Raw genomic sequence first — 57,671 nt, 5'->3', positions numbered from 1 at the left:
ACTTATAAAATTGGCGACACCATTTATGTCTCGGTGGCATTCAACTCTGCTGTCACGGTAGATACAAGTGGCGGTGTGCCAATGTTATTGTTGGAAACCGGCGTGGTTGATCGTGAAGCAAGCTATGTTTCTGGATCGGGAAGTAACACGCTTACCTTCAGTTACACCGTACGGAGTGGCGATGTGAGCGCCGACCTGAATTATGCGAGCACTGCGGCTCTGTCGCTTAATGGCGCAGTGATTCGCAATAATAGCAGCGGTCTTGATGCGGTGCTAACGTTACCTGCTTTGGATGGCGGTAGCTCTTTGGCTGATCAGAAAGACATTTTCGTTGATGGTGTGTTACCGACGGCGACCATTGTGGTGGCGGAGACGGCGCTGAAAGCGGGAGAAACCTCGCTGGTGACCATCACCTTCTCGGAGGCGGTGAGCGGCTTTACCAATGCCGATCTGACGGTGGCCAGCGGCACGCTGAGTGCGGTCAGTTCGTCCGATGGCGGCATCACCTGGACCGCCATCTTCACACCGGCCGCCAATGTGACTAATGCCGCCAGCCTGATCACCCTGAATAACAGCGGAGTGACGGATGTCGCCGGTAATACCGGTACCGGCACCACCGATTCGAATCCCTTCAGCATTGATACGGAACGGCCCACAGCGACCATCGTGGTGGCGGATACGGCGCTGAAGGCGGGAGAAACCTCGCTGGTGACCATCACCTTCTCGGAGGCGGTGAGCGACTTTACCAATGCCGATCTGACGGTAGCCAACGGCACGCTAAGCCCGGTCAGTTCGTCCGATGGCGGCATCACCTGGACCGCCGTCCTCATACCGGCCGCCAATGTGACCGTTGCCGCCAACCTGATCACGATGAATAACAGCGGGGTGACGGATGTCGCGGGTAATACCGGTATCGGCACCACTAATTCGGGCTACTTCAGCATTGATACGGAACGGCCCACGGCGACCATCGTGGTGGCGGATACGGCGCTGAAAGCGGGAGAAACCTCGCTGGTGACCATCACCTTCTCGGAGGCGGTGAGCGACTTTACCAATGCCGATCTGACGGTAGCCAACGGCACGCTGAGTGCGGTCAGTTCGTCCGATGGCGGCATCACCTGGACCGCCGTCTTCACACCGGCCGCCAATGTGACCAATACCGCCAGCCTGATCACCCTGAATAACAGCGGAGTGACGGATGTCGCCGGTAACACCGGCACCGGCACCACCGACTCGAACCCCTACAGTATTGATACCGAACGGCCCACGGCAACCATTGTGGTGGCGGAGACGGCGCTGAAAGCGGGAGAAACTTCGCTGGTGACCATCACCTTCTCGGAGGCGGTGAGCGGCTTTACCAATGCCGATCTGACGGTAGCCAACGGTACGCTGAGTGCGGTCAGTTCATCCGATGGCGGCATCACCTGGACCGCCATCTTCACACCGGCCGCCAATGTGACCAATGCCGCCAACCTGATCACGCTGAATAACAGCGGGGTGACGGATGTCGCGGGTAATACCGGTACCGGCACCACTGATTCGGGCTACTTCAGCATTGATACCGAACGGCCAGAACCTGTCAGCCTGACGCTGGATAGCACACCGGCAGGGCAGACATTGAGCTATACACTGGTATTTTCGGAGTCGGTGACCGGGGTTGATATCAGTGATTTTTCCCTGGTGAGCACTGGTAGTGCAACGGCAGCGATCGGTTCTGTGACGGCTCTGAGCTCAACAACCTATCGGGTTGATTTGGTGAATGTTGTCGGCGCCGGAACCGTACAGTTGGTGTTCAACAGCAGTAATGCGGGTGTGATGGATAATGTGGGCAATCAGGTAAACCAGAGCATCAATGCGGTATATACCAATACGGCGCCTGTTTCATCAGGAATCGGCAATCAAACCGCCAATGAAGACGATGTCTTTAACTTCACGCTACCGCCTGATGCTTTCACGGACAGCGATGCGGGCGAGACGCTGACGTACCGCGCTGAACTGGCAAACGGTTCTGCCTTGCCGGACTGGTTAGCCTTCGATGCGCAGACGCAGACTTTTTCCGGCACACCAGAGAATGGTGACGTCGGTATGTTGAATATCCGGGTCACGGTTACCGATAGAAATGATGTCTCAGTATCGAGTGATTTTGTATTAACCGTAAACAATACGAACGATGCGCCTGAAACGGTGGGCATTAGCGATCAACGTGCAATTGGTGGCCATAGCTTTAGTTTCCAGATACCGGCCGATACGTTTACTGATGTTGATGTCGGCGATGTCTTGAGTCTTGGTGCAACATTAAGCAATGGTGACGCGCTGCCCGCCTGGCTGAGGTTTGATCCGGCGACGGGGATATTTACGGGGACGCCGACCAATGCCAATCGCGGGGATATCTCGATCCGTGTGACCGCGGCTGATTTGCAGGGAGCCAGCGTCAGCGCGGTATTTGTACTCTCTGTTCAACGGGGAGTCGAGCCGGATGGGGATCCTGAATTCAGATCAATTGGTGGCCGTTTGAAACCGGTTATCCCGATAAGCAATACGGGAGATCAAAGCCAGCTCTCGCTGCTTAATCAGACTGATGCGGACAGCGGTGGGTTATTGGGCGCGCCTTCTTCGTTGTTCAACGCGCCGGAGCCTGACGATACCACGCCGGGGACGTCGGTCATCTTCAGCGCGTCGGCTCAGGGCGGCAGAGCCGTTGCGCCAGCAAATATTGCCATGGTGTTCTCCAATAACGGCGTTAACCATTATGAGTCCGGCGTTGTGCGCGGCAATGCCGATCTCAATCAGACAATTGAGGCGAGCTCCACGCTGGCAGGTCTGTTTGCCGGTCCGTCCCTGCCGGGTAATACGGCGCTGGAGATCTTCTCCGATGGGCGCTGGCAGAACGTTTCCGACGCTAACATGGCATCAATGGTTACCCCGACGTCCGTTTTTGGTGCGCCCGTATTCAGCCAACAGCTAAAAGAGCTGGATGAGTATGAATATCAAAGAATTGCCTCTATTGAAGGGGCGTTACAAAACGTTAAACGGCCGGTTTAAACATACAGCAAAGGCCGGATGAAGAAAGAAGACAATAACAAGGGTAAGGAATTAACTATTATGCAACGATGCCCAAAAATATTCAGCGTCAGTATTATTGCGTTAATGATCAGCGGGTGCGCGGTATCAACACAGCCGATTGATAAATCAGCAAGTATGGAGCGTGCGAATGCTGATCTTCGTGTGATGTTCAGTAATCAGGAGCCTGTCACTGCGCCGATTACATTGCATGATGCGATGGCGAGAGCGCTCAAATATAATCTTGAAGCGCGTCTGAAAGTAATGGAACACGCGCTGGCGCAGCAGCAGGTTGATTTATCTCGCTTCGATATGTTGCCTAAAATGGCGGCGGATGCCGGGTATGTCACGCGCAGTAACGTGAGCGCCTCCAGCAGCCGCAGTATCGAAACGGGAAGCCAGTCTCTGGAGCCGTCAACCTCGCAGGATCAAACGCGACGGGTGGCTGATCTGACCATGGTATGGAATATCCTCGATTTCGGCGTCAGCTACGTTACAGCGCATCAGCAATCGGATAAGCGCTGGATTGCCGAAGAACGTCGCCGCAAGGTAACACACACCATCGTTCAGGATGTTCAGTCCGCCTACTGGCGCGCCGTGGCGGCCGAACGGTTATTGCATCGTATCGATTCGTTAATTGAACGAGTGAATATGGCGCGTGAAAATAGCCAGAAAATGTCGACACATAAGGTGGGCGATCTGATCGAGGCTTACAGTTATCAGCGCGCCTTGCTGGATGCAACCCGTCAATTGGAAGAACAACGCCGGGCGCTCTCGTTGGCGAAAACCGAGCTGGCAACCCTGATGAACCTGCCTTTGGGCACCGATTACACGCTGGTGATGCCGGAGGAATATGCATTGTCTGAGCCGACGTTGAACGTGGCGTTCAGCGAACTGGAAAAAGCGGCGCTGGTGAATCGTCCGGAACTGCGTGAACAGGATTATCAGGTTCGTATCAGCGCGGCGGAAACCCGTAAATCGCTGCTGCGTATGTTGCCGGGTATCGAACTGTCGGTAGGAGGTAACTACGACAGCAACTCGTTCTTGGTCAATCAGCACTGGGCCGATGCCGGAGTAAAAGTGACGTGGAACCTGTTTAATCTGTTATCCGGCCCTGCGGCCCATCGTGTCGCCAAAGCAGGCGAGACCGTTTCCGAGGTGCGTCGCCAGGCGATGTCGATGGCGGTACTGGCGCAGTTGTACGTTGCCCGTGCCAATTTCAATGAAGCACTGCGGCAATATCACACCGGTAAAGAGTTACAGCAGCTTGACGCCGATATTCTTGAACAGCTGAATAATCGTTATAAAGCGGGCAATATTGGTGAGTTGCAGCTTATTCAGGGGGAATTAAACGCGGTGAATACGTCGCTGCGTAACGATCTGGCCTACGCTGAATTGCGTAACGCCTATGGGCAGATTTTTGTCACCGCAGGGCTGGATCCGTTACCTGCCGCCCAAACGTTGAATGATATCCCGTCAGTCGGGCGTGCGCTCGATCAGACGGAAAAACGCTGGGCAGCAGGGAATATTACGATGTAATGGCGTATAAAAGTGGTATGAAAATTGGGATCTTGTCCCGTTTTCAGGGACGATAAGCACACCATCGGCCTGTCGGCCCACTGGCCGGCCGATGAATAAACCACTCGATGTACGCTGGGGGAATAATTTGAACAATAAAGCCACGTTTCAGCATAGCGCATTATCCTTCCTGTTGTCGGCATCGATTTTCGGGGCCATGACGACGGCTCAGGCAGCAACAATAGAGGATGAATTGCAGCTTGATTCATCACCTGCTTCCGCCTCCGGTTCGACTTCCACGGGCAAAGAGGCCCGTGGGGTGCTGCGCGCTGTCGATCAGGCCGTCCTGTCCAGCGAGCTGAGTGCGAAAGTGTTGGAAATGCCTTTTCGCGATGGTGAATCGTTCCAAAAGGGTGACTTGCTGGTTCGTTTTGACTGTTCTGCCTATCAGGCGCAGTTCGCCGCGTCACAGGCCGCGATGCGGGCCGCCCAGCAGGAATTGAGCCAGAACCGACAGCTGGCCGACATGAAATCCGTTGGCCGCAATGCGGTGGCGCTTTCTGAAGCCCGTCTGGCGCAGGCTTCGGCGGAAAGTCAGGTCTACCAGATTCAAACCAGCCGCTGCCGCGTTGTTGCGCCTTTTGCCGGGCAGGTGGTGTCTCGTAAGGTTCAGGTCTCAGAATATGTCAGTCAGGGCACGCCGCTGATTGAGATCGTGGATAACCGCCATCTGGAAATCAATCTGCTGGTGCCTTCTCGCTGGCTGTCTGCGTTGAAAGCCAAACAAACCTTCACCTTCACGCCGGATGAAACGGGCATACCATTACAGGCTGAAGTGTTGCGAATCGGCGCGCGTATTGATGAAAGCAGCCAGACGTTAACGCTGATCGGTCAGGTGATAAAACCGGACGGCAGTTTACTGGCCGGGATGAGTGGTAATGCGCGTTTCACGGAGACACGGTGAGCGAGCCCAATTTATTACACGCAGAGCGGGCGTTTGCCCAATTTATCCACCTCGAGGGATTGGCCAGAGCCGCCAAAACGACCGAAGTACTGGCTTATTCAATGGTCAATGACAGTCAAAGCCTGTTTGGTTTCCGTCATGTGGCGCTGGTGATCAACGGTCGTGTTCGGGCGGCGACCGGTGCTTCCGTTCCCGATCCGCATGCCCCGTTTATTGCGTTTATTGAGCGGGCGGCTAAACAGCTCATCACTGGACAGCAGGAACGGGCGCAGTGCGTTACGACGGTGCGGGCCGAGTGGCTGGATGCACAGACCCGGCATGACTGGCAAACCCTTTCGGCGGCGGAAGCGCTTTGGGTGCCGCTGAAGGATCGCCATGAGCGGCTGATTGGCGGGTTATGGTATGCCCGTGAGCAGCCCTGGCAGGAGGCGGAACTGCGGCTGATCGAACAGTTGGCGGGCGCTTACGGACATGCCTGGCTGGCGCTGGAACCGCGTAAAGCCTGGCGGCCCGGCGTGCCCAAAGTCAAAGCCCTGGTGGCGGCGGCGATCGTTGTCGGCGCGCTGCTGATCCCGATAAGGCAGTCAGTATTAGCGCCCGCGGCAGTTGTGCCGCTTGGCGGACGGGTGGTGACCGCACCGCTGGATGGCGTGATTGCGGAAGTGATGGTGCAACCCAACCAGACCGTAAAGAAAGAGGATGTATTGGTTCGCTTCGACAGCACGACGTTAAAAGCGCAGGCCGATGTTGCCGAACGCGCGTTGGGGGTGGCGGAAGCCGAATTGCGAACAGGAACGCAGCGAGCCTTTCAGGATGCGGAATCAAAATCAAAGCTCGATTTGCTCTCTGCACAGGTAGAACAGAAGCGTTCTGAGTTGATGTATGCCCGCGACCTGCTGCAACGTAGCGACGTTCGAGCAGAACGCGATGGTATCGTCGTATTTGCGGATGTGGATCGCCTGATGGGAAAACCGGTCAGAACGGGCGAACGTCTGATGGAACTCGCCAATCCGCAGCAGGCGGAGTTAAAAATCGAACTGGACGTTGGCGATGCGATTCAGTTTCCAGACGCGGCGGATGTTGCCCTGTTTCTGGATAGCGATCCGCTGACGCGTTACGCCGCCAGCCTCGAGCGTATTGCTTATGAGTCGGCGTTAACGGATTACGGCACATTGGCTTACCGGCTGGATGCCCGTTTCGTGGATGCCGTGCCGCGTATTGGCCTGCGGGGCACGGCAAAAATTTATGGTAATTATGTCCCGCTGGGGGTGTACCTTTTCCGCCGCCCGGTTGCGGCATTGCGTAAGACCGTGGGGATATAATGGCGGCCTTACCTCCACTGCGTGACGACCTGCAAATATCCGGAGCCGCGCCAGCGTTGGATGGCTCTCCCCAGTGGACGCTGGCCGACAGCATTTCCGGGCGTTATTTCAAGTTGAATAACACGGCGATTCGTTTGCTCCGTCATTGGTCATTACAGGACAGCGAGCAGGTGATTTCAGCGGTTAACCGGGAGCCGGGGGTGCCGATAAGCTATGAGGAACTTGATAGCTTCCTGCGTTTTCTGCGTGCTCATGATTTGATTGCCGCCAGCGATCCCGAACAGCGCGGCAGCTACGCCATAAAAGCGGCGAACCGCCGCCAAAGCCTGTTGAAACAGGCGCTGCACCAGTATCTGTTTTTCCGTATTCCACTGTGGCGACCGGAACCGTTTTTGAATAAAACCTGGCCCTGGCTGCAAAAGTACGGTTCTTCGCTGCTGCGATTTGCTTTCCCGGTTCTGTTCCTGCTTGGTTTATTTCTGGTTAGCCGTGACTGGCCGCGCTATCGCAGCTCGTTTCCCCATCTGTTCAGTATGGAAGGCATGATTGCCTTTGGTTGCGCGTTGGTGTTCGCCAAGTTTATTCATGAATTGGGCCATGCCTACATGGCGAAGAAAGCCGGGTGCCGGGTGCAAAGCATGGGCGTGGCGTTTATTGTCATGTTTCCTATGTTTTATACTGACGTCAGCGACGCCTGGCGCGTCAAAGAACATGGCGCGCGTCTGTTAATTGGTGCCGGCGGCATTCTGGCGGAGCTGTTGCTTGCCACCGTGGCACTGTTAGCCTGGTCGGTATTGCCGGAAGGGCCGCTGCATTCGGCGGCCTTTTTGTTGTCCAGCGCGACCTGGATTACGACAATCATTATTAATATTAACCCGCTGATGCGTTTTGATGGCTACTTTATGCTGAGCGACTTCTGGCGGATTGATAACCTGCAAGGGCGGGCATACGCCCTGTGCCGCTGGCATTTGCGGGAAACCTTGTTCGGTTATGGCGAATCGCCGCCGGAGCGCTGGTCGCCGCGGATGGGACGCCGGTTATTGCTGTGGGGCTACGCGTCCTGGATTTGGCGCTTTTTTTTGTTCTTTGGCATCGCGTTGGCGGTTTACCACTATTTTTTCAAAGTATTAGGCATCTTCCTTATGCTGGTTGAAATCGGCTGGTTTATTGGTTTGCCCATCATTCAGGAGGTTGGTCAGTGGTGGAAACAGCGTCAGCGCTCCCGGCTGTCGGTTGTGCTAAGAACCGGGCTGTTGGTGCTATTGCTGTCGGTCTTGTTGTTTTTCCCCTGGCGGAGCCAGGTGGAGATGCCCGCCATTCTGGAAGCGCCGCGCACCAGCACGCTGTATGCGCCTGTACCGGCGCAAATACGTCAGCTGCACGTGACGGACGGTCAATTAGTGCAAGCGGGGGATCTGTTGCTGGAGTTGACGTCGGCGGATCTGGATTTCCGTTTACGGATCGTGCGTCAACGTATCGCTATTCTGCAACTACAGCTGCGTCGGCAGGCCGCGAGCCGCGATACCATTGGTGAAACACTGATTCTTGAACAGGAGCTGGCTGAGTCGCTGGCACAATATCGGGGACTACGCGCACAACAGACACGTTTGCAGATTCGGGCGCCGCAGTCGGGTCAGGTAAGAGATGTGGCCATTGATCTGACGGCAGGGCGCTGGCTTGGCACGGAATTGCCGGTGCTTCGCGTCGTCGATACCCGCAGCGGGCGGCTGCGGGGCTATCTGCGTGAGGATAATCTGCACCGCATCACCGTAGGAACGACGGGTAAGTTTATTGCTGACGATCCTGTCTGGCCTGCAACGTCAGCCCTGGTGCAGGCGATCGATCCTACCGGCATTCCTACGCTGGATCGCGAAATGTTGGCTTCCGATCGCGGCGGGCCGATTGCAGTGCGCCGTGACGATCAGAAAAAGCCCCGGCCGGTGCAAGCCTGGTACGGCGTAAACATTGACGTGACCTCGGATAGGGCCTTGCCAAAGCAGCCATTACGTGGCGTGGTGGTGATTAATGGTGAAAGAGAATCATTGTTTACCAGTATCTGGCGGCGGTTAGCGGCAATTGGCGTGAGAGAAAGCGGTTTTTAACGCAGTTGCTGTTATCTTTTAAATAGCCGGTACGCGGGCCTTTCCGGTATATTGTGAATATATTAATAGCCGTCTATTTATCTCTCTGCCAGGTATAGCGTTCCTGGAGGAGTGTCGGTTTTCTATAATCATTAAATCTCAATAGAGAAATAAAAATAACCTGATGATTATAAAAATGAAAATTTACCGGGCGGATATTTGACGAAATGCAATTTAAATCTATACATAAATAAGCAGGACTGCTTTCAAGATGTATTCTAATTCATCCCATTTATCTGGGCGAATAAGCGCGGTACCGATCGTTAACGCTTTGGCGATATCACTTATATATACCTTAAATAATTCGAGTTGCAGAAAGGCGAGCAGCCAGCGCCCCTGCAACGTGAGGGATAACGGGGTATCGCTTTATGTCAATGGCAAGGAATAAGGAAGGTTCATATGAAATTTCGTCTGAAAAGCTGTTGTTATATGCTGGCCTCGGGCCTCACATTGGTTGCTGTTTCGCCGGGAGCAATGGCGACATGCAGTGCCGATAGTCCGTATATTGGTTCTGTCTGTTTCACCGCCGCGGCGTATTGCCCCATGGGATACCTTGCTGCGGAGGGACAAACGATACAAATCAATAGTTATCAGGCACTGTATTCCCTGCTCGGCACCCGGTATGGCGGTGATGGGCGTGCTACTTTCCAACTGCCCGACCTCCGTGGCAGATCCCCGATAGGTCAGGGGCAGGGACCGGGATTGACGGATGCCCCAATGGGGTCCACCCGGGGAAATGAAAAAGTAACATTGACAGTGGCGCAAATGCCGCTCCATAGCCATCTGGCGACACTGTCGCCAACGCCGGGAACGACCGTGGTGGTTAACGCGACGGAGAATGCGGGCGTGTCCGCCGCGCCATCGGCGGCGAACAATCAGTTAGCGGCGGCGAGCACCCCGGCGGCAAGAATTTATGCGCCTGCCGGCGGCACGCAGGTTCCGTTAGGCGGCGTGAGCGGCGGCGGCTCGGGCGGGACGATTACGGTACAGCCTAATGGGAGTTCTCAGCCATTCGATACTATACCGCCTCAAATTGCTCTGAAAGCGTGTATTGCTTCACTCGGCATTTATCCAACCCGAGATTAATATCATGCTGCGGGGTTATCTGCCTGAACGCGAATAACCCCGCGATAAAGATAAATACGCAGACAAGCATGAATCTCATTCTTCAGGTTAATGTGGTGAATCCGGTTGCATGATTTTCTTTCCACGCGAAGTGGAATTTCCCGCTGAAGCTCTACCTCCTCATCGTTTTTCCATTGGTTGAACTGTTGTTAATTTTTGGGGCAACTGCCTTGTTATTGTGCAGTGACTTTCCCGATTTCAATCTTTAGTTCCCTTCTTATGGGATGTAATGACGTCGCTTCCCTCCATAATTATTTGTTTATTAATGAAATTAAGCAACCCAGTGCAGATTGGCACAGTCCATGCTTTGTTAGCTAACTAACATTTAACCCGGTTTTGATAGCAGAACAACAAAGGACGGGTATGGCCGATCATCACGACGTGATTGCACAGATTGAAGCCTCGTTTGCCGGACAGACGCCGACCGGTAAACGTATTGCCGGATATCTGCTTGCCAATCTGGCACAGGTTCCATTTGAAACCGCGGACAGCATTGGCCGCAGCGCTGCCACCACCGGCATTTCGGTCGGTCGCTATCTGCGTCGCCTCGGATATCGCAATCTGGATGATTTCAAACGCACATTGCGTCAGCAGAACGGCGGGATTTATCAGCCGTGGCTGGTAACGGATCGGCTTGGCGTATATCAGCAGCGCCGGCGGCAGCCGCAGCACGAGAAACTGCAACAGGCGCTGACGCTGGAGCTGGATGCGATCAACCATGTGTATCAACTGGCGCAGGGGGAGGTTTTTACCCGCATCAGTCGCCGGTTGGCCGAAGCTGATGCGGTGTTCATTCTGGGTATTCAGTCTACGCGCGGCATCGCCAATGCGTTTTACAGCCACCTTGAGTACCTGCGTCCCAAAGTCTACTTCGCCGACGGGCTGTCGGGAACCTATGTGGAGTCGCTGAATTCGGAATTCGACGCCCCGTATCTGGTGGTGACGGACACGCGCGCCTACTCGGTGGTGGCGCAGAAATATTGCCATGCCGCCTGTGAACGCGGCCTGTCGTTGGCCTTGATTACCGACATTTATTGTCCCTGGGCGCGGGACTATCCGGTGGATCTGCTACAGGTGAAGACCGATACCGGCCAGTTCTGGGATTCACTGGCGCCGCTCAGTTGCCTGTTCAACCTGCTGACCTCTGCGGTACTGGAGCTGCGCGGCATTGACGCCGAGCAGCGGCTGGCGGAAAACCGGACGCTGCAAAAGCAGTTTGGCCAGTTTGAGTCGTGATGAAAACGAGCCGATGGTCCAGAACAGTTCGTTTCAGTCAATACGCTTTGGTCGCTATAGCCCGGATCAACATAGTCTGATGAATGAGGAATGTACCGTGACTCAAAACGGTTTGATGAAGAAAGATGACGGCGTGGAACTGGTCGATGTCGCGGCGTTGCTGCCGGAGGTGGTTATCGATCTGAAATATGCCACCGACGACAACCTGACCGGACAGCCGATTTACCGTGAACACCGTTGCCTGCTGCACCCGGATGCGGCGCAGGCGCTGGTTCGCTGTGCCGATGTGGCCCGGCTGGCTGGTTTTAACCTGAAAATTTTTGATGCCTATCGCCCGCAGCAGGCGCAGGTCTGTCTGTGGACGGCGTTTCCGAATCCTGAATATGTGGTGGATATCCGTCTTGGTTCCCATCACAGCCGTGGCGTCGCCATTGACCTCACGCTGCTGGATGAGCATGGCGCGGCGCTCGATATGGGCGCGGCGTTTGACGAAATGAATGAACGTTCGCATCCCTTTTATCCCGATCTTCCCCCACAGATACAGCGTAATCGATTGTTATTAAACGCAGTGATGCAGGCTGGCGGCTATCGCGGCATTGCCAGCGAGTGGTGGCATTTTGAATTACCCAACGCGCGGGAATACCCGTTATTAACCGATCGTTTCGGTTGTTATCCGCCGATAAACGTCGGCTGATGACTGATATGCAGCAAATCTTGCAGGTAAAAAACGACGTTGTTCGCCCTTTTATTGATTGATACCAGGAGTCTGCCCATGAGCACCTTTAGCGACAAAGTACCCACCCCGCTTCATCGCCTATTCACCCGTAGTCTGCTGGCGGGAGCCGTTCTGTTTGCTGTGGCGGGAGCCACATTTCAGACGGAGGCTGCCGTGCCTAAGGATATGCTGGTTATCGGCAAGGCGGCCGATCCGCAAACGCTGGATCCTGCGGTTACCATCGATAACAACGACTGGACGGTAACCTATCCGGCCTATCAGCGACTGGTGCAGTACAAGACTGAAGGCGGTAAAGGCTCGACGGAAGTCGAAGGCGAACTGGCGGAAAGCTGGACGGCATCAGACGACCAACTGGTGTGGACGTTCAAACTGAAGCCGGGAGCGAAATTTGATGATGGCTCGGAGGTGAACGCAGAAGCGGTGAAATGGTCGTTCGATCGCCTGATGGAGATGGGACAAGGGCCGTCGGAAGCGTTTCCTAAAGATATGGCGGTGACGGTTGTCGATCCGATGACCGTGCGTTTTACGCTGAAAACGGTATTTGCACCTTTCCTCTACACGCTGGCGAATGACGGCGCAGGCATTGTGAACCCGGCTATCGCCCAAGCACATCCTGACGATCAGGGGAAAGGCTGGCTGGCGGCTAACACCGCCGGATCGGGTCCGTACAAGTTGGAACGCTGGCAGAAAGGGCAACAGCTGGTTCTGGTGCCCAACCCTCACTACAGCGGCCCGACGCCCGCGTTTAAACGCGTGACGGTGAAAATCATTGGTGAAAGCTCCAGCCGTCGTCTGCAATTGTCCCGTGGCGACATTGACATTGCAGACTCCCTGCCGATGGATCAACTGGCGGCATTGAAAAAAGAAGATGTCGTATCGGTGGAGGAGTACCCGGCGCTGCGGGTGACTTATCTGTACCTTAATAATGGCAAAGCACCGCTGAATAACGCCGATTTTCGGCGCGCCATCTCCTGGGCGACGGACTATCAGGGCATGGTGAACGGCATTTTAGGCGGAAACGGCAAACAGATGCGCGGCCCGATCCCGGAAGGCATGTGGGGCTATGATGCCACGGCGATGCAATACAGCCTGGACCCGGAAAAAGCCAAAGCGGCATTGGCTAATGTGAAAGATCGCGGCCAGTCGCTGAGTTTCCTCTATTCGGATAACGATCCAAACTGGGAATCCATCGCGCTTTCCATGCAGGCCAGTCTGGCTTCGGTTGGGATCAGCGTGAAGCTGGAAAAACTGGCCAACGCCACCATGCGCGATCGCATCGGTAAAGGGGATTACGACATCTCCATCGGTAACTGGAGTCCGGATTTTGCCGACCCCTATATGTATATGAACTACTGGTTTGAATCCAATAAGAAAGGGTTGCCGGGTAACCGTTCTTTCTATGACAACCCGGCGGTCGATACACTGCTGCAAAAAGCCATCGAGGTATCCGATCAGAAGCAACGTACCGATTACTACCAGCAGGCACAAAAAGTGGTGATCGACGAAGCGGCCTACGTCTATCTATTCCAGAAAAACTATCAGGTTGCCATGAACAAAGAGGTGCAGGGATTTGTGTTCAACCCGATGCTGGAACAGGTGTTTAACGTGGGACAGATGAGCAAGAAATAACTGGTAGAAACGCAGGCTGAGCAGCCTGCGAACGCCATCCTTGATGACCGTTTATCCGGCCGGCAGCGCCTGATGCGCTGTCTGCCGGTCAGGGGACGTGTATGACTTTCTGGACCATTATTCGCCAGCGCTGCTGGGGACTGGTGCTGGTGATGATCGGCGTATGTGTCATTACGTTCATCATCTCGCACATGATCCCCGGCGATCCGGCGAGTTTGCTGGCGGGCAATCGCGCAAGCGAGGAGATCGTGCAGCACATCCGGCAGCAACTGGGGCTGGATCAGCCGCTGTACGTACAGTTTTACCGCTATGTAACCGATCTGCTGCACGGCGATCTGGGCACCTCGATCCGTACCGGACGTCCCGTGCTTGAAGACCTGAAGGCGTTCTTTCCGGCAACGCTGGAACTGGCGTTGAGCGCGCTGTTGCTGGCCATCGTTCTGGGCGTGCCGCTGGGCGTGTTGTCCGCGGTATACCGCAATAAATTTCCTGACCATCTGGTCCGTCTGCTCTCGGTGGTGGGAATTTCCACACCGGCATTCTGGCTGGGATTGGGCGTGATTATTCTGTTTTACGGCCAGATGAATGTACTGCCCGGTGGCGGACGGCTGGATGACTGGGTGGATCCGCCGACGCACATCACCGGTTTTTATCTGCTCGATTCACTGCTGACGGGTAATGGCGAAGCATTCTGGAACGGTTTCCAGCATCTGGTGATGCCCGCGTTGACGCTGGCTTTTGTACACCTGGGTATCGTTGCCCGGCAAATCCGTTCGGCGATGCTGGAACAGATGGGGGAAGACTATATCCGCACCGCGCGGGCGAACGGCCTGTCGCACTGGCGGGTGATCCTGTGCCATGCGCTGCCCAATGCGTTGATACCGTCGATTACCGTGCTCGGTCTGGCGCTGGGGGACTTGCTCTATGGCGCGGTACTGACGGAAACGGTTTTTGCCTGGCCGGGTATGGGGGCCTATGTGGTGAACTCGATCCAGGCGCTGGATTTCCCGGCGGTGATGGGGTTTGCGGTCGTGGTGTCGTTTGCCTATGTGATCGTCAATCTGCTGGTGGATTTGCTCTACGTGTGGATTGACCCGCGTATCGGACGTGAGGGGTAAAAGAAATGTCTTTGCTGGAAAATGGGATGGAGAACGGTGGATTAAACGGGTCTCCTCCGGAGACGACCTCGCGATTTGCCAACTGGCGGCGAACTTTTTATCTGCTCAGCCGCAGCCCGCTGACGCTGGTTGGCTCAGCCATCATGCTTATCGTTACGCTGCTGATGGTGTTCTCGCCGTGGCTGGTGCCGTATGACCCGAATGCGATTGACCTGACCGCCCGGTTGCAGGCGCCTTCTGCGCTGCACTGGTTTGGTACTGACGAGGTGGGGCGCGATATTTTCAGCCGCGTGTTGATTGGCAGTCAGCAGTCGGTGACGGCCGGCGTCGCGGTGGTGGCGCTGGCGGGAACCATCGGCTCGCTGCTGGGCTGTTTTTCCGGCGTGATGGGCGGTCTGGTGGATGCCCTGATTATGCGCTGTATGGACATCGTGCTATCGGTGCCTTCGCTGGTGCTGACCATGGCGCTGGCGGCGGCGCTCGGTCCCAGCCTGTTTAATGCCATGCTGGCCATTGCGGTGGTGCGTATTCCTTTCTATGTGCGGTTGGCGCGCGGTCAAACGTTGATGCTGCGCCATCAGGCTTATATGCAGGCCACGCGCACGTTCGGCGCGTCACGTTGGCATCTGATTAGCTGGCATGTGCTGCGCAACGTTTTGCCGCCGCTGGTGGTGCAGGCGTCGTTGGATATCGGTACGGCGATTCTGATGGCGGCGACGCTCGGCTTTATCGGACTCGGCGCGCAGCAGCCGACCGCGGAATGGGGCGCGATGGTGGCCAATGGACGTAACTATATTCTCGACCAGTGGTGGTACTCCGCGTTTCCGGGAATGGCCATTCTGATTACGGCAACCGGTTTTAATCTGTTTGGCGATGGTCTGCGTGACCTGCTGGATCCAAAAGGAAAGGGGCGTTGATATGCAGACTGACCGCGTAATTTCTGATGTTTCGTCATCGCCGCCGGTACTGGATATCGACAATCTGCAACTGGTGTTTCCTGTTTATGGCGGTGAAGTCAAAGCCCTTAATCAGGTTTCGCTCAGCGTCAATGCCGGGGAAATCGTGGGTGTGGTGGGGGAATCTGGCTCGGGGAAATCCGTTACGGCGATGATGGCGATGCGCTTACTGCCGCCGGATGGGTTTGTGATCACCGGCGGAAGCCTGAACATGCTGGGAACGGATGTGGTCAGGGCGAGCGAGACGGCGATGCGTACCCTGCGTGGTTCACGCGTGGCGATGATCTTTCAGGAGCCGATGAATGCCCTCAATCCGACACGTAAAATCGGTCGGCAGATGAGTGAAATTCTCCGCCTCCACCAGTCGTTGAGCGCCGGGCAGGCGCGTAGCAAAGCGATCGCGCTGCTTAATGAAATGCAGATAGCGGATGCCGAACAGGTGATGAATCGCTATCCCTTCGAACTGTCGGGCGGTATGCGTCAGCGAGTGCTGATTGCCATGGCGTTTTCCTGCGAACCGGAGTTGATCATTGCTGATGAGCCGACCACCGCGCTGGATGTCACCGTACAGCGTCAGGTGCTGCGCCTGCTGCAACGGAAGGCGCGCGCCAGCGGCACCGCCGTACTGTTCATTACTCATGATATGGCGGTGGTGGCGCAATTGTGCGATCGGGTTTATGTGATGTATGCGGGGCAGGTGATCGAAAGCGGGACCACCGATGATGTGATTGCGCATCCGGCGCATCCCTATTCCATCGGCCTGCTACAGGCCGCGCCAGAAAATGCCGAACCGCGTAGTTTGCTGAAAGCCATTCCCGGCACGGTGCCCAACCTGGCGAAACTACCGCAGGGATGCGCTTTTCGTGAACGTTGCGCGCATGCCGATGCCCAGTGTATGTCGTCGCCGTCGCTGATGCCGCTTGCATCGCGCAGAGGTCAACGGATTGCCTGCTGGCATCCGCAGCTGGCCGAACCGGAGCCGATGAAATGATTAAAGAAACGTTAATGGAATTACAGGACGTCAGAGTCCGTTTCCCCGTCAGCTATAACTGGCTGGGAAAACCGAAAAGCTACGTGCATGCGTTGAACGGTCTCGATCTGAATATTATGCGTGGTGAAACGCTGGGCATCGTCGGGGAATCCGGCTGTGGCAAAAGCACGCTGGCCCAGCTGCTGATGGGCTTGCAGAAGCCAAGCAGCGGCGAACTGATCCGGGCCCGTCTGGCGGGCTCCTGGTTTGGTTCCGGTATGCAGATGGTTTTTCAGGATCCGCAATCTTCGCTCGATCCTCGTCTGCCCGTCTGGCGTATTATCACCGAGCCGGTTTATGTGCAAAAACACAACAGTGTGGCGGAACGGCGTGAGTTAGCGGCTCAGCTTGCCGAACAGGTGGGGATTCGCCAGGCCTATCTTGATCGCCTGCCGCACGAGTTTTCCGGTGGTCAGCGCCAGCGTATTTCCATCGCCCGGGCACTGTCCTCCGAGCCGGATATCATCGTACTGGATGAGCCGACGTCAGCGCTGGATATTTCGGTGCAGGCACAAATCCTTAATCTGCTGGTGGAATTACAGCGGCAGCGTAATCTGACGTTCGTGCTGATTTCACACAATGTGTCGGTGGTGAAGCACATGAGCGACAGGGTTGCCGTCATGTACCTCGGGCAGATTGTCGAACTCGGACCGGCGGAAAAGGTGCTGACGCAACCGCAGCATCCTTACACCAAACTGCTGCTGGATTCTGTGCCTCAGGCAGGGCGTTTGCTTGACGATGGACAAGCCGATCGCAAAGGCGAGCTTCCCAGTAACCGTCATCTGCCGCAGGGCTGCTTTTTCCGTGAGCGATGTCCTTATGCCGGGGAGGGGTGTCAGCTACCGCAAACGTTGCGCGTGACGCTGGCTGGCGTGGCAGTGCGCTGTCATCGGGGGTAGGGAATGTGATGTGGCTGGCAAGTGTAGGCTTATGGGGGTCGGACCGAATTTATTAATGCTTGCTGATGTCATGAAATCGTCACAAGCTGCCGATAATAAAGAATGGTATTCGCCATTATCATCTGAAGGAGGGACCAGACTGCATATCTCTGACGCCATTTGGAACGGAAGGTGAGGAAGACGATATATAACGCATACTTATGGCGGTGGATAAAAATTTGAAGGGGGCGATGGATAGCGTACAGTGAGAAAGCCGGTGTCGGCTCTTATTTGCCCGCATCGCGATTGCCGCCTTGTTACTGCACACCAATAATTATTCGTATTGAGGAAAGCATGGATAATTTTCAAAAAGATATTGAGGAGAGGACGAACCTCACTTCAGCAAACAAGTTTGAACTCTTATTATTCCGACTGGGAGCCGCACCCTCTGCGTTAAATGACGAGCAATCCGAGTTGTTCGGTATCAATGTGTTTAAGCTCCGCGAAATTGTTCCTATGCCTTCGTTGACCAAGGCGGCAGGTATGGCATCCCCCATGCTCGGCATGGTGAATATTCGTGGGCAAATCATCCCTGTTATTGACCTTCCTGCCGTAGCCGGCTGCGTGCCTGCTACCGGGCTCAATATTCTTCTTGTGACGGAATATGCGCGCAGTACCCAGGCCTTTGCTGTGGAATCCGTGGACGATATCGTTCGTCTTGAGTGGAGCCAGGTACTTACCGCCGAAGCGGGTGTGAGCGGCAAATATATCACCAGCATTGCCCGCCTTGATAATGATAAAGCGAGTAATCGTCTGGCGCTGGTGCTGGATGTTGAGCAGATCCTGCATGACATCATCCCAGTTGATCGTAATATCCAGATCGAGAACGTGGAAACGAAAAAATTCCCGATGGCGCCGGGGGCGGTTGCCATTGTGGCGGAGGACTCCAAGGTCGCCCGTTCGCTCCTTGAACAGGGCCTGAATATGATGTCTATTCCCTACAGCATGCATATTACCGGACAGGAAGCCTGGAATAAAATCAAGGCGATGGCACAAGCCGCACAGGCGGAAGGCCGGCCGATTTCGGATAAAATCGGGGTGGTATTAACCGATTTGGAAATGCCGGAGATGGATGGTTTTACTCTGACGCGAAATATTAAGCGCGATGAATTCCTGAAAAATATTCCCGTTATTATTCATTCTTCGCTGTCTGGCAGTGCGAACGAAGATCATGTTCGTAATGTGGGCGCGGATGCTTATGTGGCAAAGTTTGAAATTAATGAACTGGCAACCGCCATTCAGGATGTGCTGGATAAGGCGTCTCATTAACCTTAAGTCATTGTCACCTTTTCTCATCAGCCTCTGCCTGATTGATTTCGGAATGCAGGCGGAGGCCGATGATTTGCCGGGAGCCAACTGGCGGAAAATTAATCCAGATCGGACGCCTGATGGCGTTCTGCGACCTGTTCCGTTTTCTCTCCCCGGATACGGTTGACTTTACGGCCACGTATGACCGCTGGACGATCGGCAATCTCATTTGCCCAACGTATTACGTGCTTATACTCATGAGCCGAGAGAAATTCCGCCGCTGAATACAACTCGTTCTGTACCAGTCCGCCATACCAGGGCCAGACGGCAATATCGGCAATGGTATACGTGTCGCCCGCCAGATAACGATGCTCGGCCAGTCGGCGATTCAATACGTCCAGCTGACGCTTGGTCTCCATGGTAAAGCGATTGATGGGGTACTCGTATTTCTCAGGCGCATACGCGTAGAAATGACCAAATCCGCCGCCGACATAGGGGGCAGATCCCATTTGCCAGAAAAGCCAGTTCAGGGTTTCGGTTCGTACAGCCGGATCGGATGGCAGTAAGGCAGCAAATTTTTCAGCCAGATACAAAAGAATAGAACCAGATTCAAAGACGCGGATCGGCGTCTCGCTACTTTGATCAAGCAAGGCCGGGATTTTGGAATTTGGGTTAACGTCAACAAAACCGCTGGAGAATTGCTCTCCTTCGCTTATCCGTATCAGCCAGGCATCATATTCTGCCCCCGTATGTCCAAGCGCCAGCAATTCTTCCAGCATGATGGTGACTTTCACACCGTTAGGCGTCGCCAGCGAATAAAGCTGGAGCGGATGTTTGCCGACCGGCAGATCTTTATCGTGCGTCGGGCCGGCAACAGGACGGTTAATGTTGGCGAAAGCCCCGCCGGAGGGCGTTGGTTGCCATACTTTTGGGGGTAGATAGGTCGGAGAATTAGCCATTTAAAACCTCCATCTGTTTTTGAAATAATGCCATACGACTTTGGGTAAACCATAACCGCGTTAACGAACCTCGTTGTTATATCGTCCCTGCGCGTCAATGTCAGCACCGGCGGTTCAATCCGCTGAGTTGATGACAGCAAGCACAAACGATCCCTCTTGCTGTTCCGCTGATTCCTTCACTACCGCTGAAATTTGCTGCCGTCGATCAAGCGATCGCTCCCGTCTTATCGCTCATGCCGGTCTTACCGGGGTTGCCGGAATAAGATTCGTGAATGGCTTCGCAAAATTGATGACAAAATCACCAATGAGTCTTGCGCCGGTATCCGTCCAGTGATAGTAATGCACTACTTCACAAATTTTAGTGAAGAAGGAAAGTACATTACGATTAAATTTATAAAGGACATACCATGTCAGAACTTAAATTCGCCACGCGTCTGAATTCATTTGCCTCCGGAGCCTATCTTTATTGGCCGGGACTGAAAGGCAAGCCTTCAGTACAACAAATGATTGAACGTGCAGCTACGGTTAAAGGGTTGACACATTTGGATTTGAACTATCCCCAGCACATGACTGACGACATAAAAGCAATGAGTCAGAAAATCGCGGAGGTCGGTCTGGCGGTTAACGGTATGCAAATGCGCTGGGATGCACCGGAATTTAAGATCGGCGCATTCACCAATCCTGATCCCCAAATACGCCGCCAGGCCATAGAGTTAACCAAACGTGGGATTGATGCCGGGCGTGAATTCGGTGCCAGCCTGATGACGCTGTGGATGGGGCAAGATGGATTTGATTACTGTTTCCAGGCTGATTACAAAAAGATCTGGGAAGACGCGATCAGCGCGGTGCGCGAAATCGCCGATTATGCGCCGGATGTTGATATCAGCATTGAATACAAACCCAATGAACCGCGCGCTTACAGTATTTTCCCGAATGTCACGACCTGCCTGCTGGCGGTGGAAGAGGCGGGTTGCCCGAATTTAGGCATTACTCTTGATTTTGCGCATGTGCTGTTTGCCAATGAAGTCCCGGCTTACGCAGCCGCAATGGTCGCGCGTCGCTCACGGTTGCTCGGCCTTGACCTTAACGATGGCTGGGGTAAGCGTGATGACGGTCTGATGGTGGCATCGGTGAATCCGCGCGCCACGCTGGAGTTCCTGTGGCAGATGAAACGCGATGGTTATCAAGGCGCCTATTACTTCGATACCTTCCCTGACGCCAGCGGTCTGGATCCGGTGCGTGAAGCCGAAATCAATATCGCGACCGTCACCCGTTTACTGAAACTGTGTGAAAAACTTGATAACACCCCGGCGCTGATCGGTGCGATCGGCAGGCAGGATGCCGTCGCCTCACAGCAAATTGTCAACGACATTATGCTGGCTCAATAAAGCGACTGATCATTGCGAACGTCGCTGTGACATCCACTAAAACAACACGAAGGTTAGATGATGAAAAAAAAATTACTCTCTGTACTCGCATCCGCCCTGTTTTGTACCAGTGTTTACGCAGCTGATTTACCTCCATTGCAATCAGATACCGAGCCGGACCGTACTGACTGGACGCAGCTCACCGCGAAATACGGCCCGCTGCCAGCTGTCGATAGCAAGCTCAAAATCGGCGGCGTATCCAAAACGTTGACCAACGAATACTGGCGATCGCTTGGCAAGGGCTACCAAAATATCGCGGATAAATATGGTTTCACTCTGGCCTATCAGGCTGCCGCCAATGAAGACGATCAGTTAGGGCAGCTGTCTATCGCTGAAACTTTAATCTCACAGGGGTTTAACGGTCTGCTGGTCTCACCGCAAACCGACGCCAATTTGCAACCCGCCTATGAAGTCGCCAAAAGCAAAGGGATTCCTGTCGTTAACGTAAATGATGCCGTGATGCCTAATGCCGCCTATTACGTGGGGAACGTGCAGAAAGATAACGGTGTCCGGGTGGCGAACTGGTTTATCAACAAGCATCCGGAGGGCGGCAAGGTCGCGGTGATTGAAGGTCAGCCGGGCGTGTATGCGGCGGCGCAACGCACATTGGGATTCCGTGAAACCATCGAAGCAAACGGTAAATTTAACGTGGTCGCCAGTATCCCGGCCAACTGGAGTCGCGAAAATGCCTACAACGCTGCCGCCACGGTGTTGCAGCAACACCCTGATCTGGTGGGTTTCTATGCCAACAATGACGGCATGGCGCTGGGCGTGGTTGAAGCGGTTCGCTCTGTAGGGAAATCAGCCCAGGTAGCGGTGTTCGGAACCGACGGCATTTCCGATGCCTATGCCTCCATTAAACGCGGCGAACTGACCGGCACGGTGGACAGCTTTCCGGTGCTGACCGGCGAAGTGGCGATGGAAGTGATGATTCGCCTGATCAACGGCCAGAAACTGTCGCGCGTGGTGTCCACACCGCAGGCGCTAATCACCAAAGACAATGCTGATGCGTTCTCGGTGCAAGACAATGAGAAACTACGTCAGCTGCTGGAACAGCATAACTAAGTCAGGCGACGGAGAGTTTATGGCACAGTACTGTTTGACGATGCGTGGTATTAACAAAAGCTATGGCGGCGTGGCTGCGGTGCAGAATGTGGATTTCTCGCTGAAGCACGGCGAGGTGCATGCCCTGATTGGTGAAAATGGCGCCGGGAAATCGACGCTGTTGAATATCCTGTCTGGCGTGCGGGCTGCGGATTCCGGTGAAATTCTGGTGGAAGGGCAGATGATTCAGATGAAAAATCCGCTCTCCGCGCGTCATGCCGGCATCGCCATGATCCATCAGGAGTTGCAGCATGTTCCTGAACTTTCCGTCGCTCAGAATATGTTTCTCGGCAGACCATTGACAAAATTCAACGGGATATTTGTCGATAAAAAAGCGCAGTACCGCCGGGCAATGTCCATACTCCGGCGGCTGGATCCGACGATTAATCCCAATGAGCCGATCAAAAATCTGAAGGTGTCGCAGCAACAGATCGTGGAGATTGCCCGGGCGCTGCTCGACGAGGCAAAAATCATTGCGATGGATGAGCCGACATCCAGCCTGACGCCAACGGAGTTCGAGCGGTTGGCGGAGCTGATTTCCGATCTGAAATCGATGAATGTATCGTTGATTTATGTCTCTCATAAGATAAATGAAATTTTTAAAGTCTGCGATCGCGCAACCATCCTGCGCGATGGTAAACAGGTCGGCGTAGTGAATATCTGCGATGAAACGGAAGAGACCATCGTCACCAAAATGGTAGGGCGCAAGATTGAAAAAGTGCGGCATCAATCCTTTGCCACCGATCGGGAAGTGTTGCGCGTCGAAGACCTGGGACGCGATGGCGCCGTGCGTTCGGCCAGCTTCAGCGTAAAAGCCGGGGAAGTGCTTGGCATTGCCGGCCTGGTGGGAGCAGGACGCACCGAATTGCTGAAGCTGATCGCCGGTATTGATGCCAAAACCAGCGGCAATATCCTGGTTGAGGGCGTAGCGGTTAAAAATCACAATGTCAGCGCCGCTATCCGCGCGGGGATCGGGCTGGTTCCGGAGGATCGTAAAAAAGAGGGCATTATTAAAGAGCGAGCGGTAAAAATGAATTTAGCGCTGCCTTCCATGGGGAAATTTACCCGTTACGGACTAATTAAAAAAATAAAACTTAATCAGATCGCGCTGGATGTCATGACCGAACTGAGGCTGCGTCCGCTGAATATTGAAAAACCGGTCGGGACATTAAGCGGTGGCAATCAGCAGAAAGTGATTATTGGCCGCTGGGTTGCGGCAGATAATAAAGTGTTTCTTTTTGATGAGCCAACCCGGGGAATTGATATTGGCGCCAAATCCGAGATTTATAATTTGATAGAAAAACTGGCGCAACAGGGGAAAGCCATTGTCGTGGTTTCCTCTGAAATGCCGGAAATTATTCGTATCTCAGACAGAGTGCTGGTTATGCGTGAGGGAAAAATTACCCGGGAACTTAAAGGCGACGATATCACTGAGGAAAATATCGCGCGCTATGCGATAAGCGATCTGGATTAAAAAACAGGATCTGTCACCTACAAATATTTTTTTAAGGCCATTATTATGATGACTCAAGATAATGCTCAGTCGAAAATGCCGCTTTCGGCGTTATTTAAGTTCAATGTGCGTGATGCCGGGACGCTTATTGGTTTATTGATTATTGTGGTCACGTTTTCTTTTCTCTCTCCGGTATTTATGACCGTCCCTAATCTGTTGAACATATTACAACAGTCGTCGATTAACGGCATTATTGCCCTCGGGATGACGCTGGTCATTATTTCCGGCGGTATTGATCTTTCTGTCGGACCGACGGCGGCACTATCGGCGGTGCTGGGGGCGACGCTGATGGTATCTGGCGTTCCCGTTCCTCTTGCCGTAATGGCGACGCTGGGTGTCGGTGCGCTCTGCGGCGTATTCAGCGGCACGCTGGTAGCGTATGCCGGATTACAGCCCTTTATTGTCACGTTGGGCGGCCTATCGCTGTTTCGGGCGCTGGCGCTGATTTTTACCAATGGCAATCCTATATTTGGCATACCGATGGAGTTTCGCAATATTATCAACAGCGGGTTATTCGGTGTTCCGATCCCGATTGTCATTGTGATTACTATCGCGCTGGTCCTCTGGGTCGTAATGAATAAGACCCCGCTGGGAGAATACATTCTCGCCGTTGGCGGTAATGAAGAAGCCGCGCGCGTCGCCGGCGTGCCAGTAAAAAGAACCAAAGTCACCGTATTTGTTATTTCAGGCATGTTAGCGTCTCTGGCTTCTCTTATTCTGATTGGCCGGCTGGGTGCCGCCGAGCCGACCATGGGCAATTTATGGGAACTGGACGCCATCGCCGCGGCCGCGATTGGCGGGGCTTCTTTAATGGGGGGGAAAGGCAGTGTGATTGGCACCCTGATTGGCGCCGTTATTTTGGGATCCTTGCGTAACGGATTGACACTCCTGAATATTCAGGCGTTTTATCAATTGCTTGCTACTGGCCTTATTATTATCATAGCGATGTTGATTGACAGAGCGACGCGAGGCAAGTAATGAATCAAGATCCGCGAGCAATAGGCGCAAAAATTCGCATGAGATTGCCACTCCTGACGCCACTGGAAAGGAAAGTTGTCGATTCTATTACGTCCAAACCGGATTTTTCCGAGCAGACTTCATTAAAAGAAATTGCGCTGGAAAATAATGTTTCTGAGGCAATGGTCGTAAAATTGGCTAAAAAACTTAATTTTTCCGGTTTTCGGGATTTCAGAAGTAGTTTGATTTATTACAACTATTCTGAAGTGGCAAACCTTCATGCTGAAATTGAGCCGGATGACTCGTCGGAGAAATTACTTGAAAAGGTTTTCAGAACGTCAATACAGGCCATAGAAGAAACCCGGTCTATTATTGATATTTCTGAATTTAACCGTGCTGCTGATATTCTTTTTAAAGCCCGGCACATCGATTTATATGCGGTCGGCGGTTCCGCGACCGTCGCCCGGGATCTGTCGCACAAGCTCCTTAAAATCGGGATAAAAACGACGGTCTACGATGATGCCCATATTATGCTGATGTCAGCAGCGGTCTTATCGGATGATGATGCGGTGGTCGCCATTAGCCATTCCGGGGCTACCCGGGCAGTGAATGATCCCATTAAACTCGCTGCGCGCAATGGCACCAAAGTGATTGCCATCACCAATTATGCCGAGTCGCCTATTGCGCGTAATGCGCATGTGGTTCTCAATTCAACCTCTCAGGGATCGCATTTGCTTGGGGAAAATGCCGCGTCACGTATTGCTCAGTTAAATATACTGGATGCACTGTTTGTGGCGATTGCGCAAAAAGATCTGAAAACAGCGGAAAAGAATCTGATGAAAACCCAGCAGGCGGTCCAGAACCTACGAGAATACTAGCATGGGTAAAATTTTAGTCACTGGCAGCCTCCATTACGACATCGTGATTCAGGCGGATCATCGTCCGGAAAAAGGCGAAACGGTTATCGGCAGCCACTGCTCATATAAATTTGGCGGTAAGGGCGGCAATCAGGCGGTGTCAGCGGCCAGGGCGGGCGCGCGGGTGCGTTTTGCCGGCGCGGTTGGCGCGGATGATCAAGGGCATTTTTTACGTGCGGTGCTGAACGAGCATGGCATCGATACCCGTTATGTCGCGGTGACGGACGCGGTTCCCTCCGGCATCAGCGTGGCGCTGATGGACGTGCAGGGTGATTACGGCGCCGTGGTTGTCTCCAACGCCAACAACCATATTGAGCCTCAGCAGTTTAGCGATGATAACCTGTGGCAGCAGGTAAACATGTTGCTGCTACAAAATGAAGTACCGGAAGCGGTCAATCTGCAAGCCGCGACGCAAGCCAAACGGCGGGGCATTACCGTGTGCCTCAATGCGGCGCCCGCGCGTGAACTCGGCGCGTCAATGCAATCGTGTGTCGATTTACTGGTGGTTAACGCGATAGAGGCTCGGGACCTCAGCGGTGTCGCGGTCCTGAATTTGCAAGATGCCTGCTCCGCGGCGGAGATCCTGAGCCGCAGCTATCCGGCGGTGGTGGTCACCGCTGGCGAACATGGGGTCGCGTTCTGCGAAACCGGGCAATCCAGCCAATCCTTGCCGGCGAAGAAAATTGAGTTAGTCAGTACCCATGGCGCCGGAGACTGCTTTATGGGGATGCTGTGTACCTCTTTGTTGCAGGGGCGGAGCCTGGCGCAGTCAGTGGCTAATGCCAACCTGGCTGCCGCAGAGCACGTATCGCGCAAGGCCTCCTGATTTCTTGTCGCTCCGTTGACCGGGTTCCGGCCAATCAGGGGAACGGCCGGAATCCCGGGGGAACGGTTTCCCCAGGCTGGTTTCAGCGCTAAGCCGTCCCTGTCTCTGTTCTGCGTATTGTGCATTTATTGCCTGATGCGATAGGGTGCGCGGCGTGTCCCTGACTGAAATGTGAACGGCAATAGTTCGTGAGAAATTCAACGCAGACCCGGAGCTTAACCGAGCCGTATAACGGGGTCTGATATACCGCCCAGATGTTGGCGCTCTGCGCATAGCCGGGCAGAACCTGCACCAGTTGTCCTCTCTCAAGGAAAGGCGCGACATCCCACTCCGAACGCAGCATGATCCCTTTTCCCTCCAGCGCCCAGCGCAGCACAATTTCTCCGCTGTTTGATGACAGGTGTCCGGAGATTTTCACCGATTTCTTTCCTTCCGTACCTTCCAGTTCCCAGATGCCCGGCGTCATATCGCGTTCTTTGGTGATCAGACAGTCGTGCCTGGCCAGTTCACCGAGCTCGGCGGGGGTGCCCTGTTGTGCCAGATAGGATGGCGCGGCGCACAAAATCCGTTTGTTCTGAGCCAGCAGCCGCGCAATGTAGTTATCGGGAATATCGTCATTAATGCGAATATCCAGATCGATATTATCGCGGCTGAGGTCGATTTGCCGGTCAAAGAGTTCGAAGTGAATTTGCAGATCCGGGTAGAGGTTCATTAATTCCGTAATGGCGGGCGCAATACAACTGCGGCCAAAGCCAAAGCTGCATCCGATACGGATCGGTCCTGCGGGTAGGGTTTTAATCTGGGTGACCTCATCGACCAGCGTTTGCAGGTCGCTGAGAATGTTCAGAGCATGTTCATAACAGGTTTTGCCGCTTTCGGTAAGCGTTATACCGCGGGAGGAACGATTGAGCAGTTTAATCCCCAGTGAGGATTCGAGCTGCTGGATACGCTTGGTGACAAACGCCGGCGTCTGTCCCAATGCCTCCGCGGCCGAGTTGAAGCCGCCGGTGTTGACGACCGCCACCAGAACCTGCAAATCTTTAGGGAGAGGATAATGAATCAGGGTCATAGTGCTATCCAGATAAAAGGCGTTTTTTTTACTGGCAAATAATGCGGCCAGATGTTGCTTAATATTTTTTTATTGTTATCAATGCGTGACTTTTTGTTATTTTCTGCTCCGGTCACGCGATGCGAATATTCGCTATCCTGCTGGAATCTTTCTTTTTCCCGCGCTTCACGGATCGTTAATCAATACTTCACAACCGCCAGATGCCTAAAACCATAGTCTTTGTGCTAGTTTTAATCCAGTAAAAAAAACCTTATTTGCCATGTCGTTATCGGCAGGGCCGGCTATTGTCCCGAGCTGGAGTAATGTCTATGAATACGCAAAGAAAACAGGAAGACGTCGGTAAGCTGACGCAAATTGTCACTGATTTTACCGCGATGATTTCAACCCGCATGCCTGATGACATTGTGGATAAATTAAAGGCCCTGCGTGATGCCGAAACCTCGGCAATGGGGAAAATAATCTACCACACCATGTTTGATAACATGGAAAAGGCCATTCAGCTTAATCGTCCCGCCTGTCAGGATACCGGCGAGATTATGTTTTTTGTGAAAGCGGGCTCTCAGTTTCCGCTTTTGGGCGAACTTCAGGCGGTGCTGAAACAGTCGGTTGAGAATGCGACGATAAAAGCGCCGCTGCGCCATAACGCGGTGGAAATCTTTGATGAAGTGAATACCGGTAAAAATACCGGCAGCGGCGTACCGTGGGTCACCTGGGACATTGTCCCGGACGGTCGCGACGCCGAGATCGAAGTGTATATGGCGGGCGGAGGCTGTACGTTGCCGGGCCGCTCAAAAGTCCTGATGCCGTCCGAGGGGTATGAGGGCGTCGTCAAATTCGTTTTTGAGAATATCTCTACGCTGGCGGTTAACGCCTGTCCGCCGGTACTGGTCGGCGTGGGCATCGCCACATCGGTTGAAACCGCGGCGGTCCTGTCGCGCAAAGCGATTCTGCGCCCGATCGGCAGCCATCATCCTAATCCGAAAGCTGCCGAGCTGGAGCGGCGGCTGGAAGACGGACTAAACCGGCTGGGCATCGGGCCGCAGGGGCTGACCGGAAACAGCTCGGTGATGGGCGTCCATATCGAGTCCGCCGCGCGTCATCCTTCCACTATCGGCGTCGCCGTCTCGACTGGCTGCTGGGCCCACCGGCGCGGCACGTTGCGCGTACATGCCGACCTGTCTTTTGAAAATATCTCTCATACCCGGAGCGGACTATGAAAAAGATCCTGACTACCCCGATTAGCGCCGATGATCTGGCGGATATTCGCATTGGCGATGTCATTTACCTTACCGGGATGCTCGTCACCTGCCGTGACGTCTGCCATCGCCGGCTGATCGAGCTGAAGCGTCCGATACCTTACGATTTGCACGGCAAAGCCATCTTTCATGCCGGTCCGATCGTGCGCAAGAACGGCGAAAAATGGGAAATGGTGTCCATCGGGCCGACGACCAGCATGCGCATGGAAGCCTTTGAAAAAGACTTTATCGAGCAGACCGGCGTACGCCTGATCGTCGGGAAAGGCGGCATGGGGCCGGAAACCGAAGCCGGCTGTCAGCAGTTTAAAGCGCTGCATGTGATCTTCCCGGCGGGGTGCGCCGTGCTGGCGGCCACCCAGGTGGAGGAGATTGAAGAAGTTCACTGGATGGAACTGGGGATGCCGGAATCGCTGTGGGTATGTCGGGTGAAGGAGTTTGGTCCGCTGATCGTATCGATCGATACGCACGGCAATAACCTGATTTCGAATAACAAACGGCTATTTGCCGAACGTCGCGAACCCATCGTCGAAGAGATTTGCGAACACGTTCATTACATCAAATAGCCATTTCCCGTGAGGCGGTTTCCGCCTCTCTTTCGACTGCATATAGGACATAACAATGGCAAATATCCGCTTGTCATGGCGATGGCTGGCGCCGTTTGTTGTCACTCTCGCTGTCGCTTTAATTCCTGCGCCCGCCGGGCTGGATCCACATGCCTGGCTCTATTTCGCCGTCTTTCTCGGTGTGATCGTCGGGTTGATTCTGGAGCCGGTTCCCGGCGCCGTCGTGGCGATGACCGGCATCGCCACGATCGCTATCCTGTCTCCCTGGCTGCTGTTCAGTCCGCAGCAGATGGCCGATCCGGAGTTTAAATATACCTCCAGGGCACTGTCATGGGCGGTATCCGGCTTTTCGAACTCGGTTATCTGGCTGATTTTCGCCGCGTTCATGTTTGGCACCGGTTATGAAAAAACCGGGCTGGGCCGGCGTATCGCGCTGATGCTGGTGAAAAAAATGGGGCACAAAACTCTGTTTCTCGGCTATGCGATCATGCTGTCCGAGCTGATTCTCGCTCCGGTGACGCCGTCAAATTCCGCGCGGGGCGCCGGGATCATCTATCCGATTATCCGCAATCTGCCGCCGTTGTACGATTCGCAGCCAAACAGTCCCAGCGCCCGCAGCATTGGTTCATATGTGATGTGGATGGGGATCTCGGCGGACTGCGTCACCAGCGCGATTTTTCTTACCGCGATGGCGCCTAACCTGCTGCTGGTCGGGTTAATCAAAAGCGCGTCCGATTTGACGTTAACCTGGGGAAACTGGTTTCTGGGGATGCTGCCGCTGAGCCTGTTGCTGATTTTACTGGTGCCGTGGCTGGCCTATGTCCTCTATCCGCCGGTGCTGAAACTGGGGGATCAGGTTCCGAGATGGGCCGCGACGGAGCTGGAGGCGATGGGACCGCTGTGCGTCAGAGAGAAAAAGATGCTGGTCCTGATGGTTTGCGCGCTGCTGCTGTGGATTTTTGGCGGGGCGTTTATTGATGCCGCAACGGTCGGTTATGCGGTGGTGGCGCTGATGTTGCTGGGCAAGATTATCAGCTGGGATGATATTATCAGCAATAAATCGGCGTGGAATGTCTTCTTCTGGCTGGCTTCGCTGATTGCGCTGGCGACCGGTCTGAACAACACCGGCTTTATCAAATGGTTCGGGCAACTGCTGGCGCAGGGGCTGACGGGCTATCCGCCGACGCTGGTGATGGTGGCGCTGATCGTGGTGTTTTACCTGCTGCGCTATTTCTTTGCCAGCGCCACCGCTTACACCTCGGCGCTGGCGCCCATGATGATTGCCGCCGCGCTGGCGTTGCCTGATATTCCGCTGCTGAGTTTTTGTCTGATGGTCGGGGCGGCCATTGGCCTGGGCAGTATCGTCACGCCTTATGCCACCGGACCCAGCCCCATTTATTACGGCAGCGGTTATTTACCGACCGCCGATTACTGGCGGCTGGGCGCGATTTTCGGCGGCACCTTTTTACTGCTGTTGATTGCGACCGGCCTGCTATGGATGCCACTGGTGCTTCATTAACGAACGCGGGGTAAAGAACAAGACAAACGAACAGGGCCGCGGCTGCGGCCCTGAGCATGAAAATACGCATCTGCTCTTGCCATTAAGTGTAGCGAGCAAGAAAGCGCCATTACTCTTTATGATTATATAGTTTTATGGCCTTTCATAGAATAAAAGCCTGGTAATTTTAATTAAGAAATAAATAATTTCCGAACTATCTAATATTTGCATGCTATGGGTAAAGTTATTTTATTTACGGCGTAGTGAATTGTTCTGTATAAAGTAAAAAAATAGGATGAAATCGTTGTGATAAATTAAATTTAACCATGATTTCTGATTTTGATTTTAATTAGATAATTAACTATTTCATTTCTAATGAAATAAGAAGGCATAAAATATATCGTTTTTCCTTTAATTGAAACTGAATGATTATTTGTGCTTTTTACCGGTTTTTCCAATTGGTTCTGTTGAAGTTTTATTTTTAACTTATTGTTTTTAGTTGATTTAATTGGTTAGCTGTTCTCTTTACATGCTCTTCTATATAAGCGTTGACCGCTGATTTGTGTTGTGTGTATGATCCAATCCCGGAAAATAAATGTATTGAAAAACTTTGGCGGGCGATTTTTTCGCCGTTAAAGTCATACGTTGATATTTCGAATAGGATTTTTTTCTTTCTTTGTTAATGCGGTTTTTATTTATTTCATCTCGCGGGTCGAAAAGCAAATAGCCTATTTGCTTGTCGGATAGCCGGCCATTTTATGGATTATGGTCGGTGTTTGGCAGGAGTCGACTTTTACTTCCCCGGGCCCGAGTGCCCTTACGTTGGTATAGACATATGGCAAAAGGAACTGACGGTGCATCTGTCGCACCAAAGGAACGTATTAATATCAAATATGTCCCGGCTACTGGTGGTCAGCAGGCAGAAATAGAATTGCCGTTGACGTTGATGGTTGTGGGAAATATGAAAGGGCGCACAGAGGAAACCCCGATCGAGGAACGCCAGACGGTATCGATCGATAAGAACAATTTTACCTCGGTGATGAAAGAGGCAAATCTGGAATTGAATTTCAGTGTCCCTAACCGTCTTGAAGAGGACTCTCAGGACGATCTGCCGGTGAAACTGAGTATTTCCTCTCTGAATGATTTCTCCCCCGATCGCATTGCCCAGCAAGTACCCGAATTGCGTAAATTGCTGGAGCTACGCGAAGCGCTGGTCGCCCTGAAAGGGCCCCTCGGCAATATCCCCTCCTTCCGTAATCGTTTGCAGGACCTGTTGTCCAGCGAAGAAGCCAGAGAGCAACTGCTTAAAGAGTTGGATCTGGTAAAACCCGCCGAATAAATGATGTTTATTGACGAGATAGGGAAACGAATATGTCAATAGTTGAAGAACAGGCCCAGGCAGGGGCGACCAGCGCCTCTGGTTCGCTGCTTGATGAAATTATGGCTCAGGCGCGTATTACGCCGGTTGATGAAGGATATAGCGTTGCCAAGCAGGGTATTGCCGCGCTGGTTGCCAACATCCTTGATAGTGGCAACGCGGCAGAACCGGTGAATAAAGCGCTGGTCGACAGCATGATCGTCGAACTGGACAAGAAACTCAGCAAGCAGGTCGACATGATTCTGCATGCGAAAGAGCTCCAGGATCTGGAGTCTTCCTGGCGTTCGTTAAAACTGCTGGTTGACCGCACCGATTTTCGTGAAAACATCAAACTGCTGGTGTTGCACGCGACCAAGGAAGAACTGTTGGAAGATTTCGAGTTTGCACCGGAAATTACGCAGTCCGGTTTCTATAAACACGTTTACTCCAGCGGCTACGGGCAATTTGGCGGCCAGCCAATCGGCGGCGTCATCGGTGATTATGCAATGACGCAAAGTTCACCGGATATCAAACTGATGCAGTATGTCAGCGCGGTTGGCGCCATGGCTCACGCGCCGTTTATTTCTTCCGTTGCGCCGACCTTTTTCGGCGTCGATAGCTTCACCGATCTGCCCTCCATCAAGGATCTGAAATCAGTTTTTGAAGGCCCGGCCTATACCAAATGGCGTTCGCTGCGTGAGTCTGGCGATGCCCGTTATCTGGGGCTGACTGCGCCGCGGTTTCTGGCGCGCCTGCCTTATGACCCGGTTGAAAATCCGATTAAAGGCTTTAATTACAAAGAAGATATCAGTTCCAATCATGAGCACTATCTGTGGGGCAACACTGCCTATCTGATGGGGTCGGCGTTGACGGACAGCTTCGCCAAATACCGCTGGTGTCCGAACATCATCGGCCCGCAAAGCGGCGGCGCGATCACGGATTTGCCGGTGCATGTTTATGAAGCCATGGGGCAACTTCAGGCCAAGATCCCGACGGAAGTGCTGATTACCGATCGTCGTGAATATGAAATGGCCGAAGAAGGCTTTATCACGTTGACGATGCGTAAAGACAGTGACAATGCCGCATTCTTCTCTGCCAACTCAGTGCAGAAGCCCAAAGTGTTTCCGAACACCAAAGAGGGAAAAGAGGCGGAAACCAACTACAAGCTGGGAACTCAGCTGCCGTACATGTTCATCATCAACCGTCTGGCTCACTACATCAAGGTGTTGCAACGTGAGCAGATTGGCGCGTGGAAAGAGCGTCAGGATCTTGAGCGTGAGTTGAATACCTGGATCAAACAGTACATTGCCGATCAGGAAAATCCGCCGGCAGATGTGCGTAGCCGTCGTCCCCTGCGTGCTGCACAAATTAAAGTGCTGGATGTGGAAGGCGAGCCCGGTTGGTATCAGGTCACCATGTCAGTGCGCCCGCACTTCAAGTACATGGGGGCAAACTTTGAACTGTCGCTGGTAGGGCGTTTGGATAAGGAATAAGACTCATGCCGTCTCTTTCTGCCTGGGAAAGGGGAAATGCGGCAAGTCTGTTCGATCGTATCCGGGGGGAGGAGAAGCGCTCTTCCCCTGAAAAGGATGTTGAAGCACTGATCGAGTCCGTGAAGCGTCAACTGGACAATGTGCTCAACACCCGGCCTGGAAATTGTCGCAGCGCACCTGAGCTTGGCGTGATTGATTTTAATGACGCGACGCAAGGCGGTGCGGATATCCGGGGGAAAATCCGGGAGGCGATCCGGCAGTGTATCTGTCGCTTTGAACCTCGAATTGTTCATGTGGAAGTTACTGCGTCGGACTATTTGTCTAATCCGATGGAGATGTCGTTTCAGGTCACCGCCCATGTCAGGTTGGAAGAACTGGAACAGGTCACCTCATTTAATATTCACATGGATAGCCACCGCCACTACAGAATGATCTGATTATGTCACTGGAACATTTTTTCAGGGATGAGTTGACCTATCTGCGCCTGCAAGGGCGTGAATTCGCCAAGGCGCACCCTGAGCTTACCCGATTTTTGTCAGAACAGACCACGGATCCGGATGTCGAGCGGCTGCTGGAAGGGTTCGCCTTTCTGACGGGAAGCCTGCGGGCGAAGATCGAGGATGAGTTTCCGGAACTGACACACGGCCTACTGGGCATGCTGTGGCCGAATTATCTGCGTCCGGTACCGAGCATGACCATTATGCAGTTTTCGGTACTCCCCGGCGCGATTGCTCAGCCCGCGTTTGTCGAACGTGGTTGCGAGCTCGATAGCCTGCCGGTTGACGATGTGGTGTGCCATTTTCAGACCTGTCACGATGCCTGGATCTACCCGGCGGATATTCGTCAGATTAACGTACAAAGCGGCAACGATCTTTCGACGATTACGTTGGATATCGGACTGCATGGTCCGCTGTCATTGGGTTCCCTACAGCTTGATAAACTGCGCTTTTATCTTGGCGGCGATACTTACACGGCCTACGAACTTTATTTCTGGATCGCCAGTCAGCTGTCACACATCGAGCTGGAAATTGAGGGTAAACGCTTCCGTCAGGAAGCCAGCGTGCTGAAAACGGTCGGTTTTGAGCGGGAAGATGCGCTCTTGCCGTATCCCGGCAACGTTTACTCCGGTTATCGTATTTTGCAGGAATATTTTTGTTTTCCGGAAAGTTTCCTGTTTTTCCAACTCGCTGGCGCAATATGGCCGGATCTGCCGCTGACGGTAACCGCGTTCCGTCTCCATTTCTGTTTTGATCGCCCGCTGCCTGCGGATCTGAAGATCCGGCCGGATTCCTTCATGCTCAACTGCGTACCGGCGATTAATCTGTTTCAGCATGATAGCGAACCGATCAATCTCAGCGGACGCCAGACGGATTATCCGCTGAAAGCCAGCTATCGCAATGCCGATAGTTTCGAAATTTTTTCTGTGGATAAGGTCGAGGGGTGGGTCGAAGGACATGCCGGCCGCTCGCGCGGCATTCCGCGCGTTTATCAGCCGTTTGAAAGTTTTCAGCATCAGATCGAGCGGGCGAAAGGCAGGCTGGCGCTCTACTACCGTATTCGGGTACGGGAAGCCGTCAACGGCAACGGCTTTGAGCACCTGCTTTCGTTTGTGCGTGGCGACGAGCGGGAAGCGATCGATCTGGATGAGTCCATCTCGGTGAGCCTGACCTGCACCAACCGCTCCCGTGCCGCGCAACTTCCTGTGGGATCGATCTGTGTGCCAACGGGCAGTTCGCCGTCTTTCGCCACGTTCCGTAATCTGATGCGTCCGACCCGGCCGCTGCGTCCGGCAATGGACGGCAGCCTGCACTGGACGCTGATTTCCAATCTGTCATTGAACTACGTGTCGTTACTGCGTCGTGACGCACTGGTACAGATTCTGCGTACCTACGATTTCCCCGCGCTGCACGATAAGCAGGCTGAACAGGCGTCGCGCAAGCGGCTGGCGGGGATTGAATCTATCGAAACAACACCGATTGACCGGCTGGTGCAGGGCATGCCGGTTCGCGGTCTGAAATCAGTCCTGTCGGTGCGGCAGTCTGCGTTCTCCAGTGAAGGGGAGCTGTATTTGTTTAGCACTGTGCTGGCGCATTTTTTCTCGCTGTATGCCAGCGTCAACGCCTTCCACCTGCTGGAGGTGGTCAACATCGATAACAAGGAGCGCTACCGATGGCCGGTACAGATAGGTCAGCACTCACTGATGTGACGTTCCGCCAGGATGTATCACGCTTTAACTTTTTCCAACTGGTGGAACTGCTTAACCAGCTGGAAGGCGTGGATCTGGAACAGGAGCTGGATTTTCGCCCTGAACAGGAGCGGCTGCGTTTCCGGTCCACCGCCTCAATTGGCTTTCACCCCAGCGATATCTTGCAGGTAGGGTGCGACGAAGAGGGAAGACAGGAGCTGGAGGTCGCTTTTCTGGGGCTGCACGGCAGCCAGTCGCCAATGCCCGGCTATTACCTTGAGGAACTGGCCTGGGAATATGCGCAAGGCGAACAGAAGCTGGGCGTATTTCTTGATTTCTTCCATCACCGCTTACTGACGCTACTCCACCGCGCGTGGCGTAAGTATCGCTATCACGTCCGTTTTCAGAATGACGGCGAGGATGGTTTCTCCCGGCTGATGTTCGCGCTCGTGGGGTTGGGCAATGACGCCGTGCGCGACAGCCTGCCGGTTAACCGCGCCAAGATGCTTTCCTACGCGGGATTGCTCGCCAGCCCCAGCCGTTCCCCGGAAGTGGTGGCGGGGTTGGTGATCCACTGTTTTGACCTGGATGACGTTGAGGTTATGGCCTGGCAGCACCGTCGGGTGCCGATTCACGAAGGACAGCAGAACCGGCTGGGCAAAGCCAACATGATGTTGGGCGGCGATTTTGTCATCGGCGACAAGGTGAATGATTGCGCCGGTAAATTTCTGCTGAGGATCGGCAATCTCAGCTTTAGTCGTTTTCTCAGCTTTTTGCCCAACGGCGAGCACTTCCAGCCGCTGGTGCGTTTTGTCTCTTTCATTCTGCGCGATCAGCTTGCCTGGGATCTGCGTCTTGGTTTCGCCGAAGGCGAAGCCAAAGGGCTGAGCCTGGGAAATGAACAAAGCTGCCGGCTGGGATGGAGCAGTTTTCTCGGGCAGCCGCCCGCCGACCCCTATGTGACCATTTGTGTGCAGGAGTAAATGTGAACGTAATCCATACACTCACGTTAGTTGTTCTCAATCGCGAACAGCTGGATATCAACTCTCAGGTGCAGCATCAGTTTGATCACCGCGGCGGTACGCTGGGGGCATCGGAAAAGGACCAGTGGCAACTGCGGGATCGCCTTGGCGCCGTGCTGCCGGAACATGCGCGAATCGAAATGGTCGATGGTCATTTCAGCCTGTGCGATCTGAGCGGACAGTCTTTTATCAACGGCTCGCTGTCCCCGATCGGGCGGGATCGCAAGGTCATTCTTTCGCACGGTGATGAACTGGTGATCGGGCCTTTCCGGCTGGGGGTCTATCTCGGCGATCCTACGACGGAACAGGATATCGATCAGGTATTAGGCCAGCGCACGGATGATGTGCTGGGAGGATGGTTACGTGAAGAGAAAACCGGACAGCCCGCTGATAACGAAACCACTACCGACGTGTTCAACGATCCGCTGCTGGCGCTACAGCGGGAACAGAGCCAGACACTGCTGACATCGGACGGCGAGCGCGCAGGCGAATCGCTGTCGACCTCTCTTTCTTCTTTTTCTGCTGTTGAGGACACCATGGATCAGAAATTTGTGGAATTACCGACCATTAATAACACGCATGCGGTAGACGGGTTGGAAGGATACATCGACGGCAGCGCGTTGGCGCCTTTGCTGCGTGGGTTAGGGCTTTCTCTTCAGGTTGACGATGAGACGCGTTTGCGCGACACGCTGGAAGAGATGGGGAAAAGCCTGCGGGCGATGATCGAAGGCCTGCTGGCGTTGCAGGCCGGACAGGCCGCGCTGGCGGATACGCACCTGCGTCCGATTGAGGATAACCCGCTCCGTCTGGGGCTGGACTATGCGGACACGCTGCCGTTGCTGTTTGCTGACGGGAAAAGCCCGGTTCACCTCTCCGCGCCCTCCGCCATTGCTGAGGTATTGAATAATGTGCGGGTGCATCATCTGGCCAATCAGCAGGCGATCGCCATTGCGCTGGAAAGCATTCTTCAGGCGTTTTCCCCGGCCGCGCTGCTTAACCGGTTTGAGCATTACCGCCGCAGCGGCGAGCAGCAGATCGCCGACGATGGCTGGGCATGGCAAATGTATCAGCACTACTACCGCGAACTGACTTCGCCGCGTCAACAGGGGTTCCAGAAACTGTTCCATCAGGTTTATGCCCAGGCGTATGACCGGGCCGTGCGCCAGCAGCAGGAGCAAAAATAATGCTCCGGGCACTGTGTTTATGCTCTCTGATCGTGCTGCTGTCGGGCTGTACCACGCTGGGCAAGATGGCGCAGGTCGCCGCCAATCCGGATATTCAGGTCGGCAGTAACGATCATCAGCCTTCCACGGTGGGATTCAGCCTGCTGGCGGAGCCGGACGTCAATCCGAATGAGAGCGGCGAGGCGGCTCCCATCGAATTCCAGCTGGTTCTGCTGGCGGAAGATTCCCGTATGTTGGCTACCGACTATGACCAGATCACGACGGATATAGAGAAAGCGCTGGCCAAGAACTACGTCGATCATCAGGACTACACGCTGTTGCCGGGGCAGTTCAAATATCTGCCGCCGTCAGCGCTGGATGAAAAGGTTCACTACATCGGGGTGGTTGCCCGTTACGCCGACCCGGAAAGCGCGGAGTGGCGTAAGGTTATCAAGCTGAAAAACACCGGGCGGACGTATCAGATCCTCGTGCACCTGCGCCGGGATGAAGTCGAAATTAAAAAAGACCAAGAAGAAGAATAATTATGTCGAGTCGGAATCGGGTTATCTGGCGGGAAGGTCTGTTTATCAAACCGCAGCATTTCCAACAGCAGCAGAGACACACGGACTTTGCGCTGCACGCGCGCCTCAGTGCGCTCAGTGACTATTTTTATGGTTTGCAATCGCTGACCATCAATGAGGAGTACCTGAACTTCGGGCGTATCGCGCTGGTGAACGCCAGCGGCGTCATGCCGGATGGCACGGTTTTCAATATCCCCGGCGACGACGCGCTCCCGATGCCGCTGGAGATCACCGATGTCGCACTGGCGAATCAAAAGGTGTACCTGGCGCTGCCGCTGGCGGTGAACGGCGTGAGCGAAATCGGTCAACCGGGGCAAGGCATCGCCAGTCGTCTGCAATCGCATCGGCATGATGTGCGCGATCTGCACAGTGACAACGGCGATATCGTTTCTCTGGAGGTGGGGAAAGTCAGCCTGCGCCTGATGCTCGATCGTGACGATCGCAGCGCCTACGCCTCGCTGGCGATTGCCAATATTTTGGATAAACGGCCTGACGGCGGGCTCGTGCTGGATCCCAACTTTATGCCGTGCAGCATCAGCGTCACCGCCATTCCAGCCCTGAAACGCTTTTTGGGCGAGTCAGCCGGGTTGGTCGCTGAACGCGCGCGCAGTCTGGCGCAGCGTATTGCCGCGCCGGGCCAGCAAGGCGTGGCGGATGTGGCGGAATTCATGATGCTGCAACTGCTCAACCGCGCCCAGCCCAGACTGTCGCATCTGGCGCGTCTTGGCACGCTGCATCCAGAGCGGTTGCATGAAACGCTGGTGGAACTGTGTGGCGAACTGATGACGTTTACCGATGAGTCGCGTCTGCCGCCGGAATTCCCCGCCTATCGCCACGAACATCAGCAGGCCAGCTTCGAGCCGCTGATGATTGCGCTTCGCCAGGCGTTGAGCACGGTGCTGTCGCCGCGCGCCGTCTCTATCCAGCTGAAGAAACAGCCGTATGGCGTGACGGTGGCAATGGTTGGCGATGCGGAACTGATGACCAGCGCCGAGTTTGTTCTGGCGGTACGGGCGCGTATGCCGCAGGAGCACCTGCGTAAACAACTGCTGCAACAAACCAAGATTGCCTCCAGCGAGAAGATCCGCGAACTGATCAGCCTGCAATTGCCCGGCGTACCGCTGCTGCCGCTGCCTGTCGCACCGCGTCAGCTGCCTTACCACGCGGGCTATAGCTACTTCCAGTTGGACAGACAAAGCCCCTCCTGGCAGGTGCTGGTTTCCGGCAACACGTTGGCGTTCCATATCGCTGGCGAATTCCCGGAACTGGATATGCAGCTCTGGGCCATCCGCAGCCAGTCGTAATGAGAGGAAGAGATGAGCATCGACGTCATTAAAAACGAGCAACTGGGCGACCTGCTTTATGACCACGCCCGTCAACTGGATATGGATTCCGATTACTGGTTCCGCCTGCGCGGACAGAGCATTAATCCGATGATTGATGCGGTCACGCCGCTGTTGGGAATGGTGGAACGGGTACGCCAGCTGTCTGCGTATGACGGTGTCGCGGATCTTTATCAGCGCGTGGTGTCTGAAATTCAGGCCATCGAGCAGGAACTGCATTCTCACGGCTATGAAAACGGCGTGATCCTGTCGTTCCGCTACATCCTGTGCACGTTCATTGATGAAGCCGTTATGGGCCGGGAGTGGGGCGGACAAAGCATGTGGTCCGCCCATTCGCTGCTTACCCGCTTTCACAATGAAACCTGGGGTGGGGAAAAAGTCTTTGTTCTGCTGGAGAAGCTGCTGGACGAGCCGGTGCGCTACCGTGACATTCTGGAGTTCATCTATCTCTGTCTCTGCCTGGGTTTTGAAGGACGCTATCGGGTTATGACGCAAGGTCGTGAAGAGCTTGACCGCGTGGTGCGTAAGCTTCACGACACGTTACGTCCTGAACCCGCCAATTCGCCGACGGTATTCCACCTCAATCTGGGACAGCAGGCGTCGCGCTATCAACTGCGCAGACAGCTGTCGCTGAGAACCCTGTTTATCGGCATGTGCGTGGTACTGGCCGCGGTATTCGGCCTGTACCGCTACCAGCTAACTCATCAAACCCAGGACGTGCTGCGTCAGCTGGGAGAATTATTACAATAACAGGAGCTATTCTGTGATTCGAATTGAACTGCCGACGCTGGTTGAACGCCTCAACCCCGTGTGCCGCCATATGCTGGAAGAAGCGGCGGCACTCTGTATCCAGCATCAGGGCGCGGAAATCCGCATTGAACACCTGTTGATGAAAATGCTGGAAACGCCGCTCTGCGATGTGCGCCAGATCTTCAAACGCGCCGGTGTCGATGCCGACGAACTGTCCTCGCTCCTCCAGCCTTCTTCTGTCGATAAAGGGTTCGATGCCGGCTACCCTTCATTTTCCCCGCTGTTGCTGGAATGGCTACAGGATAGTTGGCTGCTGGCTTCCGCCGAATTTCAGCACGCGCACTTACGCAGCGGCGTGCTGTTGCTGGTACTGCTGATGACGCCGAATCGTTATTTGTCGGGCTCGGCATCCCGCCCGCTGGCGCAAATTAACCGTGAACTGCTGCGTCAGCAGTTTGATGAATGGGTGAAAGATTCGGTTGAAACCGAGGTGGCGCCGACATCGGCGACGATGCCGGAACAGGCCGCCGCCGCGGCCACACAGCTGTCCCGCTATACCCAGAACGTGACCGAAGCCGCCCGTCAGGGGCAGTTGGACCCGGTGCTGTGCCGCGATCGTGAAATCGATTTGATGATCGATATTCTCTCCCGTCGTCGTAAAAACAACCCGATAGTGGTCGGCGAGGCCGGCGTCGGTAAAAGTGCGCTGATCGAAGGGCTGGCGTTGCGTATCGTCGCGGGGCTGGTGCCGGAAAGACTGCGTGACGTGGAGTTGCTGACGCTGGATTTGGGCGCGATGCAGGCTGGCGCATCGGTTAAAGGCGAGTTTGAAAAACGTTTTAAAGGCGTGATGCAGGAAGTGAAAACCGCGCCGCGCCCCGTCATTCTGTTTATCGATGAAGCGCATACCTTGATCGGGGCAGGGAATCAGGCGGGCGGGCTGGACGTCTCCAACTTGCTCAAGCCCGCTCTGGCACGCGGTGAACTGCGCACGATTGCCGCCACTACCTGGAGCGAATACAAAAAATACGTCGAGAAAGACGCGGCGCTCTCCCGTCGCTTCCAACTGGTGAAAGTAGGAGAGCCGAACGCGGAAGAAGCGACCGTAATCCTGCGCGGACTGCGCGGTATTTATGAAAAAGCGCACGGCGTCCTGATCGATGAAGACGCGCTTCAGGCGGCCGCTAATCTGTCCGCCCGCTATATTTCCGGTCGTCAACTGCCCGATAAGGCTATTGATGTGCTGGATACCGCCAGCGCCCGTGTAGCGATCAACCTGACAACGCCGCCGCGTGCCGTCAGCCAGTTGCAGACGCGCTTGCGCCAACAGGAAATGGAAATTACCCAGCTTGAGCGTCAGGGGCGCATTGGTTTGGGCGAGACGGCGGACAGACTGGCCGCGTTGCGCGATGACCGTGAGGCGGGCGCGGCCGAATTGGCGCAGTTGGAGGCGGACTGGCAACAGCAGAAAATACAGGTACAGCGCGTTATTGAACTGCGCACCGCTCTGCTGGATGACGCACAGCCCGACGATTTTGATATTGATGCCGCGGCCGCGGAGTTGGCCGCCTGTGAGCGCGAGCTGGAGGCGTTGCAGACCTCTTCGGTGCTGGTTTCTCCCCACGTGGATAAAACCCAGATTGCGGCGGTGATTGCCGAGTGGACGGGCGTACCGCTTAACCGCATTTCGCAAGGAGAAATGGATGTCGTCACGAATTTGCCGTCCTACCTTGGCGAAGCGATCAAAGGCCAGACGCTGGCGATTGCCCATCTGCATAAACACCTGCTGACAGCGCGCGCGGATCTGCGTCGTCCCGGTCGTCCGCTGGGGGCTTTCCTGCTGGTGGGGCCGAGCGGCGTCGGTAAAACGGAAACCGTCGTCCAGATTGCCGACCTGATGTTTGGCGGACGTAACTATCTGACCACCATCAATATGTCGGAATATCAGGAGAAACATACGGTATCACGTCTGATTGGTTCGCCGCCGGGCTACGTTGGGTTTGGCGAAGGGGGCGTGTTGACCGAGGCGATTCGCCAGAAACCCTATTCGGTGGTGTTGCTGGATGAAGTAGAGAAAGCCCATCCGGATGTGCTCAACCTGTTTTATCAGGCGTTCGATAAAGGCGAACTGGCCGATGGCGAAGGCCGGGTGATCGACTGCCGCAACGTGGTGTTTTTCCTTACCTCCAACCTGGGATTCCAGACGATTGTTAACTATGCCGGGCAGCAGGATGCGTTACTGGATGCGCTCTATCCCGAACTGGCGGCGTTCTTCAAGCCGGCGTTGCTGGCCCGTATGGAGGTGATCCCTTATCTGGCGCTGGATCACGCCACGATGGTCGAGATCGTCCAGGGCAAGCTGGCGCGCCTGATTTCTCTGCTGCAACAGCGCTTTGGCGCCGAGGTCATTATCGAGGATACGGTGCCGGAAGAAATTCTACGGTTGGCCAACCGTAGTGAAAACGGGGCGCGAATGCTGGAATCGGTGATTGATGGCGCGCTGCTGCCGCCGGTATCGCTGCAACTGTTGCAGCGTATGTCATCGGGGCAGCCGGTCAGCCGTATTCATTTCCGCGTCGAAGAAGGCCAGTTCCAGACAGAGGTGGAGGGCTGAGTATGCAACAAGCCCTCGAGCTGGTGCTTGCGTTTACCCGGCAACGTGATGAGGCCGGCCTGTGCGACTGGCTGTTGGACACGATACAGGCAGCCTGGCAGCCGCAAGGGATGCTTCTGGGGATGGTGGACGTCAGCGGCAGGCAGTTGACCTGTAGTGGACGGATACATAACACGCCGGTTTCGCTGATATTGGGGGTGGATGATTTCAGCCACCCGCTGTCCTTCGCGTTGCATAAAAATCAGGCGCGCACCTGGGATTCTCTTTATGGCGGCGCCCGGATTGAGCACCGTGAATTTCGCCAGATGCTGTTCTCTGCCGGCTCGTCCTGCGGACTGCATGCGCAGCCGCTGTTGTCGGACAGCGGCAAACCACTGGCGGTATTGGCGCTGCTGGATACGCCGGAACGGTTGCAGGCGCTGCATCGCAGCGGGAATTGCGGCCGTCTGGGGCAGGCGTTCTGTCGCCAGTTGGCGCTCCTGCGCGAACTGGTGTTCACGCAGCGGGAGCAGATGGCGCTGAGACATTCGCTACGTCAGATCAAGGATGAAGGCGTGCATCGGCGCGAACGGGAAAAGCGGGTGGAAAACACGCTGATAGGCCAGTCTGCGGTGGTGAAAGAGCTGCATCAGCAGATTTATCAGGCGGCGAATCATCGCCTTTCGGTACTGATCCAGGGGGAAACCGGCTCCGGTAAAGATGTGGTGGCGCGCCTGTTGCACCAGTGTTCGGATTGCGCCGACAAACCGTTCGTTGCAATCAATTGTGCCGCGATCCCCGAAAACCTGATTGAAAGCGAACTGTTTGGCTATCGGAAAGGGGCGTTTTCCGGTGCGCAAAGTAATAAGGTTGGGCTGGTGGAACAGGCCAATGGCGGCATCCTGTTTCTGGATGAAGTGGGTGACATGCCGCAGTCGATGCAGGCCAAGCTGCTGCGGGTACTGGAAACCCATAGCTTCCGCCCACTCGGCGCGGACAAGGAAAGCCATTCTGACTTCCGGCTGATTGCGGCCACTCACCAACCGCTGGAACAGCAGGTTTCCGAAGGCGTATTCCGTCAGGATCTCTACCATCGTCTCTGCCAGTGTCTGTTGCAGGTGGCGCCACTGCGTGAGCGCCCGGATGATATTCGCCTGCTGTGTGAACATTTCATCGTTCAGTTCTCCCATCAGCGCCAGAAACATGTCGGCCCCCTGAATCGTACTTTCCTCAGGCAACTGGTGGGGTATGACTTTCCCGGCAATGTGCGGGAACTACGGAATCTGCTGGAGGTCGCCTGCGCACATACGCCGGACGGGGAGCCGCTGTCGCTGGCGGCGTTGCCGCCGGAACTGCGCGACAGGCTTGTGGGCAGCACGGCGCAGACGCAGAACGATTTTCAACATGTTCATGATTTGCGTATTGCCACGCAGCAGTACGAGGCCGCCGTTATTGAGGCCCGCCTGCGTCAGTTTCAGGGCAACCGTCTGCTGGTGGCGGAAAGCCTCAACATTCCGAAACGCACGCTCGATCATAAATGCCAAAAACTGGAGGTGAACTGATGTTTCTGACGATGGTTCCGCTTCTTTTGGCGACGGCGGGCACTCCCGATCCCGCCTGGCGATCGCTGTGGGAACAGTGCCGTAATGAGACGGCGCCGGAAATTCGTCTGGCCTGCTACGACGCGCTGGGCCGTGAAGCCGAACGTTCGGGCGCGATCGCGTCGCAGGATGGTAAGACGGCGGCAGGCGGCGCTTTCCAACTCGAACGTGAAGCCGGCAGCGGCAATATGACGCTGACGCGTAAGTTGGCGGACGGCAATGTTCTGGTGATTAGCTGCGCCACGAATATCACGCACCTGAGGCTTATCCTCCGTCAACCCTGGACTGGGGAGGTGGTCACCTCACAGCTTGATGGCGTCACGGTTCCGGATAGCTGGTTTGTTCGCAACCGCGGGCAACTGCTGGAGTCCGGGCGCGGATTACCGGCGATTGACGCGTTAAAGCGCTGGATCGGACAGCGTGAACTGGTACTGAGCGGCGCTGACGGCAACGTTTTGCGTATTGAGCTTGCCGGACTGGGCGAGGCACTAAGGCCGCTGCGTCAGCAGTGTCGCTGGTAAAGGAGACGCGCATGCATTCACATCCCTGGTGTAAACGCCTGTTGACGCCGTTGCCTGATGAGATGTTGCGGGCGGCCGTGGCGGCTGACGATCCGCGGTGGGAAAAGGTGGAAACCGAGCTGGTCAAACTGGGGTCGCTGGCGCACAGCCAGGTGGACCTGAACGCGGTGGCGGGTTATTGCCTGACATTACTGGAAAGCCGAACCAAGGATATGCGGGTTCTGGTGCAACTGCTGCGCTGTCTGCAACATCCGGCGAAAGCGACGCCGTTGGCGACGGCAATGATGTTACTGGACGACTGGCTGGAACAGTATTGGGTGGTGGCCTGGCCGGCCAGCCCGGTACAGAAGCAGCGATTGATGATTCAGATTCTCCGGCGTTTCGAAAGCGCGCAACCCCGCATGGCGGAGAGCGCGTCCGGGGCTGAGTTGGAACAATTGCATCAGTTGGCGGAGCAGGTGGCGGAACGTTGGCGCAATCTGGCCGGCGACAAGGCCGGCTTGGTGGATGAACTGGTGCAGGGGTTCAAGCGCGCCCGGCAGCGTCAGCAGGCGCAGGAAGAGGCGAATCGGGGGACGACGCCGTCGTCTGCCGCGGCCGCCGGCCCCAGCCGGTCCACGGGGGCGGACAGCGTCAGCGAAAGCGTCGCCGTGCCAGCCGGTTCGGTGGAGATCAATTCCGCCGATGAGCGCGGCTGGCGGCAGACGCAGTTGAACGTAGCGACGCTGCTGGTTGAACGTCAGCCGGATGCGCCAATCGGCTACCGGTTGCGGCGTCATGCCATCTGGTCGGGTATTACCACTCCGCCGATGGCGTCCCGCGGTAATAAAACCCAGTTGGCGCCGGTCTCGCCCGATCGCGTGGATGAATATCACAGCGCGCTGGCACAGGCCGATCTGGCGTTGTGGGAACGTATTGAGCAAAGCCTGACGCTGGCGCCGTATTGGTTTGACGGCCATATGCTGTCGGCCTCGGTGGCGTCTCGGCTGGGTTATACCTCCATTGCCCATGCCATCGCCGAAGAGCTTTCCGCGTTTCTTCAGCGTGTTCCAGAACTGCGTGAATTGACGTTCAGCGATGGATCGCCATTTTTGACGGGCAAATGCAATCAGTGGCTGCAAGCCAGCCAGCCTGTTAGAGGCGGTGGTGCGCGACAGGACGATCTGGCGACGGAGGCCGCCGCCTGTCGGGATGAAAAAGGGATCGCCGCGGCGCTGTCGCTATTGGACGAGCGTATGCGTCGCCTGAAAGAGCCCCGCGATCGCTTCTATGCCGAGCTGGTGCTGGCGGATCTGCTGGCGGAAGACGGTATGAAGGCGTTGGCGGCACAGCACTATCAACACCTGTGGCAGGAGAGCCAGCTCTTGGGCCTGATGCAGTGGGAACCGGGTATGGTCAGCCGTGTGGAACGGCTGGCCGCGTCCCGCAAAAAATAAGACATTCGGAGTGAATGGTTACTTATGTTTAAAACAATCATAACCTTTCTGCGTAAGCAGTTGCCGAAACTGAAACCCTCCTGGCTGCTGTTGGGAATGGTTTTGTGGGTCGTGGTGCTGGTGCTGGCCTGGTGGCTGGGACCGCGATTGACATTGGGCGATGAGCGCCCGTTACAGGGAATCGGCGGACGGGTGGTTTTCACCCTGATCTGGCTGTGGCTTGCCTTCGCCTATAGCGCCTGGCGGGTATGGCGCCGCGTTCGGCAACTACGCGCGGAGCGTCATGACCAGCAGATCGTTGAGCAGGATCCGCTTCGGGTGTATGTCGATAGCCAGCAGACGTTCCTCGACCGCTGGCTGGAGACTTTCCAGCATCAACTGGGCAGAAAAGCGCTCTATGCCATGCCCTGGTATCTGACTATCGGGTTGGCGGGCAGCGGTAAAAGCAGCCTGATTCATCGCGCCAATCCGGCGAACAAACTGAACCCCAGACTGGATGCGGAACTGCGTGATGCCGCGGCGGGTCAGCAGGTTAGCAGTTGGGTCGGCGAGTCGGCGGTGGTTTGGGATCCCAGTGGGCAGTTACTCGCACAGCCTGAGCTGGAGGGCGACGCGTTGGGGCACCGCCATGCGCGGTTGTGGCAACACCTATTGCAATGGTTAAGTGAAAACCGCCGCCGTCAGCCTCTCAATGGTCTGGTGCTTACATTGGATATTTCCTGGCTGGCGCAGGCCGGCGTCGCAGAACGTAAAGCCTATGCGCAGGTGATGCGGGCGCGCTTGCAGGAAATTTCCGTGAACATCAATACGCGTCTGCCGCTGTATATCGCGCTGACCCGGCTGGATCTGCTGAGCGGATTCGATAAGGTCTACCGTCAACTGAATCGTGAAGCGCGTCAGGCTGTGCTCGGGGTGACGTTTACGCCGCAGGCCAGCCATGGCAAAGGCTGGCTGGAAGAGCTGGATTGTTTCTGGGATGAGTGGATCACGCACCTTAACGACAATCTGCCCGACATGCTGATGAGCCAATCAGACAGAAGCGTACGCAATACCCTGTTCGCGTTTGTCCGGCAGTTGGCGGGGCTGAAAGATTATGTTGCGGAAGTGCTGACGGAAATGCTGACGACGGGGGAGGAACAGGCGTTTCTGGTTCGTGGCGTTTACGCCAGTTCGGTTTATCAGCAGGGCGTGCCGTTCGATGCGTTTGCGCAGTCCGCTTCGCGGCGCTATCAACTGCCGGAGCCAATTAATACCGCGATGCGCGGTGAATCGACAACCTTCTTTGTGCAGCGCCTGTTCCCGGATGTCATCTTCCCGGAAGCGAGCCTGGCCGGGGAAAACCGTCTGCACAGCCTGTACCGCCGGCGTCGGCTGAGTATCGGTATCGGCTGCATGCTGGTCGCCGGTCTGGCGCTGATTGGCAGTTGGCACCATTTCTATCGCGTTAATGAAGAGGCCGGGCGTAACGTATTGACCAAGGCGCAGGCGTTCATCGGCACGAACGAGCTGGAAGGACAACCGGGCTATGGTTATCAGCAGTTACCACGTCTGAACCTGATTCGCGACGCCACGTTATCCTTTGGCAATTATCATGAGCGCACTCCGCTGCTGGCCGATCTCGGCCTGTATCAGGGCGATAAGATCGGGCCTTATGTTGAAGGCACCTATCTGCAAATGCTGAATCAACGCTTTTTACCGGCGGTGATGCAGGGGCTGCTGGAAGATTTGAATCAGGCGCCGGCCAACAGTGAGCAAAAACTGACGATTCTGCGCGTCATGCGGATGTTGGACGATGCTTCTGGACGCAACAGCGCGCTGGTAGAACAGTTTATGACGCAACGCTGGCAGCAGGCGTTCCCCGGTCGGGGACGGGTGCAGGAACAGCTGATGCAACATCTGGATTATGCTCTCGAGCATACCGACTGGCATCATTCCCGTGAGCAGAAAGATGCGATTGCCATCAGTACCTTCGAACCCTTCAAAGAGCCGATTGCGCTGGCCCAGCGCGAGCTCAGCAAGCTGCCGATGTATCAGCGTGTTTACCAGAGTCTGGTGATGAAGGCGACGCAGGTGCTGCCGCCGGATTTAGCGATCCACGACGAAGTGGGGCCCACGTTTGATCCGGTGTTTTCCCTGCGCAATGACAAGGCGGGAAGCATTCCGCGCCTGCTGACGTATCCGGGCTTCAGTGATTATTACCTCAAGCAGGATAAGGCGCTGCTGGAGTTGACGGCGCTGGATGCCTGGGTGCTGGGACAGCGTGAGCGGGCGCAATTCAGTGAAGCGGATCGCCGGGAAATTCTGCGTCAGGTGAATGACCGCTACATCACCGACTACATCAACCAGTGGCAGAAGGTGCTGGCCAACATTGATGTACAGGCGCTGGAAAGCCCGGAGCAGGCGCTGGACATCCTCACGGATATCACCGGCAACGATCAGCCGTTTCAGCGGGTGTTGACGACGGTGAGCGATAACACCCGGATTCGCAAGCTGGCCGACGATGATAACGATACGACGCAGAACATCAATACGCGCATCGGCCGTCCGTTTATGACCGTCAATGCGGCACTCAGCGGTCGCGGCGAGCAAGGCCCGCTGGTGCAAGAGGTCAATCAGAAACTGACCGACCTCTACCACTATCTTGATCAGATAGTGAATGCGACCGATCCAGGACAGGCGGCGCTGAAAGCGGTACAGGTTCGTCAAGGCAATAAATTTGCCGATCCGGTATTCGCGCTACAGCAGTATGCCCGTAATTTGCCAGCCCCGTTGGATCGCTGGGTAGGGCAACTGGCAAGCGAAAGCGCCAGTCTGGTTACCGGTCTGGCGATGTCGTCACTGAATCAGGAGTGGTTGGATAAAGTGGTGACGCCATTCAACGAGAAGCTGTCGGACCGTTATCCCTTCGATCCTTCCTCTGATAAAGATGTGCCGCTGTCGGAAATGGAACTGTTCTTCATGGCCGGCGGGACGCTGGACAGCTTCTATCAGAGCAACCTCAAGGCGATGCTGGAAGGCGGTATGCTGGAGGACGGCGGTGCCTCGTCGATACCGGCAGATCTGGTTAAACAGCTGGAGCGCGCCGAGCGTATTCGTCAGACCTTGTTTAATGCGCAAGGCAGTCTGGAAGTGCATTTCGTGCTGGAACCGCTGGAGCTGACGGCCAATAAACGTCGCAGCGTGTTGAACCTCGACGGTCAACTGCTGGAATACAGCCATGGCCGCCGCCAGAAGACGCCCCTGGTGTGGCCAAACAGCATGCGCGACGGCGCAGAAAGCAAGTTGACGCTGGTGCCGGACGATCGCGAGCGTTCACCGCGCAGTTTGAGCTACAGCGGGCCGTGGGCGATGTTCCGCCTGCTTAATAGCGATCAGCTTACGCAGGTTAACGAGAACACCTTCGATGTGCGTTTTTCATTGGAGCAGGGGGCGATGACGTATCGCGTTTATACCGATGCCAGCCATAACCCCTTTGCCGGCGGGCTGTTCAGCCAATTCAGGCTGCCTGACTCTCTCTATTAACCCGGAGGGAGTCTGATGAGGCTCCCGATTGCTGGATGACGCGATATGCAAGATGCACAACAGTCCCTGAAGGTGGGGCGGGATCCACGGATGTTGCCCGAGTATGAAGCGCTACGGGCGGAAATTAATAAGCTGAGTCATGCTTCTCGGCCGGATGTTGACTGGCGGCTGGTGCATGACATGGCGACCACCATCTTTGAAAAGCAGGGGGTGGATCTCCAGACCGCTATCTACTTTACGCTCGCGCGCTCGCGGTTGGCCGGATTGAATGGCTTTACCGAAAGCTGTGAATTTCTGGCGAACCTGATCGTAACGCAGTGGGATAACTTCTGGCCGCCCGTTCATCAGGAGCGGGCACGCATCGAAATGCTGGACTGGTTTATTGCCCGTATCAGCGAGGTTATTCGTCAGTACGCCATCAGTCATGAACACAAACGGCTGGTGTATCGCTGCGAACGCGCGTTGCAGCTGATGAGCGAAAAGTTGCATAACGCGGGGCTGAGCCGTATCCCTCGCGTGGAAAACCTGCTGCATTTCATTGAAGGCTATACCCATTTATTTGATGAAACCGAGATTGTGATTGTGTCGGACGAGCAGGCGCTGAAAAAGCAGGACATGCAGATCCCGCCAATGGTGTTTTTCCAGTCGGATATGGAACCTGCCGCCGCTCACGGTGGCGATCACTCAGCATCGGATCAGGCGCCTTTGCCTGTCGGCAGCATTCTCGTTGGGCGGGAGAAAGGTCAGATGAAGCCTACCGTATTGAAAATTGAAGCGCATCGGAAGCAAAAACCGGCCTGGTTCTGGTTCGTCTCCGGGCTTCTGACCTGTGCTCTGCCCGTAGCGGCCGTCGCAGGCTGGCAATATTGGCAGGGACAGGAAACGCAGGCGCAGGCGCTGCTGCAACAGCCTGCTTACGCGTTGCCGAGCGCGCCCGACCATAATGATATTCGTCGCGTGCGGATTGCGCTGGGCGAACAAAAGCTACAGGGCATGGAAAGTGAGTTGATCAACCGCTATCAGGCGCAACTGGAGCAGGTGACAAACGCATCGCCTTTCTATCTGTATCAGTATGGTGACGGATTGAAAAATGTCATGCAGCAGCTTTATCCGGACTCGCTGGCCGTGAAAGAGATGGAGCGCCAGTGGCAGCTTTCTCTGGATCGTCAGCAAGGGGATCAGCCGCGGATAACGGGCTATGAGCAGGCGCGCGCCAGCGTGAATGACACATTGCAGCAACTGCTTGAGCTTGAGCGTCAACGGCGCACCGTAACCATTTCGTATCTGAAATCAAAGCTCTATGACATGCAAAAAGAGCTGATATCGGATGTCCCGTTCACGATCCGCCTGCGGGAGCTTGAGGCTCGTAAAACGAAGCGTCAGCCGCTGACGCCGGCGGAATTACGCGGTATTGAGGATGAGCTGCGTTCATTCAATATTCGCCTGTATCGCTTGCAGCAAGGGGATGCCGCCCGTTGACGAACAGCATAGTGAATCAATTTCCCGCAACGCTGACGATGGATAATGACTGGCAGCAATAATATGATGAAATATAAGAGATTATTGACGGTATTGTCGACATGCTGGCTCGCGTCATGCCAGACGCCGGTGGCTTCAATGTCCGACGCCGAATTACTGGCTGCGGCGAATCGGGGAAATAGCGCCGCGCAGTATCAACTGGCGAAACAGTTTGCGGCTCGCGCGCATTATACCGAGGCCATGCAATGGATGCAGAAGGTGGGTGGGGCGTCAGCGCAGTCCGGCAGTCGGGACATTCGTGCTGTCGCCGCGCTTCAGGTCGGGGATTGGTATCAGGCCGGACTCGGCGAGCCAAAGAATCTCCCTCTTGCCCGTCAGTGGTGGACAACCTCCTCCCGTCTGGGAAATGGCGAGGCGGGATATCGGCTGGGTACGGATTGTCAGGCGCAGCATCAGGGCAAGCTGACCGTCAGCTGTCTTGATGCGTTTGAGACGGCTGCGTCAAATGGCTACTCTCCGGCGCAGCTCGTTGTGGCGCAGTGGCATGCCGCGCTCGCCGGTGGTGAAAAGGCGGCGGTAACGTGGCTGCATAAAGCGTCCGAACTCGGTAACCGGGACGCACAGTATCAACTGGCGCAGCGCTATGAGCAGGGTAACGGCGTTGTGATTCGACGCGATTTGGCTGAGCGCTGGTACTTTCGCGCCGCCACGCAGGGGCAACCACAAGCGCAGTTGTGGATGGCTCGTCATGAAGATGGCGAAAACGCGCTGAGCTGGTATCAGAAAGCGGCGTCATCAGGGGATGCCGACGCGCAACTATGGTTGAGTAAAGCGTACCGGGAAGGCAAGCGGTTGCCATGGGATGAGCAAAAAGCACGTTACTGGCTGGAGCGCGCCGCCGCTGGCGGATCGGGTGAGGCAAACTATTTGCTCAGTCAGTTGCAAACCAGCCACGAACAACGCGAGCATTATCTTGTGCAGGCATCGTCCGGCGGATATATCCTCGCCCAGCGTGAACTGGGTGATTGGCTGTTCAAGCGAAATGAGCTGGCCCGTGCGCGTGACGAATATGCCAAAGCCGCCGCGGCAGGGGATATCGACGCCCGACTGGCCTATGGCGAAATGTTGCGCTGGGGTCAGGGCGGCAAAGAGGATTATGCCGAAGCGTTGAAGCAATATCGTCTGGCCGCCCACGGCGGTAATCGGATGGCGCAATATCGTATGGGCATCATGCGTCAGGATGGGCTTGGCGCTTCCCGTAATCGTATTCATGCTTACGCCTGGTACTCCATGGCGGCGACCGAGGGGATGATTGAAGCCATTCATGCCCGTAACGATCTGGAAGCGACGATGCAGCCTGATGAAATCAAAGCCGGGCAGCGGCTCGCCATGCATTGGTCATCGGGAAAAACAGAATAACGCCCGCAACGCGTCTTGCTGACGTTAACACCATATTGGGGGCATATTATTAGAAATAAAGCTTATTAGAAATAAAGAATTAGAAATAAAAAATTAGAAATAAAAAATTAGAAATAAAAAATTAGAAATAAAAACGCCATGGATTTCCGTGGAACCCATGGCGTTAAAGTCGGCTCCCTAAAAGGGGCCGTGTTAATTTTTTTAACCTGCCATGTCGCGACGCTTTATGCCGGGATAAGACGCTTCGCCTTCAGCCGCTCGAACAGATCGAAAAACGCATCCGGCGTGCTTTGATAATCGAGGAATCCGGCCTTGCGGCTCTTCGTCATGTCAGTCACGACCTCCATCGGACGTCCGAGATCGGCATCCGTGTGCCACCACGACGCCAACCGTTCGATGTGTGATTCCCTCAGTTGATGCTGCGCCGCGATATCGGCCCATTGACGCGCGGCGTCCTGCATCCGGCCTTCCAGCGGACGCATTACGCCGTCAAATGGCGCGGCTTCGATGCCGAAGTAATCGGCCAACTGCGACCACATCGATTTCCAGCGAAAGATGTCGCCGTTCACCACGTTAAAATCCTGGTTTTTCGCCTGCTCGCTGGTCGATGCCCACTCCAGGTGTCGTGCGAGCAGGCGCGCATCGGTCATGTCCGTGAGGCCGTTCCACTGCGCCGCCGATCCTGGGAAGACGAAGGGTTGATTGGTGTATTTACATAGCGTGGCGTAAACGGCCAGCGTCTGCCCCATGTTCATTGCGTTGCCGAGCGCGAACCCGATAACCGTATGCGGGCGATGCACGCTCCAGGTGAAGCCGTAGCGGTTGGCCGCTTCGAAAAGCCGGTCTTCCTGCTCGTAGTAGAAATTCTCCACCGGCTGACGGCCCTGTTCCTCGCGAAACGGCGTGACCGGCACGGCTCCCGATGCATAGGCCTCGAACGGGCCGAGATAGTGTTTCAGACCGGTTACCAGCGCCGCGTGCTTTAGTGACGAGGTGCGTCCGAGCGGTTCGAGGACGTTGCGGACCATCGCGCCGTTGACGCGGATATTGTCCTTTTCGGTTGCCTGTCTCGACCACGCGGTAAGGAACACATGGCTGATGTCCAGCCCTGCCACCGCGGTTGCGACGGACTCGCTATCCGTAAGGTCGGCGATGACCGGATGACAGCCCGGCACCACCGCGTTACGCCCGCGCGACAACCCGTAAACCGTCCAGCCGCGCGCAAGAAGATGTTCCGCCAGTGCGCCGCCGATGATGCCGCTGGCGCCGACGATAAGTGCTTTGTTGCTCATGCAATGACTCCCGCTCTGGATCATGTGGACTTCATACTATGTGCCCATCATACTGAAGACAATATTTCCCGGACACGATAAGATTTCCATCAATTGAAGAATATAATTCATCAATCACCCGCGGCTTTTCCTACCGAGCGGCTCAAAGGCATCGTCCCGTTTGTTTGTGCCGCCGATGCCGGCAGCTTCACAGCGGCCGCGCAGCAGCTGAATCTCACCAGCTCTGCCGTGAGCAAAAGCGTGGCCCGGCTCGAGAGTCGTCTGGGCGTGGTGCTGTTCGAGCGAACGACACGCAGTCTGAAACTCACTGACGCCGGACGCGCCTACTACGAAACCTGCACGAAGATCCTCGAGGCGCTCACCGAAACGGAGGCCACGCTCGCCGCGCAAAGGCGAGAACCAATGGGCACCGTCCGCGTGGCGTTACCCGCATCGTTTGGACGGCTCCGCGTGATGCCGGTGCTGCTCCGCTTTTCCACGTTGTATCCGGATGTTCGTCCGCACCTGACGTTCTCCGATCGTTTCGTCGATTTCTCAGAGGAAGGCATCGATCTGGCCGTACGCATCGGCGGCCCGTCACACTTTCCGCCCTCGCTCGCACAGCGCTACCTCGGCAGCGAGCGTCTGATTTTCTGCGCGGCGCCGGGCTATCTTGAACGATGCGGCATGCCTGCCACGATTGAGCAATTGCAGGAGTACGATTGCATCGCCTACGGTCGGCCCGACGGTACGCAGTCTCCCTGGTTATATGCGTCTGGCAACGACGAGGTCGGCCAATGTTTCGTGCGCCCGCGTATTGTCGCCAGCGATGCCGAAGCCCAGCTCGCTTACGTGCGCGAGGGATTGGGCATCGCTCAGCTTGCGACCTGGCTGGTGCAGGATGATTTGCGCGCCGGCAGCCTTGTGGAGATCATGGCAGAACGGGCGACCGACGGGCTGCCACTCCATCTGCTATGGCCGGTTGCACGGCAGCTGACGCCGAAGGTTAATGTTCTGGCGCAGTTGCTTGAGACTCACTTGCGTATTCGGTGAATGCGCCAATTGCTCGGCAATATAATCGATAAAGGCGCGCAGCCACGGCGTGCAGGCTGCATTTAGAGGAGCGGCATGACTGGAAACGGCTGTTTGTCAGTATCGGCTAGCGGTACATAGCGACGTGCCCGACAACGCCACGGATCATGTGTTGGTGTTGAGACTTTTTTTTGCCCAATCACATAATGTTGACTACGTTGTGGTTACCGCAATCCGGACGACGGGGCATCCCGTCGAATCATGATTCACCAATGGAGTATCCGTATATGAAAATCGATCTATCTGGTAAGACCGCATTGATCACCGCTTCCACCGCAGGCATCGGGTTGGCGATTGCCCAGGGGCTGGCCGAATGCGGCGCCCGTGTGTTACTCAACGGCCGTAGCGCCGATAGCGTAGCCAGGGCGAAAGATAAGCTGATCGCCTTATATCCGCAGGCTCAGATCGGCGGCATTGCCGCCGATCTGAGCGCAAGCTCTGGCGTAGAAAAGCTGATCGCTGAGCTACCCGATATCGACATCCTGGTCAACAACGCCGGGATCTACGGTCCGCAGGATTTTTTTGATACCGATGACGCGACCTGGGAACGCTATTGGCAGACAAATGTGATGTCAGGCGTGCGGCTGGCGCGTGCGTTACTGCCGGCTATGATAGCTAAAGGCTGGGGGCGGGTGGTGTTCATCTCATCAGAATCGGCGCGTAATATCCCGGCCGATATGATTCATTATGGTGTAACCAAGACCGCACAGCTGTCGCTTTCCCGCGGACTTGCCAAGCGGGTGGCCGGCAGCGGTGTGACGGTTAATAGCGTATTGCCGGGACCGACCCTTTCCGACGGTTTTGCCGATATGATGGCGGAAGAGGTGGAGCGCAGTGGAAAGCCGCTGGAGACGTTGGCGCGCGAATTCGTCATGACCCATCGCCCCAGTTCTGTTATCCAGCGCGCGGCTTCGGTCGAGGAAGTGGCCAATATGGTGGTCTATGTCTGTTCCCGGCAGGCCTCGGCGACCTCTGGCGCCGCGCTGCGTGTGGATGGCGGCGTCATTGACGATATCGTCTGACCGGGGAGTCTCATCCGTCAGGTTTTTAGTTTCTTGAGTAACAGGTATTGCCGACCGCGATACAGCACCAACGCGAACAATATCAGGATACAGCCCAGCGCCTTCTGTGCGGGCATCTTTTCTCCATACCAGAGGGCGGAGAGCAGGACGGTCCATACCGGCTCCAATACCATGATGATGGCAGCATTGGCCACGCTGGTTCTTTTTTGACCGGCTATTTGCAATAAAAAACGTATCGAAGTGGCGAGAATCGCACTGGATACGAACCACAGCCAAATGTTGCCGTCAATCGTGGCGGGCCATATTTCATAGCCCCCTGAAATTATCAAGCCGCAGGTTCCGGTACAAAAAAGCTGAATGCAGGTTAAAGGCAGCACGGGTATTGTTCGCGCATAGCGGCTATTGACACAAAAATACACCGCCTGAGCTAACGCTGCGCCAAGAAACCAACACTGGCTGACAGAGACCTGCCAGCCTTGCGTTAACGTCAGTAAGGCCAGCCCTATCATCGCCAGAGGCAGGGATTCCCAAAAAGGACGTGATGGCGATTGTCTGAACATGGCCCAGGCGACGAGTGGCACAAACAGCATGGACAGGCTCATGATAAAGGCGCCTTCCCCCAGGGCGTTACTGAGCGATACCGCATAGATCCACAGTAATATTGACAGCGCCTGCAAACAGCCCACACCGATGATGCCGGGAATGCTTGAT

Annotated in this window: 45 protein-coding genes and 1 pseudogene (2 of these 46 running past the window's edge); 42 read left to right on the top strand and 4 right to left on the bottom strand. The window is 55.3% G+C overall.

Annotation, left to right across the window (positions count from 1 at the left end):
- The 14 genes from B4923_RS06640 to B4923_RS06575 all read left to right on the top strand — a co-directional run.
- Positions 1-3,042, top strand: the 3' portion of a protein-coding gene (locus tag B4923_RS06640) for an Ig-like domain-containing protein (protein WP_170116023.1). Its footprint begins 2,913 nt before the window's first position; the window shows 3,042 of its 5,955 coding nt (coding positions 2,914-5,955); the start codon falls outside the window, past its left edge; the stop codon is at positions 3,040-3,042.
- Between the two features lie 60 nt (positions 3,043-3,102).
- Complete coding sequence (locus tag B4923_RS06635) at positions 3,103-4,599, top strand: TolC family protein (RefSeq protein ID WP_109053569.1); 1,497 nt, start codon at positions 3,103-3,105, stop codon at positions 4,597-4,599.
- 91 nt (positions 4,600-4,690) lie between these two features.
- The gene (locus B4923_RS06630; RefSeq protein WP_245929503.1) at positions 4,691-5,542 is read left to right on the top strand and encodes an efflux RND transporter periplasmic adaptor subunit; all 852 of its coding nucleotides are present in this window, start codon (positions 4,691-4,693) and stop codon (positions 5,540-5,542) included.
- Positions 5,539-6,864 carry an efflux RND transporter periplasmic adaptor subunit gene (locus B4923_RS06625; RefSeq protein ID WP_245929502.1) on the top strand — a complete coding sequence of 442 codons (1,326 nt, stop codon included), beginning with the start codon at positions 5,539-5,541 and terminating at the stop codon, positions 6,862-6,864. The genes B4923_RS06630 and B4923_RS06625 overlap by 4 nt, the downstream gene beginning before the upstream one ends.
- Positions 6,864-8,966 carry a site-2 protease family protein gene (locus B4923_RS06620; protein WP_109053568.1) on the top strand — a complete coding sequence of 701 codons (2,103 nt, stop codon included), beginning with the start codon at positions 6,864-6,866 and terminating at the stop codon, positions 8,964-8,966. The genes B4923_RS06625 and B4923_RS06620 overlap by 1 nt, the downstream gene beginning before the upstream one ends.
- A 438-nt stretch (positions 8,967-9,404) precedes the next feature.
- Complete coding sequence (locus tag B4923_RS06615; RefSeq protein ID WP_109053567.1) at positions 9,405-10,091, top strand: phage tail protein; 687 nt, start codon at positions 9,405-9,407, stop codon at positions 10,089-10,091.
- A 402-nt stretch (positions 10,092-10,493) separates the two neighbouring features.
- Entirely contained in the window at positions 10,494-11,366 is an 873-nt protein-coding gene (locus B4923_RS06610) for a MurR/RpiR family transcriptional regulator (protein ID WP_109053566.1), read from the top strand.
- Positions 11,367-11,481: 115 nt separating this feature from the next.
- Positions 11,482-12,060 carry a D-alanyl-D-alanine dipeptidase gene (gene ddpX / locus B4923_RS06605; RefSeq protein WP_109053716.1) on the top strand — a complete coding sequence of 193 codons (579 nt, stop codon included), beginning with the start codon at positions 11,482-11,484 and terminating at the stop codon, positions 12,058-12,060.
- Positions 12,061-12,138: 78 nt separating this feature from the next.
- Positions 12,139-13,731 carry an ABC transporter substrate-binding protein gene (locus tag B4923_RS06600; RefSeq protein ID WP_109053565.1) on the top strand — a complete coding sequence of 531 codons (1,593 nt, stop codon included), beginning with the start codon at positions 12,139-12,141 and terminating at the stop codon, positions 13,729-13,731.
- Positions 13,732-13,832: 101 nt separating this feature from the next.
- Entirely contained in the window at positions 13,833-14,849 is a 1,017-nt protein-coding gene (locus B4923_RS06595; protein WP_109053564.1) for an ABC transporter permease, read from the top strand.
- Positions 14,850-14,854: 5 nt separating this feature from the next.
- Positions 14,855-15,766 carry a D,D-dipeptide ABC transporter permease gene (gene ddpC, locus B4923_RS06590; protein WP_109053563.1) on the top strand — a complete coding sequence of 304 codons (912 nt, stop codon included), beginning with the start codon at positions 14,855-14,857 and terminating at the stop codon, positions 15,764-15,766.
- 1 nt (position 15,767) lies between these two features.
- Complete coding sequence (locus B4923_RS06585; RefSeq protein ID WP_109053562.1) at positions 15,768-16,796, top strand: ABC transporter ATP-binding protein; 1,029 nt, start codon at positions 15,768-15,770, stop codon at positions 16,794-16,796.
- The gene (locus B4923_RS06580; protein WP_109053561.1) at positions 16,793-17,734 is read left to right on the top strand and encodes an oligopeptide/dipeptide ABC transporter ATP-binding protein; all 942 of its coding nucleotides are present in this window, start codon (positions 16,793-16,795) and stop codon (positions 17,732-17,734) included. The genes B4923_RS06585 and B4923_RS06580 overlap by 4 nt, the downstream gene beginning before the upstream one ends.
- Before the next feature lie 333 nt (positions 17,735-18,067).
- On the top strand, positions 18,068-19,042 hold the full coding sequence (locus B4923_RS06575; protein WP_109053560.1) for a chemotaxis protein: 975 nt from the start codon (positions 18,068-18,070) through the stop codon (positions 19,040-19,042).
- A 98-nt stretch (positions 19,043-19,140) separates the two neighbouring features.
- Here the strand turns inward: B4923_RS06575 and yghU are convergent, their stop codons facing one another.
- Positions 19,141-19,980 (bottom strand): glutathione-dependent disulfide-bond oxidoreductase, encoded by an 840-nt coding sequence (gene yghU / locus B4923_RS06570; protein ID WP_109053559.1) that lies wholly within the window; start codon positions 19,978-19,980, stop codon positions 19,141-19,143.
- Positions 19,981-20,387: 407 nt separating this feature from the next.
- On the opposite strand from yghU, the gene B4923_RS06565 reads away from it, so the two are divergent.
- The 6 genes from B4923_RS06565 to B4923_RS06540 are packed head-to-tail and all read left to right on the top strand — an operon-like array spanning position 20,388 to position 26,724.
- Positions 20,388-21,368: a TIM barrel protein gene (locus B4923_RS06565; protein WP_109053558.1), complete on the top strand. Its 981-nt coding sequence runs from the start codon at positions 20,388-20,390 to the stop codon at positions 21,366-21,368.
- Between the two features lie 60 nt (positions 21,369-21,428).
- Positions 21,429-22,472: a sugar ABC transporter substrate-binding protein gene (locus B4923_RS06560; RefSeq protein ID WP_109053557.1), complete on the top strand. Its 1,044-nt coding sequence runs from the start codon at positions 21,429-21,431 to the stop codon at positions 22,470-22,472.
- A 19-nt stretch (positions 22,473-22,491) separates the two neighbouring features.
- A complete protein-coding gene (locus B4923_RS06555; RefSeq protein WP_109053556.1) occupies positions 22,492-23,985 on the top strand; it encodes a sugar ABC transporter ATP-binding protein in 1,494 nt (497 codons plus the stop codon).
- Positions 23,986-24,030: 45 nt separating this feature from the next.
- Positions 24,031-25,002: an ABC transporter permease gene (locus B4923_RS06550; RefSeq protein ID WP_109053555.1), complete on the top strand. Its 972-nt coding sequence runs from the start codon at positions 24,031-24,033 to the stop codon at positions 25,000-25,002.
- Positions 25,002-25,859 carry a MurR/RpiR family transcriptional regulator gene (locus tag B4923_RS06545; protein ID WP_109053554.1) on the top strand — a complete coding sequence of 286 codons (858 nt, stop codon included), beginning with the start codon at positions 25,002-25,004 and terminating at the stop codon, positions 25,857-25,859. Before B4923_RS06550 ends, B4923_RS06545 begins: the two co-directional genes overlap by 1 nt.
- A gap of 1 nt (position 25,860) precedes the next feature.
- A complete protein-coding gene (locus tag B4923_RS06540; protein WP_109053553.1) occupies positions 25,861-26,724 on the top strand; it encodes a ribokinase in 864 nt (287 codons plus the stop codon).
- An 88-nt stretch (positions 26,725-26,812) separates the two neighbouring features.
- On the opposite strand, the gene ttdR is transcribed toward B4923_RS06540, so the two are convergent.
- A complete protein-coding gene (gene ttdR, locus B4923_RS06535; RefSeq protein ID WP_109053552.1) occupies positions 26,813-27,793 on the bottom strand; it encodes an L-tartrate utilization transcriptional activator TtdR in 981 nt (326 codons plus the stop codon).
- Between the two features lie 308 nt (positions 27,794-28,101).
- On the opposite strand from ttdR, the gene ttdA reads away from it, so the two are divergent.
- From ttdA to B4923_RS06440, 19 genes are all read left to right on the top strand, one after another.
- On the top strand, positions 28,102-29,010 hold the full coding sequence (ttdA, locus tag B4923_RS06530) for a L(+)-tartrate dehydratase subunit alpha (RefSeq protein ID WP_109053551.1): 909 nt from the start codon (positions 28,102-28,104) through the stop codon (positions 29,008-29,010).
- Positions 29,007-29,612, top strand: coding sequence for a L(+)-tartrate dehydratase subunit beta (ttdB, locus tag B4923_RS06525; RefSeq protein WP_109053550.1), 606 nt, complete (start codon positions 29,007-29,009; stop codon positions 29,610-29,612). Before ttdA ends, ttdB begins: the two co-directional genes overlap by 4 nt.
- A 55-nt stretch (positions 29,613-29,667) precedes the next feature.
- Positions 29,668-31,131 (top strand): anion permease, encoded by a 1,464-nt coding sequence (locus B4923_RS06520; protein ID WP_109053549.1) that lies wholly within the window; start codon positions 29,668-29,670, stop codon positions 31,129-31,131.
- An 814-nt stretch (positions 31,132-31,945) separates the two neighbouring features.
- Complete coding sequence (tssB, locus tag B4923_RS06515; protein WP_109053548.1) at positions 31,946-32,449, top strand: type VI secretion system contractile sheath small subunit; 504 nt, start codon at positions 31,946-31,948, stop codon at positions 32,447-32,449.
- A gap of 32 nt (positions 32,450-32,481) precedes the next feature.
- The gene (tssC, locus tag B4923_RS06510) at positions 32,482-33,960 is read left to right on the top strand and encodes a type VI secretion system contractile sheath large subunit (protein WP_109053547.1); all 1,479 of its coding nucleotides are present in this window, start codon (positions 32,482-32,484) and stop codon (positions 33,958-33,960) included.
- Between the two features lie 5 nt (positions 33,961-33,965).
- Positions 33,966-34,397, top strand: a complete 432-nt coding sequence (tssE, locus tag B4923_RS06505; protein ID WP_109053546.1) for a type VI secretion system baseplate subunit TssE — start codon at positions 33,966-33,968, stop codon at positions 34,395-34,397.
- A 2-nt stretch (positions 34,398-34,399) separates the two neighbouring features.
- Entirely contained in the window at positions 34,400-36,166 is a 1,767-nt protein-coding gene (tssF, locus tag B4923_RS06500; RefSeq protein ID WP_109053545.1) for a type VI secretion system baseplate subunit TssF, read from the top strand.
- A complete protein-coding gene (gene tssG, locus B4923_RS06495) occupies positions 36,130-37,128 on the top strand; it encodes a type VI secretion system baseplate subunit TssG (protein ID WP_109053544.1) in 999 nt (332 codons plus the stop codon). Before tssF ends, tssG begins: the two co-directional genes overlap by 37 nt.
- Before the next feature lie 2 nt (positions 37,129-37,130).
- Positions 37,131-38,351: a type VI secretion system-associated FHA domain protein TagH gene (gene tagH, locus B4923_RS06490; RefSeq protein WP_109053543.1), complete on the top strand. Its 1,221-nt coding sequence runs from the start codon at positions 37,131-37,133 to the stop codon at positions 38,349-38,351.
- Positions 38,351-38,872, top strand: coding sequence for a type VI secretion system lipoprotein TssJ (tssJ, locus tag B4923_RS06485; protein ID WP_109053542.1), 522 nt, complete (start codon positions 38,351-38,353; stop codon positions 38,870-38,872). Before tagH ends, tssJ begins: the two co-directional genes overlap by 1 nt.
- A gap of 2 nt (positions 38,873-38,874) precedes the next feature.
- On the top strand, positions 38,875-40,215 hold the full coding sequence (tssK, locus tag B4923_RS06480) for a type VI secretion system baseplate subunit TssK (RefSeq protein WP_109053541.1): 1,341 nt from the start codon (positions 38,875-38,877) through the stop codon (positions 40,213-40,215).
- A gap of 12 nt (positions 40,216-40,227) precedes the next feature.
- Positions 40,228-41,004 carry a type IVB secretion system protein IcmH/DotU gene (icmH, locus tag B4923_RS06475; RefSeq protein WP_109053540.1) on the top strand — a complete coding sequence of 259 codons (777 nt, stop codon included), beginning with the start codon at positions 40,228-40,230 and terminating at the stop codon, positions 41,002-41,004.
- Between the two features lie 13 nt (positions 41,005-41,017).
- Positions 41,018-43,618: a type VI secretion system ATPase TssH gene (gene tssH, locus B4923_RS06470; RefSeq protein ID WP_109053539.1), complete on the top strand. Its 2,601-nt coding sequence runs from the start codon at positions 41,018-41,020 to the stop codon at positions 43,616-43,618.
- 2 nt (positions 43,619-43,620) lie between these two features.
- Positions 43,621-45,159 (top strand): sigma-54 interaction domain-containing protein, encoded by a 1,539-nt coding sequence (locus B4923_RS06465; RefSeq protein WP_109053538.1) that lies wholly within the window; start codon positions 43,621-43,623, stop codon positions 45,157-45,159.
- Positions 45,159-45,719, top strand: a complete 561-nt coding sequence (gene vasI, locus B4923_RS06460; protein ID WP_109053537.1) for a type VI secretion system-associated protein VasI — start codon at positions 45,159-45,161, stop codon at positions 45,717-45,719. The genes B4923_RS06465 and vasI overlap by 1 nt, the downstream gene beginning before the upstream one ends.
- An 11-nt stretch (positions 45,720-45,730) precedes the next feature.
- On the top strand, positions 45,731-47,155 hold the full coding sequence (gene tssA, locus B4923_RS06455) for a type VI secretion system protein TssA (protein ID WP_109053536.1): 1,425 nt from the start codon (positions 45,731-45,733) through the stop codon (positions 47,153-47,155).
- 24 nt (positions 47,156-47,179) lie between these two features.
- On the top strand, positions 47,180-50,677 hold the full coding sequence (gene tssM / locus B4923_RS06450) for a type VI secretion system membrane subunit TssM (protein ID WP_109053535.1): 3,498 nt from the start codon (positions 47,180-47,182) through the stop codon (positions 50,675-50,677).
- 45 nt (positions 50,678-50,722) lie between these two features.
- Complete coding sequence (locus B4923_RS06445; RefSeq protein WP_109053534.1) at positions 50,723-52,156, top strand: VasL domain-containing protein; 1,434 nt, start codon at positions 50,723-50,725, stop codon at positions 52,154-52,156.
- 63 nt (positions 52,157-52,219) lie between these two features.
- Complete coding sequence (locus B4923_RS06440; protein WP_109053715.1) at positions 52,220-53,575, top strand: tetratricopeptide repeat protein; 1,356 nt, start codon at positions 52,220-52,222, stop codon at positions 53,573-53,575.
- Between the two features lie 224 nt (positions 53,576-53,799).
- On the opposite strand, the gene B4923_RS06435 is transcribed toward B4923_RS06440, so the two are convergent.
- Complete coding sequence (locus B4923_RS06435; protein WP_109053533.1) at positions 53,800-54,867, bottom strand: SDR family oxidoreductase; 1,068 nt, start codon at positions 54,865-54,867, stop codon at positions 53,800-53,802.
- 93 nt (positions 54,868-54,960) lie between these two features.
- Here B4923_RS06435 and B4923_RS21255 point away from each other — a divergent pair.
- From B4923_RS21255 to B4923_RS06425, 3 genes and pseudogenes are all read left to right on the top strand, one after another.
- Positions 54,961-55,176: pseudogene (locus tag B4923_RS21255) on the top strand (helix-turn-helix domain-containing protein); the annotation flags it as partial.
- A 93-nt stretch (positions 55,177-55,269) separates the two neighbouring features.
- On the top strand, positions 55,270-55,899 hold the full coding sequence (locus B4923_RS06430) for a LysR substrate-binding domain-containing protein (RefSeq protein ID WP_342752512.1): 630 nt from the start codon (positions 55,270-55,272) through the stop codon (positions 55,897-55,899).
- A gap of 266 nt (positions 55,900-56,165) precedes the next feature.
- Positions 56,166-56,960, top strand: a complete 795-nt coding sequence (locus tag B4923_RS06425) for an SDR family NAD(P)-dependent oxidoreductase (RefSeq protein WP_109053532.1) — start codon at positions 56,166-56,168, stop codon at positions 56,958-56,960.
- A 17-nt stretch (positions 56,961-56,977) separates the two neighbouring features.
- On the opposite strand, the gene B4923_RS06420 is transcribed toward B4923_RS06425, so the two are convergent.
- Positions 56,978-57,671, bottom strand: the 3' portion of a protein-coding gene (locus B4923_RS06420; RefSeq protein ID WP_109053531.1) for a DMT family transporter. 188 nt of this gene lie beyond the right edge of the window; 694 of the gene's 882 nt are visible here — the last part of the coding sequence; its start codon lies beyond the right edge, outside the window; its stop codon occupies positions 56,978-56,980.

The sequence above is a fragment of the Brenneria roseae subsp. americana genome (assembly GCF_003115815.1).
GTDB classification, from domain to species: domain Bacteria; phylum Pseudomonadota; class Gammaproteobacteria; order Enterobacterales; family Enterobacteriaceae; genus Brenneria; species Brenneria roseae.
The sequence above is the reverse complement of the archived record's forward strand: the minus strand, read 5'-3'. Positions and strand labels throughout refer to the sequence as shown.

Excerpts from the sequence above, each read along its gene's own strand:
- B4923_RS06520 (WP_109053549.1), top strand. The coding sequence starts at position 29,668 with ATGGCAAATATCCGCTTGTCATGGCGATGGCTGGCGCCGTTTGTTGTC.
- ttdB (WP_109053550.1), top strand. The coding sequence starts at position 29,007 with ATGAAAAAGATCCTGACTACCCCGATTAGCGCCGATGATCTGGCGGAT.
- tssC (WP_109053547.1), top strand. The coding sequence starts at position 32,482 with ATGTCAATAGTTGAAGAACAGGCCCAGGCAGGGGCGACCAGCGCCTCT.
- B4923_RS06600 (WP_109053565.1), top strand. The coding sequence starts at position 12,139 with ATGAGCACCTTTAGCGACAAAGTACCCACCCCGCTTCATCGCCTATTC.
- B4923_RS06540 (WP_109053553.1), top strand. The coding sequence starts at position 25,861 with ATGGGTAAAATTTTAGTCACTGGCAGCCTCCATTACGACATCGTGATT.
- ttdA (WP_109053551.1), top strand. The coding sequence starts at position 28,102 with ATGAATACGCAAAGAAAACAGGAAGACGTCGGTAAGCTGACGCAAATT.
- B4923_RS06430 (WP_342752512.1), top strand. The coding sequence starts at position 55,270 with ATGGGCACCGTCCGCGTGGCGTTACCCGCATCGTTTGGACGGCTCCGC.
- B4923_RS06565 (WP_109053558.1), top strand. The coding sequence starts at position 20,388 with ATGTCAGAACTTAAATTCGCCACGCGTCTGAATTCATTTGCCTCCGGA.
- B4923_RS06620 (WP_109053568.1), top strand. The coding sequence starts at position 6,864 with ATGGCGGCCTTACCTCCACTGCGTGACGACCTGCAAATATCCGGAGCC.
- B4923_RS06585 (WP_109053562.1), top strand. The coding sequence starts at position 15,768 with ATGCAGACTGACCGCGTAATTTCTGATGTTTCGTCATCGCCGCCGGTA.
- B4923_RS06440 (WP_109053715.1), top strand. The coding sequence starts at position 52,220 with ATGATGAAATATAAGAGATTATTGACGGTATTGTCGACATGCTGGCTC.
- ddpX (WP_109053716.1), top strand. The coding sequence starts at position 11,482 with ATGAAGAAAGATGACGGCGTGGAACTGGTCGATGTCGCGGCGTTGCTG.
- B4923_RS06610 (WP_109053566.1), top strand. The coding sequence starts at position 10,494 with ATGGCCGATCATCACGACGTGATTGCACAGATTGAAGCCTCGTTTGCC.
- B4923_RS06615 (WP_109053567.1), top strand. The coding sequence starts at position 9,405 with ATGAAATTTCGTCTGAAAAGCTGTTGTTATATGCTGGCCTCGGGCCTC.
- B4923_RS06425 (WP_109053532.1), top strand. The coding sequence starts at position 56,166 with ATGAAAATCGATCTATCTGGTAAGACCGCATTGATCACCGCTTCCACC.
- B4923_RS06555 (WP_109053556.1), top strand. The coding sequence starts at position 22,492 with ATGGCACAGTACTGTTTGACGATGCGTGGTATTAACAAAAGCTATGGC.
- B4923_RS06545 (WP_109053554.1), top strand. The coding sequence starts at position 25,002 with ATGAATCAAGATCCGCGAGCAATAGGCGCAAAAATTCGCATGAGATTG.
- B4923_RS06595 (WP_109053564.1), top strand. The coding sequence starts at position 13,833 with ATGACTTTCTGGACCATTATTCGCCAGCGCTGCTGGGGACTGGTGCTG.
- icmH (WP_109053540.1), top strand. The coding sequence starts at position 40,228 with ATGAGCATCGACGTCATTAAAAACGAGCAACTGGGCGACCTGCTTTAT.
- B4923_RS06445 (WP_109053534.1), top strand. The coding sequence starts at position 50,723 with ATGCAAGATGCACAACAGTCCCTGAAGGTGGGGCGGGATCCACGGATG.
- B4923_RS06580 (WP_109053561.1), top strand. The coding sequence starts at position 16,793 with ATGATTAAAGAAACGTTAATGGAATTACAGGACGTCAGAGTCCGTTTC.
- ttdR (WP_109053552.1), bottom strand. The coding sequence starts at position 27,793 with ATGACCCTGATTCATTATCCTCTCCCTAAAGATTTGCAGGTTCTGGTG.
- tssB (WP_109053548.1), top strand. The coding sequence starts at position 31,946 with ATGGCAAAAGGAACTGACGGTGCATCTGTCGCACCAAAGGAACGTATT.
- B4923_RS06465 (WP_109053538.1), top strand. The coding sequence starts at position 43,621 with ATGCAACAAGCCCTCGAGCTGGTGCTTGCGTTTACCCGGCAACGTGAT.
- B4923_RS06560 (WP_109053557.1), top strand. The coding sequence starts at position 21,429 with ATGAAAAAAAAATTACTCTCTGTACTCGCATCCGCCCTGTTTTGTACC.
- tssM (WP_109053535.1), top strand. The coding sequence starts at position 47,180 with ATGTTTAAAACAATCATAACCTTTCTGCGTAAGCAGTTGCCGAAACTG.
- tssA (WP_109053536.1), top strand. The coding sequence starts at position 45,731 with ATGCATTCACATCCCTGGTGTAAACGCCTGTTGACGCCGTTGCCTGAT.
- tssJ (WP_109053542.1), top strand. The coding sequence starts at position 38,351 with ATGCTCCGGGCACTGTGTTTATGCTCTCTGATCGTGCTGCTGTCGGGC.
- ddpC (WP_109053563.1), top strand. The coding sequence starts at position 14,855 with ATGTCTTTGCTGGAAAATGGGATGGAGAACGGTGGATTAAACGGGTCT.
- B4923_RS06630 (WP_245929503.1), top strand. The coding sequence starts at position 4,691 with ATGAATAAACCACTCGATGTACGCTGGGGGAATAATTTGAACAATAAA.
- B4923_RS06575 (WP_109053560.1), top strand. The coding sequence starts at position 18,068 with ATGGATAATTTTCAAAAAGATATTGAGGAGAGGACGAACCTCACTTCA.
- yghU (WP_109053559.1), bottom strand. The coding sequence starts at position 19,980 with ATGGCTAATTCTCCGACCTATCTACCCCCAAAAGTATGGCAACCAACG.
- tssE (WP_109053546.1), top strand. The coding sequence starts at position 33,966 with ATGCCGTCTCTTTCTGCCTGGGAAAGGGGAAATGCGGCAAGTCTGTTC.
- B4923_RS06635 (WP_109053569.1), top strand. The coding sequence starts at position 3,103 with ATGCAACGATGCCCAAAAATATTCAGCGTCAGTATTATTGCGTTAATG.
- B4923_RS06435 (WP_109053533.1), bottom strand. The coding sequence starts at position 54,867 with ATGAGCAACAAAGCACTTATCGTCGGCGCCAGCGGCATCATCGGCGGC.
- tssG (WP_109053544.1), top strand. The coding sequence starts at position 36,130 with ATGGCCGGTACAGATAGGTCAGCACTCACTGATGTGACGTTCCGCCAG.
- tssK (WP_109053541.1), top strand. The coding sequence starts at position 38,875 with ATGTCGAGTCGGAATCGGGTTATCTGGCGGGAAGGTCTGTTTATCAAA.
- B4923_RS06550 (WP_109053555.1), top strand. The coding sequence starts at position 24,031 with ATGATGACTCAAGATAATGCTCAGTCGAAAATGCCGCTTTCGGCGTTA.
- vasI (WP_109053537.1), top strand. The coding sequence starts at position 45,159 with ATGTTTCTGACGATGGTTCCGCTTCTTTTGGCGACGGCGGGCACTCCC.
- tssF (WP_109053545.1), top strand. The coding sequence starts at position 34,400 with ATGTCACTGGAACATTTTTTCAGGGATGAGTTGACCTATCTGCGCCTG.